The 57,544-nt window shown below is 58.1% G+C and carries 44 protein-coding genes, 1 tRNA gene and 5 pseudogenes (1 of these 50 only partly in view); 19 read left to right on the top strand and 31 right to left on the bottom strand.

Annotated elements, in window-relative coordinates; translation table 11 throughout:
- The first annotated feature begins 60 nt into the window (after nt 1-60).
- Complete coding sequence (locus BRA1253DRAFT_RS29705) at nt 61-1,359, top strand: hypothetical protein (protein WP_007600524.1); 1,299 nt, start codon at nt 61-63, stop codon at nt 1,357-1,359.
- A 157-nt stretch (nt 1,360-1,516) separates the two neighbouring features.
- Nucleotides 1,517-1,591 (top strand) — tRNA-Val (locus tag BRA1253DRAFT_RS29700).
- A gap of 960 nt (nt 1,592-2,551) precedes the next feature.
- Here BRA1253DRAFT_RS29700 and BRA1253DRAFT_RS29690 read toward each other — a convergent pair.
- A complete protein-coding gene (locus BRA1253DRAFT_RS29690) occupies nt 2,552-2,785 on the bottom strand; it encodes a hypothetical protein (protein ID WP_007600521.1) in 234 nt (77 codons plus the stop codon).
- Nucleotides 2,786-3,107: 322 nt separating this feature from the next.
- Between BRA1253DRAFT_RS29690 and BRA1253DRAFT_RS29685 the strand changes: the two genes are divergently transcribed.
- On the top strand, nt 3,108-3,959 hold the full coding sequence (locus BRA1253DRAFT_RS29685) for a GIY-YIG nuclease family protein (protein ID WP_035994209.1): 852 nt from the start codon (nt 3,108-3,110) through the stop codon (nt 3,957-3,959).
- A 503-nt stretch (nt 3,960-4,462) separates the two neighbouring features.
- On the opposite strand, the gene BRA1253DRAFT_RS29680 is transcribed toward BRA1253DRAFT_RS29685, so the two are convergent.
- Entirely contained in the window at nt 4,463-4,642 is a 180-nt protein-coding gene (locus BRA1253DRAFT_RS29680; RefSeq protein WP_007600516.1) for a hypothetical protein, read from the bottom strand.
- Between the two features lie 699 nt (nt 4,643-5,341).
- Between BRA1253DRAFT_RS29680 and BRA1253DRAFT_RS43895 the strand changes: the two genes are divergently transcribed.
- Genes BRA1253DRAFT_RS43895 through BRA1253DRAFT_RS29665 form a run of 3 tightly spaced genes read left to right on the top strand, consistent with a single transcriptional unit; the run spans nt 5,342 to nt 6,089 of the window.
- Nucleotides 5,342-5,581, top strand: a complete 240-nt coding sequence (locus BRA1253DRAFT_RS43895; protein ID WP_157158648.1) for a hypothetical protein — start codon at nt 5,342-5,344, stop codon at nt 5,579-5,581.
- Between the two features lie 50 nt (nt 5,582-5,631).
- Nucleotides 5,632-5,865, top strand: coding sequence for a hypothetical protein (locus BRA1253DRAFT_RS29670; RefSeq protein WP_007600505.1), 234 nt, complete (start codon nt 5,632-5,634; stop codon nt 5,863-5,865).
- Nucleotides 5,866-5,867: 2 nt separating this feature from the next.
- Nucleotides 5,868-6,089 (top strand): hypothetical protein, encoded by a 222-nt coding sequence (locus tag BRA1253DRAFT_RS29665; protein ID WP_007600502.1) that lies wholly within the window; start codon nt 5,868-5,870, stop codon nt 6,087-6,089.
- Nucleotides 6,090-6,149: 60 nt separating this feature from the next.
- Here the strand turns inward: BRA1253DRAFT_RS29665 and BRA1253DRAFT_RS29660 are convergent, their stop codons facing one another.
- The 5 genes and pseudogenes from BRA1253DRAFT_RS29660 to BRA1253DRAFT_RS45535 form a co-directional block, all read right to left on the bottom strand.
- Nucleotides 6,150-6,554, bottom strand: a complete 405-nt coding sequence (locus tag BRA1253DRAFT_RS29660; protein ID WP_035994203.1) for a hypothetical protein — start codon at nt 6,552-6,554, stop codon at nt 6,150-6,152.
- 672 nt (nt 6,555-7,226) lie between these two features.
- Nucleotides 7,227-7,653: pseudogene (locus tag BRA1253DRAFT_RS45540) on the bottom strand (hypothetical protein).
- Nucleotides 7,654-7,672: 19 nt separating this feature from the next.
- Entirely contained in the window at nt 7,673-7,894 is a 222-nt protein-coding gene (locus tag BRA1253DRAFT_RS29650) for a hypothetical protein (RefSeq protein WP_007600495.1), read from the bottom strand.
- A 922-nt stretch (nt 7,895-8,816) separates the two neighbouring features.
- On the bottom strand, nt 8,817-9,140 hold the full coding sequence (locus BRA1253DRAFT_RS42060) for a PilZ domain-containing protein (protein ID WP_083870056.1): 324 nt from the start codon (nt 9,138-9,140) through the stop codon (nt 8,817-8,819).
- 1,224 nt (nt 9,141-10,364) lie between these two features.
- Nucleotides 10,365-11,234 (bottom strand): hypothetical protein, encoded by an 870-nt coding sequence (locus BRA1253DRAFT_RS45535; RefSeq protein WP_007600492.1) that lies wholly within the window; start codon nt 11,232-11,234, stop codon nt 10,365-10,367.
- A 606-nt stretch (nt 11,235-11,840) separates the two neighbouring features.
- Here BRA1253DRAFT_RS45535 and BRA1253DRAFT_RS29640 point away from each other — a divergent pair.
- Nucleotides 11,841-12,356: a MarR family transcriptional regulator gene (locus tag BRA1253DRAFT_RS29640; RefSeq protein ID WP_157158646.1), complete on the top strand. Its 516-nt coding sequence runs from the start codon at nt 11,841-11,843 to the stop codon at nt 12,354-12,356.
- Between the two features lie 894 nt (nt 12,357-13,250).
- Here the strand turns inward: BRA1253DRAFT_RS29640 and BRA1253DRAFT_RS29635 are convergent.
- The 7 genes and pseudogenes from BRA1253DRAFT_RS29635 to BRA1253DRAFT_RS43880 form a co-directional block, all read right to left on the bottom strand.
- The gene (locus tag BRA1253DRAFT_RS29635) at nt 13,251-14,024 is read right to left on the bottom strand and encodes a polysaccharide deacetylase family protein (protein ID WP_035995511.1); all 774 of its coding nucleotides are present in this window, start codon (nt 14,022-14,024) and stop codon (nt 13,251-13,253) included.
- A gap of 1,178 nt (nt 14,025-15,202) precedes the next feature.
- A pseudogene (locus BRA1253DRAFT_RS45530) lies at nt 15,203-15,545 on the bottom strand (methyl-accepting chemotaxis protein); the annotation flags it as partial.
- A 334-nt stretch (nt 15,546-15,879) separates the two neighbouring features.
- On the bottom strand, nt 15,880-16,101 hold the full coding sequence (locus tag BRA1253DRAFT_RS29625) for a hypothetical protein (RefSeq protein ID WP_007600487.1): 222 nt from the start codon (nt 16,099-16,101) through the stop codon (nt 15,880-15,882).
- Between the two features lie 424 nt (nt 16,102-16,525).
- Nucleotides 16,526-16,726, bottom strand: a complete 201-nt coding sequence (locus BRA1253DRAFT_RS29620) for a hypothetical protein (protein WP_007600485.1) — start codon at nt 16,724-16,726, stop codon at nt 16,526-16,528.
- Nucleotides 16,727-17,207: 481 nt separating this feature from the next.
- Nucleotides 17,208-18,059 (bottom strand): pantoate--beta-alanine ligase, encoded by an 852-nt coding sequence (panC, locus tag BRA1253DRAFT_RS29610; RefSeq protein ID WP_007600483.1) that lies wholly within the window; start codon nt 18,057-18,059, stop codon nt 17,208-17,210.
- Between the two features lie 13 nt (nt 18,060-18,072).
- Entirely contained in the window at nt 18,073-18,945 is an 873-nt protein-coding gene (panB, locus tag BRA1253DRAFT_RS29605) for a 3-methyl-2-oxobutanoate hydroxymethyltransferase (RefSeq protein WP_007600482.1), read from the bottom strand.
- Between the two features lie 796 nt (nt 18,946-19,741).
- Nucleotides 19,742-19,891 carry a hypothetical protein gene (locus BRA1253DRAFT_RS43880; protein ID WP_157158645.1) on the bottom strand — a complete coding sequence of 50 codons (150 nt, stop codon included), beginning with the start codon at nt 19,889-19,891 and terminating at the stop codon, nt 19,742-19,744.
- Nucleotides 19,892-20,465: 574 nt separating this feature from the next.
- Here BRA1253DRAFT_RS43880 and BRA1253DRAFT_RS29600 point away from each other — a divergent pair.
- Nucleotides 20,466-21,002 (top strand): MarR family winged helix-turn-helix transcriptional regulator, encoded by a 537-nt coding sequence (locus tag BRA1253DRAFT_RS29600; RefSeq protein ID WP_007600478.1) that lies wholly within the window; start codon nt 20,466-20,468, stop codon nt 21,000-21,002.
- 868 nt (nt 21,003-21,870) lie between these two features.
- Here the strand turns inward: BRA1253DRAFT_RS29600 and BRA1253DRAFT_RS29595 are convergent.
- The gene (locus BRA1253DRAFT_RS29595) at nt 21,871-22,443 is read right to left on the bottom strand and encodes a GNAT family N-acetyltransferase (RefSeq protein WP_007600474.1); all 573 of its coding nucleotides are present in this window, start codon (nt 22,441-22,443) and stop codon (nt 21,871-21,873) included.
- Nucleotides 22,444-24,016: 1,573 nt separating this feature from the next.
- On the opposite strand from BRA1253DRAFT_RS29595, the gene BRA1253DRAFT_RS29590 reads away from it, so the two are divergent.
- A complete protein-coding gene (locus tag BRA1253DRAFT_RS29590; protein ID WP_007600472.1) occupies nt 24,017-25,702 on the top strand; it encodes an MFS transporter in 1,686 nt (561 codons plus the stop codon).
- Nucleotides 25,703-26,319: 617 nt separating this feature from the next.
- Here the strand turns inward: BRA1253DRAFT_RS29590 and BRA1253DRAFT_RS29585 are convergent.
- The 8 genes and pseudogenes from BRA1253DRAFT_RS29585 to bioB all read right to left on the bottom strand — a co-directional run bounded on the left by BRA1253DRAFT_RS29585 (nt 26,320) and on the right by bioB (nt 37,166).
- The gene (locus BRA1253DRAFT_RS29585; RefSeq protein ID WP_007600470.1) at nt 26,320-27,567 is read right to left on the bottom strand and encodes a serine hydrolase; all 1,248 of its coding nucleotides are present in this window, start codon (nt 27,565-27,567) and stop codon (nt 26,320-26,322) included.
- Nucleotides 27,568-29,947: 2,380 nt separating this feature from the next.
- A pseudogene (gene panC / locus BRA1253DRAFT_RS29580) lies at nt 29,948-30,720 on the bottom strand (pantoate--beta-alanine ligase).
- Nucleotides 30,721-30,814: 94 nt separating this feature from the next.
- Nucleotides 30,815-31,686 (bottom strand): annotated as a pseudogene (panB, locus tag BRA1253DRAFT_RS29575) (3-methyl-2-oxobutanoate hydroxymethyltransferase).
- 1,464 nt (nt 31,687-33,150) lie between these two features.
- Nucleotides 33,151-33,947, bottom strand: a pseudogene (locus tag BRA1253DRAFT_RS29570) (aminotransferase class III-fold pyridoxal phosphate-dependent enzyme).
- Nucleotides 33,944-34,579, bottom strand: coding sequence for a dethiobiotin synthase (bioD, locus tag BRA1253DRAFT_RS29565; RefSeq protein ID WP_007600457.1), 636 nt, complete (start codon nt 34,577-34,579; stop codon nt 33,944-33,946). Before bioD ends, BRA1253DRAFT_RS29570 begins: the two are co-directional and overlap by 4 nt.
- Nucleotides 34,576-35,709: an 8-amino-7-oxononanoate synthase gene (locus tag BRA1253DRAFT_RS29560; protein ID WP_007600456.1), complete on the bottom strand. Its 1,134-nt coding sequence runs from the start codon at nt 35,707-35,709 to the stop codon at nt 34,576-34,578. The genes bioD and BRA1253DRAFT_RS29560 overlap by 4 nt, the downstream gene beginning before the upstream one ends.
- A 69-nt stretch (nt 35,710-35,778) precedes the next feature.
- Entirely contained in the window at nt 35,779-36,132 is a 354-nt protein-coding gene (gene panD, locus BRA1253DRAFT_RS29555; RefSeq protein WP_035994193.1) for an aspartate 1-decarboxylase, read from the bottom strand.
- The gene (gene bioB, locus BRA1253DRAFT_RS29550) at nt 36,117-37,166 is read right to left on the bottom strand and encodes a biotin synthase BioB (protein ID WP_007600454.1); all 1,050 of its coding nucleotides are present in this window, start codon (nt 37,164-37,166) and stop codon (nt 36,117-36,119) included. The genes panD and bioB overlap by 16 nt, the downstream gene beginning before the upstream one ends.
- 285 nt (nt 37,167-37,451) lie before the next feature.
- On the opposite strand from bioB, the gene BRA1253DRAFT_RS29545 reads away from it, so the two are divergent.
- The 4 genes from BRA1253DRAFT_RS29545 (at nt 37,452) to BRA1253DRAFT_RS29530 (ending at nt 40,660) form a co-directional block, all read left to right on the top strand.
- Nucleotides 37,452-38,132 carry a GntR family transcriptional regulator gene (locus tag BRA1253DRAFT_RS29545; RefSeq protein WP_007600453.1) on the top strand — a complete coding sequence of 227 codons (681 nt, stop codon included), beginning with the start codon at nt 37,452-37,454 and terminating at the stop codon, nt 38,130-38,132.
- 57 nt (nt 38,133-38,189) lie between these two features.
- Entirely contained in the window at nt 38,190-38,513 is a 324-nt protein-coding gene (locus tag BRA1253DRAFT_RS29540) for a Dabb family protein (RefSeq protein ID WP_007600452.1), read from the top strand.
- A gap of 150 nt (nt 38,514-38,663) precedes the next feature.
- The gene (gene pabB / locus BRA1253DRAFT_RS29535; RefSeq protein WP_007600450.1) at nt 38,664-40,055 is read left to right on the top strand and encodes an aminodeoxychorismate synthase component I; all 1,392 of its coding nucleotides are present in this window, start codon (nt 38,664-38,666) and stop codon (nt 40,053-40,055) included.
- The gene (locus BRA1253DRAFT_RS29530; protein WP_035994192.1) at nt 40,052-40,660 is read left to right on the top strand and encodes an aminodeoxychorismate/anthranilate synthase component II; all 609 of its coding nucleotides are present in this window, start codon (nt 40,052-40,054) and stop codon (nt 40,658-40,660) included. Before pabB ends, BRA1253DRAFT_RS29530 begins: the two co-directional genes overlap by 4 nt.
- Before the next feature lie 698 nt (nt 40,661-41,358).
- Here BRA1253DRAFT_RS29530 and BRA1253DRAFT_RS29525 read toward each other — a convergent pair.
- Nucleotides 41,359-42,879: a porin gene (locus BRA1253DRAFT_RS29525; RefSeq protein WP_007600449.1), complete on the bottom strand. Its 1,521-nt coding sequence runs from the start codon at nt 42,877-42,879 to the stop codon at nt 41,359-41,361.
- A 475-nt stretch (nt 42,880-43,354) separates the two neighbouring features.
- Between BRA1253DRAFT_RS29525 and BRA1253DRAFT_RS29520 the strand changes: the two genes are divergently transcribed.
- Nucleotides 43,355-43,837 (top strand): MarR family winged helix-turn-helix transcriptional regulator, encoded by a 483-nt coding sequence (locus BRA1253DRAFT_RS29520; RefSeq protein ID WP_007600447.1) that lies wholly within the window; start codon nt 43,355-43,357, stop codon nt 43,835-43,837.
- Between the two features lie 194 nt (nt 43,838-44,031).
- On the opposite strand, the gene BRA1253DRAFT_RS29515 is transcribed toward BRA1253DRAFT_RS29520, so the two are convergent.
- Nucleotides 44,032-45,102 (bottom strand): alpha/beta hydrolase, encoded by a 1,071-nt coding sequence (locus BRA1253DRAFT_RS29515; RefSeq protein WP_007600445.1) that lies wholly within the window; start codon nt 45,100-45,102, stop codon nt 44,032-44,034.
- A gap of 1,211 nt (nt 45,103-46,313) precedes the next feature.
- Between BRA1253DRAFT_RS29515 and BRA1253DRAFT_RS29505 the strand changes: the two genes are divergently transcribed.
- Nucleotides 46,314-47,075 (top strand): SDR family NAD(P)-dependent oxidoreductase, encoded by a 762-nt coding sequence (locus tag BRA1253DRAFT_RS29505; protein WP_007600444.1) that lies wholly within the window; start codon nt 46,314-46,316, stop codon nt 47,073-47,075.
- A 100-nt stretch (nt 47,076-47,175) separates the two neighbouring features.
- Here the strand turns inward: BRA1253DRAFT_RS29505 and BRA1253DRAFT_RS42030 are convergent, their stop codons facing one another.
- Genes BRA1253DRAFT_RS42030 through BRA1253DRAFT_RS29495 form a run of 3 tightly spaced genes read right to left on the bottom strand, consistent with a single transcriptional unit; the run spans nt 47,176 to nt 49,512 of the window.
- Entirely contained in the window at nt 47,176-47,556 is a 381-nt protein-coding gene (locus BRA1253DRAFT_RS42030) for a cupin domain-containing protein (protein WP_007600443.1), read from the bottom strand.
- Nucleotides 47,557-47,599: 43 nt separating this feature from the next.
- Complete coding sequence (locus BRA1253DRAFT_RS29500) at nt 47,600-48,292, bottom strand: DUF2848 domain-containing protein (protein ID WP_035995505.1); 693 nt, start codon at nt 48,290-48,292, stop codon at nt 47,600-47,602.
- Between the two features lie 20 nt (nt 48,293-48,312).
- Nucleotides 48,313-49,512 carry an NAD(P)/FAD-dependent oxidoreductase gene (locus tag BRA1253DRAFT_RS29495; protein ID WP_007600438.1) on the bottom strand — a complete coding sequence of 400 codons (1,200 nt, stop codon included), beginning with the start codon at nt 49,510-49,512 and terminating at the stop codon, nt 48,313-48,315.
- A 444-nt stretch (nt 49,513-49,956) separates the two neighbouring features.
- On the opposite strand from BRA1253DRAFT_RS29495, the gene BRA1253DRAFT_RS29490 reads away from it, so the two are divergent.
- The 3 genes from BRA1253DRAFT_RS29490 to BRA1253DRAFT_RS29480 are packed head-to-tail and all read left to right on the top strand — an operon-like array spanning nt 49,957 to nt 53,200.
- Nucleotides 49,957-51,642, top strand: a complete 1,686-nt coding sequence (locus BRA1253DRAFT_RS29490; protein WP_007600436.1) for a long-chain-fatty-acid--CoA ligase — start codon at nt 49,957-49,959, stop codon at nt 51,640-51,642.
- On the top strand, nt 51,639-52,019 hold the full coding sequence (locus BRA1253DRAFT_RS29485; protein ID WP_007600435.1) for a Zn-ribbon domain-containing OB-fold protein: 381 nt from the start codon (nt 51,639-51,641) through the stop codon (nt 52,017-52,019). Before BRA1253DRAFT_RS29490 ends, BRA1253DRAFT_RS29485 begins: the two co-directional genes overlap by 4 nt.
- Before the next feature lie 5 nt (nt 52,020-52,024).
- The gene (locus tag BRA1253DRAFT_RS29480; protein WP_035994188.1) at nt 52,025-53,200 is read left to right on the top strand and encodes an acetyl-CoA acetyltransferase; all 1,176 of its coding nucleotides are present in this window, start codon (nt 52,025-52,027) and stop codon (nt 53,198-53,200) included.
- A gap of 517 nt (nt 53,201-53,717) precedes the next feature.
- Here BRA1253DRAFT_RS29480 and BRA1253DRAFT_RS29475 read toward each other — a convergent pair.
- Complete coding sequence (locus BRA1253DRAFT_RS29475; RefSeq protein WP_007600432.1) at nt 53,718-54,500, bottom strand: crotonase/enoyl-CoA hydratase family protein; 783 nt, start codon at nt 54,498-54,500, stop codon at nt 53,718-53,720.
- Nucleotides 54,501-54,636: 136 nt separating this feature from the next.
- Here BRA1253DRAFT_RS29475 and BRA1253DRAFT_RS29470 point away from each other — a divergent pair, with 136 nt between their 5' ends.
- Complete coding sequence (locus tag BRA1253DRAFT_RS29470) at nt 54,637-55,527, top strand: LysR family transcriptional regulator (protein ID WP_007600430.1); 891 nt, start codon at nt 54,637-54,639, stop codon at nt 55,525-55,527.
- 187 nt (nt 55,528-55,714) lie between these two features.
- Here BRA1253DRAFT_RS29470 and BRA1253DRAFT_RS29465 read toward each other — a convergent pair whose 3' ends face one another.
- Together BRA1253DRAFT_RS29465 and BRA1253DRAFT_RS29460 are read right to left on the bottom strand one after the other, a co-directional pair.
- Nucleotides 55,715-57,070, bottom strand: a complete 1,356-nt coding sequence (locus tag BRA1253DRAFT_RS29465) for a Glu/Leu/Phe/Val dehydrogenase (protein WP_035995502.1) — start codon at nt 57,068-57,070, stop codon at nt 55,715-55,717.
- A gap of 306 nt (nt 57,071-57,376) precedes the next feature.
- Nucleotides 57,377-57,544: the 3' portion of a hypothetical protein gene (locus tag BRA1253DRAFT_RS29460; RefSeq protein ID WP_007600426.1), read on the bottom strand. 699 nt of this gene lie beyond the right edge of the window; the window shows 168 of its 867 coding nt (coding positions 700-867); its start codon lies off the right edge, out of view; its stop codon occupies nt 57,377-57,379.

Below are 57,544 nucleotides of genomic sequence, written 5' to 3'. Positions count from 1 at the left end.
TGCCGGCCCCGCATGCAATGTCCTTGGTAAATTTTTCCTTAGCTTTGGGAGTTCTGGCCCATGGTCGAACCGATCATGTACCTGGCGATCGGTTTCCTGCTCTCGATGCTGTGCGGGCTTGCGATCGTGCCGCTGGTGCATAACCGCGCCGTGCGCCTGACCACGCGCCGGCTCGAGGCCGCCACGCCGTTGTCGATGGCCGAGATCCAGGCCGACAAGGACCAGCTCCGCGCCGAATTCGCCATGTCGGCGCGACGGCTGGAGATGAGCGTCGACCAGCTCAAGAACAAGACCACGAGCCAGCTCGCCGAGCTCGGCAAGAAGAGCGACGCCATCAACCGCATGAAGATCGAGCTCGGCGAGAAGAACGCCACGATCTTCGCGCTGGAGGCGCGCGAGAAGGCGGTGAAGGAGCAGCTCCGCGCCACCGAAGAGGAATTCAACACCAAGACCGCAGCCCTGCGTGCCGCCGAGCTCGCGCTGACCGACAAGCAGGGCGAGCTCGCAAAGATCAATTCCGAACTGTCCGACCGCTCGATGATGGCGGAGAGCCGTCAGGTCGAGCTGGTTGTGGTCCGTGCGCAGATCGAGGAGCTGAAGAACCGCGTCGGCGACGCCGAAAAGGAATTTGCCGCGACGCAGGCGCGGCTGGCGCAGGAGCGCACCGAATCCGAGACCGCCTCGCGCGAGCTCGGCGACGCCCGCGGCCGGGTCGAGAATCTGAGCCAGCGCGTCACCGATCTCGATCGTCAGCTCATCGTGCAGGTGAAGGAGGCCGAGATGCTGTCGGGCCGCGTCGGCGATCTCGAGGGACGCCTTGCCACGCAGGGCAAGCTGCTCGCCGAGCGCGACTATGAGAACAACCAGCTCCGCCAGGCCAACGAGGGCAACGAGCGCACCATCAAGGAGCTGCGCGTCGAGATCGCGGCCTTGAGCGGCGGTAAATCGTCGGCCGCGATGGAATCGATCCGCGCGGAAAAGACCGCGCTGGAGGAGCAGCTCCGCACCGCCCGCGACGAGCGCGCCAAGCTCCAGCGCGACATCAACGCGATCCAGCAACAGGCCGAGAGCTCCTGGGCGACCGAGCGGATGGAGAACGCGCTGCTGCGCGAACGCATCAACGACATCGCCGCCGAGGTGGCCAAGCTCGCGATGCAGCTCGAAGGACCGAACTCGCCAATCGAGGCCCTGCTCGCGGCGGAGGCCGGCCAGCCGCCGAGGCCGGCGCCGCGCCCGGCCAATGACGCCCCGACCAACGGCACGGCCGCCGGCACCCTGCCCGAAGGCGGCGGAACACTGGCCGAACGTATCCGCGCGCTCCAGGCCCACGCCTCCCGCGCCCGCCAGCAGGGCGCGTAAGCCGCCCCAATACAGTCTGACCGCTGAATTGCGGGTCCGGGGAGAAGGTTTTCCGGTCCGGCAGCGCCTCGAAACTTGACACCTTCGGCCCGCACTTCTAAATCGCGGGCTCCAAAGCGTCGGCGGCCGAAACTCGGGTCGCCTGCATGATGGTTTCGGGTGCATAGCTCAGCGGGAGAGCGTTCCCTTCACACGGGAGAGGTCCAAGGTTCGATCCCTTGTGCGCCCACCATTAGTCCAGAACTTACAGTAGCTTAGCGCCTTGCTTCCCCCACATTGTGCCCCGAAAAGTCTGGGGCACAACCCGGGCACGCTGCAAAAAAGATCATCCCTCTACTTCGCCCGCCGCTCCGATCCCGTGTCGTCGCGCGACCTTTGGGCCCGAGTTTCGTTGGGCGCTCGATTGGGCGAGTACGTTGGGATCGAGGCAACCTTCGCCGAGGTACCACGCGAGGAAGATATCGTGCTTCCGCGGTTCCTTTGATGCTCCGCGCTTGCCGGTCTTGGCTGTGTTTTCCACTGGCGCCATGAGTTGCCGCCGCGTCAGCTCGGCAATGGCGAGCTCGAAATGGTGATCGAGACCACGTCGCCAGAGCAGATAGTTCTGGTTTCGGTGACGACCTGCCGTCCGGTGAGGGACACCACATAGGGCCGCCTTCAATCATCAGGTTGCCAGCTCATGCACTGCTTCTCCGCCAGCTGTTGCCGTTGAGCCTCGCGCCCGACTTAGCTCGGATCGCTAGCGCTGGTGACGACTACGACGAGAGCCCTGTGGCAACATTGTAAAGCGGTAAGGGCCAATGGAGCCGGGAGTTCGCTTTCGGCATCCCCCTACCTCGGGGTCGGCTTATGGTCATCGCCTTTCCAGATCGTGATGCTACTCGGCGTATTGACCGGTTGCGGTGCCGTAGTGCTCGCATGGCCCGCAAAAGGGCCCAGTTCGCACCCTCCTGGATTACGACCGAGTATCAAACCGTCATCGAGCATTGGCGGATCGGGTCTGACCAGCTCCGTGGTGCTCACGCCCGCATTCGGATCAACTGCCATTTCGGAGTCTCGTTCAAGCAGCTCTCGCAGGCGCTCGATGCGAGCGAACCGGAATGGATGAACTGGTTTGATCATCGGGCTAGGCCCCTCGGGTCGAATGCGAACAATCGGATGATGAAAACGACGAGCGCGTGACGGGTGACGCTCATGAGTCGAGTTGTCGGTTCTCCGCCGAATGCCAGTCCGCGCCATGGAGGCGGATCATCTCCCGACGGGACCGCTCGATGAAGATGCGCTCAACGCAAAAGCCGGCTGCAACTGAAGCCGCCAGCGCAAGGCCACAGGCCATATAGTCATTGATGAAATTCCAAAACATGTTGCAGCCGGCAACTCCTACAAAAGTAAGTGCCATGATCAAATTACGAAATGCCTTAACCATCCTGCCCCCCAGTCAGTCGGCGAGGAACTTCTACCATTGCAACCACGGCGATTGGCAGCGTTTGACCCTTAGGATGAGCCGTTTTTCTGCTCGATCAGCCTGGGTCCGGCCGCGCTGTCGACCGCCGACCGCGAACTGTGGCGTGGAGAAGAAGGGCCACCAAGCTCGCAATCATTCCGCTAATCGTTTCGTCAGAGCTTTTGATTAGCAATCTGCCGCCGATGCGGGAGGATTGCCCCGCAAGTCATGCAATCTAGACGTTCCGCCTATTCCACGTCCGGGCGGTCCTCAGTTACTTTGCCGGCGTGGGGGGATCGCGCCTATGCCGCAGGGGTTTGTGTACGTACTCGTTTCACCAAATAGCGATTACATAAAAATCGGCCGCACCGAACGGCCCATCGCTGAACGCCTTCGAGGAATAAATGGCGGTGAGGCGTACGCTCCCCATGGTCCGTGGGAATTGTCAGATTTCGTGCATGTCACGGACTGCACCGCAGTAGAGAGCGCGCTTCACCGTCACTTTCGTACCCGAAACGTGGAAGTCGAAGGGATGCGGGAGCTATTCAGCGTGGCTCCGCACGAGGCTAGAGAACAACTGCGCTCGATTAGCGAACTGCTTCGCGTCGATCACGAGAGGACGGATCGGCTCTTCCACAATCCCGATGTCAGCCTGTTTCTTTTTCGCTTATTCCAGCTTTCGGGATTGTACGGCAACCTCGACATTCAGGGCGCGTGGACCTTAAGCGTTCTCCCGCAGACCAACGGAGGGCGTTGGTTCACATTAAACATCGGGTCTCACGAAGTCGCTTTCAGCACTCGAACACCTGCGGACGGAAAGTTCTCGCACTACCTCGTGCTTGACCGTCTCATTTTGGAGTATCCCAAAACGATCATGTGGCTCGGCCAACGTGCTGGGGATGTTCAACCGGCCGACTACAAAGCTGCTGAACGTGCAGTAAGCGCGAGTTTCGACGAGAGTTTTGCAAATGCCGAACGCATCTTCGCCCTCGACGGAGTTCGGCGCGCCATGGTCGCTTATTGGGCTGATGCTCTGGCCGATCTTCGCGAGAGGAATGCAAAGAGCGTCTACGCAAGGTATCATTCCTACGATGCGGTGTCGCAGTTGCTCGAATATAAAAGAGCAAGAGACAAGGTGGTGGTAGGCGAGCGATGAAGCGATCCCTTCAACGACGGGAGCGTCTTGGGTGGAGGCCCCCCGCCAACAGCCAGCCCCGGCCGCGCCCTCGCTCAGCCCGATTGTCTGTTGTCAAGGTACTTTGCCCTGCCTCAGCCGGTTGGATCAATTGCTCGGCGATGTACTTCCGGCTCTCATGATCGCCACCGTGCGGAAGCTCGGCACGCACTTGCTCCAGGACCGTCCATGTTCGCCTAGCCTGCGGTGAGACCATGAGCTTCCGAAATCGATCTACAAACCATTGCATCAGCGCTTGTTGAGCGTAGACAAATCGTTCGGCTGACCTTCTCCGAAATGGAAGAAATACTTTGGAGAAAGCTTCCGGCAGCGGCACACAAATTCACCGCGTGGTGGAGCAAGAAAAGCTCCATGAAGGCCGGGCACATCCAAGCAAGGGCGTGGGTGAAGGCGGGCTTTTGGGCGCATTCTTCGAGTAAAGTCGCGTCGTCGAATTTCCACCGGGTCTGATCAAGATGTCCGGTTTAGCACTTGTCGAAGGCCTTCGCACGCTGGAACAGCACGGTTTGAAGTCCGGTGATGATCAACTTGTTCAACGTCTCACAATCGTTCGGCGACAGGTGGGGAAGCTGGCGCGCTGTCTTCCATTGCTCGATCGCGGCAGAGATCGCGACACGCAATTCGTCATCAGTCGGGCTGGTCATTGGTCGACCTCAATGCGATCGCCTACAGCTTCGCCCCTTTTGAAGCGGATGCAATTGAACCTTCGATGTACCGGTTGAGGGCTACTTCAGCGCGGGGGCGAACGGACGATACGATCGGATCGGCTCGCTGCCCTATATCCGCTGCGAGCGTGATCTTGCGACCTTAGAGATCGATGGCCGTCACTCGATCACTCTGCTAACTGAGCAAAGACTTTCCCGCTCGTCCTACTCGCCCGCCCTCGCTGTTTTTGAAAGCGCTGCAAGCGAGCGTAAACCGCTTGTCGGGTGCGGCCTAGCCGTTCGCCGACCTCCTCAGCTGTGGCACCTGCGCCAAACAGCGAGAGCAATTCCGCCTCTTCGTCCGGCAACCACGGACTCGTCGATGTGCGATCGTTCGTCATTCGCGATGCCTGCAATGCCTAAATCCGCGGCGGCGCTGGCCGCCGCGGCGGGTCGGGAAAGCGAGCTGGCCGCTCTGAGCGCGGCGGCGCCGGCAAGCGGCCGGGCTCAAGCACGCGATTACCGCGCGTCATCCACGCTGCTAGACGAGCGTAGCTTCGCCTGAGCGCCGGAACGAACCAAGCGGATGCGTCCTCGTGATCCATGCCGCAGAACAATATCGATGAACCATTTAGAAAAGATTGCCGGCTGTTCCCGATCCGTAACCGATCGTAAACGATGCGATGGCAACAAACGGGCATGGAAACCGAACGCCCGCTTGAAACGATACGTCAAGGCATCGGTCGGCAGGAAAAGCGCAGGCCGCTTTTTAATCAGTTTCACCGGCAAATGCTCGATCCTCTTCGTGACCGCGATTGGGTGCCTTCTTCGAAGCCTCCCGATCATCCCGGAACAACGCTCGCTCTTTTGCGAAACGGATGGATGGAGCGACGCTCAACCGGCGAAGGTGTGGAATATCGTATGACAAAGCCGGTCTGACAGAACTTAGCCGCCCCCGATAATCCGCAAGCCGGTGGGAAACGACGAACATGTCAAAGGCCATGGAATTGATCGTCGCTGGCTACGTGAAGGTGCGGGACCGTCGCGCGCTGACAGACTTGCTGGCACATCGTCGCAAGGTGCTCGCCCAGCTGCAAGCCGTATCAGGCATCAGCCCAGAAAACGCAGTAAGAGCGATCCAAGATGAATTGGCGCTGATCGAAGCCGGCCTCGAAGAACTTAAACCTCCGCCCGGTTCGCTGCCTGAGAACGAGTGGAGCTAGCGATGCGCGTTAACAAGATCAATTGGGACAAAATCGGCCGGGTAACGGAGCCGGGTCGATATAGGTGCTTTTTTGGATATCTAAACGTCACTTCAGAGGACATTGAGGTGTGGACGCGCTACCCCGATGCGACGTTCACCTTGATCACGCGGCCGACCACTGAGCAATCGGTGGGCGAAGATTACCGTCTAGGCGCGTTCGACATCGGCAATCCTGAACAGTAGGACGGTCCACCGTCGTCGCCTGGGGCACAGCCCCGACGGGCGTTGAGTGCGCGAGCCCGTCTATCCAGACCGCTTTGCCACTTCTGCGACGAGCAAGTCCCGTTCCTGCAAATGAGCCTTTTGGGTCTCAATCAGGGTGTCGAGAATGGAAAACGCGAGAGCAAGATCACGTCCCTCGCGCTTGAGCTGGGCGATGACCCTCTCTTGCTCACTGATGTGTTGCTCGCCTTCGTGAAGACGGCGTTCGGCTACGATCAAGCGCTCGCGCAGGCGCGAAAGCGGCCGCTCCTGCCTCCGCTCCGGTTCAAAGCGGGCGAGACGCCGCGGACCACACCAAACCTCGACAGGGTCGTTCGCCACCGCGGGAGAGCCCAGCTGTAGAGCCTCTTCGGCGTTATTGCAGTCGATCTCTTGCGCTTTCAGTGTCCTACCGCAGTCGTCGAGCGTGAAGATATAGCAGCGCATCGCAGTTTCGCAGCTGTTGTTCAGTCAGGAATTCCGACGCAGGCCTAGACGTTCCTTCTTGGACATTCACCGGCTCAGTACCTTCCGGTGCGGCTTCTTGGTTCCCGAATTAACTTCTAGCGAGAATATCAAGCTTAATTTGAAGCTTTGATTGCGGCGACGCGTCGGAGGGTTAGCTTTGCGCACCGGACATTGCCCTGTCCGGGAACACCCGGGCGAAGCCGTCGCGCCATCATATTCGGCGTGGCGGCTTCGTTTGACCGGCCACGCGCGAGTGTGATTTTGAAGAGGCCGTCAAAACACGAAACGATCGACCTCGTCGAGATGCGTCGGCAGATCATCGCTGTGCGAAGCCGGTACTCAGAAAATCTGCGCGTTATTATCTGCTGAACAGATTGCTGATCAAGATTGCATATCTCACTGAACCAGAGAGCCCTGCTCACGCGGAGCAACTGCGCGAAGCGTTCACCCGAACTATGACGGATGGGAGACCATCACGAGAGAGGACCACACCGCGCTGCCCGGTAGGGCTAACTAGTAGATTACATTGCAGGAGGCCATTTCTGGGTCGAGCCTACCTGTGGTCGCGGAGGTGCCGATGTATCGCGTAAACGCTGCCTTCGCGGCAAGGGGCCGCCGCCGTCACAAGCGGCGGCCCCGCCCGCGGGCGGTCTAGTAAGCACGCCGCACTACTCGGGGCAGGGATGGCACTCTCGGAGAAAACCGGTGGGCAAGCGCGAGCACTGCGGCTTCGTCGGTTTCGAGCGCGATCTTCCGCGCGAGCATCACATCGCCAGCCGCCAAGGCCCGTTCGGGAACGAAACACCACCCGATCTTAGGCTGTCTTTCTTCATCAAGTTCCAAAACATTGCTCATGGTTGCCCTGATGAATTCGATATCGTCGGCCGGTGTGAGAGCCCGTGACATCGAAATAACCCTCGGCATCAAACTGCGCACGCTGATCCGGAGATAGCCAATCGCGCAAAAGACGCCGCGCACGCGCTTCCGGCCCTTTTTGCTCGAAGAAGCTCCAATACAGCGAACGCAGGGCGCGCAAACGCGCACTACTCCCGACGCCGTTGCGTCTGAACAAAAGCATTGCTGTGCCGCGACGGTAGCTAGCCGCCGACGAGGCGCGGATAGAACAGCGTCTCGTCCGCAGTCGGATCAAATGTCCGTACGGCCTTGAGATCGCCGACTGGCGTCCGAGTAGCAGCGGTAAATCCTTGGTCTGTCAACTTCTTAAAGCGACGCTCAGCCTTGGCCAGCCCCTCGAGGGCGGTTTGGTCAAAAAAGTGTCTGCTGTCGCCTGTGTGGTCCATCACGATCTGAGTAGCCATCGAAGAGAACTCCGTAAGTGCTAACCCTACGGCGGAAGAACTTGGCGCCGGCTGGTGTTCCTAGTCCGGGGAAATTTGCTATGTTCCCCATTTGGCGCCCTGACCGGCATCGACGAAACCTGATTCGCCGCGACCTGTCCCCCAGCGCAGCGCACTGAGCTGATCGCGAAGCCGAAGGCGGCATATGGAGCCCTGCATCCCGAGACGAAGCACGATCGAGCGGGCGCCGCGGGAAAAAAGATGCCAACGTGGCGGCTTTTACTTCCGCTACCGCGGCTAAGACAGGCAAACCAGAACGGGCGCTCCCCAGCGCATCGCGACCCACGCCAAGGCGATAAGCTCCGATCTGGAACCTGTTTCAAGACGTCGCGTACCAACCGACAGGAAAGTCGTCCTGGCCGCGATCCTGCTCTATTTGATCTTCAGCCGCGTGATCTAATCGACACGACCTAGGTCGCGTTAGGCTGCAAGCCGATTCAAGCTCGTTTAAACATTATTGAGCGCGAGAGGCCGACAATACGTCAGCTGGTGGAGCGCCTGGCTGAAGCACGCGGCAATCGGGTGATGGCCGGTCCGTCGGAAAAGATCGCGAATAATCCAGACCCGGTTAGAGCCTGGCGCCGCCGACGAGTTCAACGTCATCCGACCTTTTCCTATCTAGCGGTTTCGACCTGTTTTCGAAGCAGGTGGTGCCCATCTGGCGGCGATATGGCGTGTTCCGGAACGGCTATACCGGTGCGACGCTACGGGATTACTACGTCCTGAGACCGTCGCATCGCATGTTCTCGGGCGCCGTTCAGGCAATCGCATAAGGGTTCGATACCCGATGGACCGCCCCCTACGATGAGTTCGCAGATGAGGGCATCGTTGCCAGGTAGCGCCGACCTAGGAGTGATTTGGGGGGAAGACCCTCCTCGTTGAATCAATTCGAACCGGATTTGGTTTCTCTGGCTATTAGCCCTGAGCGAGTATTCCGGCTGGTTACAAATTGGACTCCGATTTCCGAGCCGTCCAGTCGAATCAACTTGCATCGCCGGTAAGCTGATCCGACGGTTGAAAGCAGCAGGAAGAACTGGCGAGCTTTGAGCACGTCTGTCGATCCATCAATTCGAAGACGTGCTCCGGTGTCGGAAACGTCGATGAGAATGCAATCGCGTCGCCACGTGCCGTCCAAACCTAAAAGCGTTGCCCGGTACTCGTGCTCGAAGCGAACGCGCTTTGATTTTCGCTTATCCCATCCATACATCCAATGGCTTTCAGTCCAGACCGGGCGAAGCGGAGTCAAATTGCTCCTCATCTGGCCTCGCATCTGCAATCAAATGAAAATGACAACTACCAAGAGGCAAAATATCTGTCGGCTTGATCCGATAGCAAAGATACTGAAAGCGGACGCGGCTCTCGCCACCACTTTCCGAAGATGGTTCGTGCGGGCTTGAGCGACGTAGTTGGAGAAGCTCCGGGACAACAGCGATTGAGGTCTACAAAGATGGCAACACGACCGACCAACTCACTTTACGTGAAGACGAGCGGAAGCAGAGTTGCGCAACTCCAGCTGCCGACGGCACCAGAAGCTGCTGCTGATAAGATCAACAATGCCCATGAACGAACTCAATTTTGGCGAGGAGTAGAGATCAGGTAATCCTCGGTTCGCCGGCTCATCATGAAAGATTATTCAAATACGGCGCATAAATCCTGCTGGTCTCCCAATGGGCCGCTGGTTTCCAGCACAATCAGCGAGCAGTGCGCCGCAATCCCGCACCGTTCAACCCTGTGGCGCGTAAGGGGACGCGATCGCTAATCGGCAGTAGAGTAGAGCACCTGCGTTCAGATGCAGAGCAGGACTGTCGAACGCGGAGACGTCTTGGGCGCGGCACAATCGCGACGCAAAGCCCATTTGGCTTCGTAAACAACTAGGCTGATGCCGTCCAATTTGAGCGCCGATGGCTACTACTCACTTTCGATCGCCCTCTGTGCGCAATGGACGCCTCTACAATAGTCTAGGCACGGGCGAAAGAACATAGGTCTGAAATCGTTTTTGACTTCACAAGTTGCGAGTCCGGCTTTTGATTCTGGCGGTCCCCAAGTAAGGGCTTTTATCTCGAACAGGGTTTGAGGTAACTTCAAGAGGCCGCTGTCCCCCGCCAGCGGTGTCTTAGCCTCGTCGGGAGAGTTCGTCCGATGCCAATCCAAGTATGGGCTCTCCCCACGTCAATCGGTTGGACATTGGTCGTGGCGGCGATCCTGCTCTGCTTGATCTTCAGCCCTGGCTAATCCGGCGCCTTACGAGGGGCGAGACGCCTAACCGTCGTGATTGCGCAGCCGTGTCCACCGGAGTGCCGGGTGAATGGGGTGGGCAAGAGTACTCAGAAGCGCCCCCGCGGGATTGGAAAAGCCGCGGAGGAAAAATCATCTTTTGCCGGAGCCTCGAAAGAGCACCTCTAACGTGAGGTGATGCCAGCAGCAGCAGCGACTACGCGGCTGCCACCGATCGCGAACAGCGACCGACCGTGGTCGACATCGACATCGATATCGGCATGCCGACCGCGGGGATGTTGATGCTGGTGCTGCTGTTTGCGTCGAAAAACGACAAGTCGATGATCGGCGGCAATCTCTGACTGATCCGCCGAACAGCATGGTTACGCAGGCGGCCAGCGCGGAACCTGCGAGCGGCGCCGCCAACAGGGCAATCAGCAGCAACGAGCGGTGCCCGAAGGCAGCCAGCCCGCGGGCCGCGGCGTGGATCCAGTCCACAACCGGCGATGCCGGGCTTTCCACGCTGGTCAGCGGCTCTCGGCGCCCGTGCGCCGCCGATGTCGATATCACCGGTGACGACGGCCTGGATGTCCTGCGGCCCGCTGATCGTGTTACCGACCCATTTGAGCTTGAGCGGCGCGACATAGCCGAGGTCCTCGGCTAGCTCGATAAACGTCACCTGCCCGGCCGATCCCTGGTATCGGATCTCGGTCTTCTCGAGCGGCGGCTCGGCGAATGCCGGGGCCGTGAGGCCGAGCGCCACGGCGCCCGCCAACAAAACCCGCAACGTGTTGCGGGTGGCCCGTCCCAACCCGGCGCCGGGCCCGCACCTCTTCCGGCGGTGTGGTCTGGGCAGCGCCTTCGACCGCAGTCCCCAGGGCCAGGTCGAGGTCAGCGCGCTGGGCGGTGTCCTGCGCGACAAGGCGCTGGAACGGGGTGGCATCCGCTCCGGTCCGGCAATCACCCAATGGCCGCGGGCGCCGGCCAGGCGCTGCCGCTGCTTGGCCTTGAGCCCGGCGATATCAAGCCCGAACTCGACATTCTGCGCGGCGGTGCGCCAGGGAAACAGCGCATACTGCTGGAACACGATGCCGCGGTCGCGACCGGGTCCGGCAATCGGCCGGAGGGTCGCTGGACGGCGAAGTCATCTTATGGTGAATTGTCGCGCCGGGTTTAGCCGGCGGGAGTAATCAAGTCTCGACGGCAAGGAAGAACGACTCGGCGAAGGCGGGATCTGGACGTGCCTCGTCTCGACGCGTGAAGCTCGCGAGAAAGCGGGGGTGTTAGTTGCCCTGTTGTTCTTCTGACGAACGCCAGCGCTTCAAGCGTATGGCAGTGTCTCGCCATTCAGCTCGTACGCACCGATTGCGCGGAGCTTGAATGGGCTGTGGGAAGCGATGTCTTCGCGCTTTCTGGCTATGTGGTGGCAGTTAATTACGTCTGACCTTGTCGCGACGCTTAACTTCTGCGTTTACAAGCAAGTTTTTGAAGAATTTCACCACCGCGATTGTGTGAAGTTGCGACGTATGCGTTGGAGCTCCATCGAGAAGTAGCATCGGGAGCGAGCGGGGGACTGCAGCTCATCGAGCTGACATCCAGCGCGTGGCCGATCGAGTCGGTCAACCAAACATCAATCCTCTCTGTTGAACTCTGCTGGCGCGGAACAGTCTAACGATGGAGCTCCTAAGATCCGATGGCGCCGAATTTGCCTAATCGAACAACACGGCTCGGAAAGGGCTCTGCCGCGGGTCAGCATGTACTTAGGCGATTCACGTGGGAGATCAGATCTATCAATGTGTGTCTGGACGAACTTCGCTATTTCCAGGCGAATGCGCTCGGTATTACTGGACCGCAAATGATGATCCTGATGGCGCTGACCGAATTGGAACGGAATGACGGGGTTCCGGTCAACGTGGTTGCAAAGTTAATGGAGGTGGGTTCGGCCTTCATCACGAAGCATTCGAAGGAGCTCGAGAATAAACGGTTTGTGCGGCGCGAGCCCTGCACGAAGGACGCCCGAGTCGTACATCTGTCGCTAACAGACAACGCTCGCAAACGTCTTGCAAGCATCGCGGCACAGCAGGAAGAGATCGATCAGTTTGTTTTTGATTATCTCGGCATTAAGGAATTCGCCAAATTGGCTAGCTGCCTCAGCGGAGTCAGGCATCGGCTGCAAAAAGCTCGCCTGCAGGCTGAACTACAATCCTGAGATAAACTGAAACAATCCAACGGCGACGACAAAGATCTGCACGCATCTTTCGCTACCCGTTCACGCGTGCGCGGACGTTGCAGGAGCGAGGCTGACCGCTTGCGAACGGGCTCACGGATTTTGATCTACTCCCCGTCGTAAAAGGCTCGAGCGGCAGGCCGACCAACGATTTGCCGGATCAAGTCTCGAGCAATCACATTCGACGGTCCCATCGCAATGGCCGCGCGCGTCGCGGAAGGAACGCTCATCGGCCCGCGGTAATAACTGACTCACTCACCTTGTCGAAGATGTTGTTGGGCATCATGAGCGCCCTCGACCGACTTTTTGCCTGAGATCAATGGTCTCAGAGACGCGTGGAATGCGCGAGTCCAAAGCACACTGTTTTTGGTAGTGTGTAGGTAATCAGTTTTTCTAATTTCTCATCGGACGCGCCATTTGTTGCCGCGCGATCAAGAACATCACGGACGCCCGACGAACGCGTGTAACTTGGTCGTTGAGCTCGCGATTGAGGCCGGCTTCTCTCGTGTTCTTCGAATAGACAACGTCCCGTCCTGACGAGCCGGGTTCACGGCCTGCCATCGCATTGCCGTTAAATGCTTTCTGAGGGCACGTCGGGCCGTGTCGCGCGAGATCGTTCCTATCGTTCACTTGGATCACTTTACGATCTGTTTGTTGGAAGAAGACTGTTCTAATGCTTGCGGACACGCGTTACAGCGTGAGCCGGTCGCGGCATTTCAGCAGAAGCAGGTCATCGATGAAGCGGTGGGCTTCTACCATCCCAGAATCAGGCAGTGCTGCACGACGAAGCTACCGGGCTATGCGCGCCTATTACTCCTGCCAGCGCGCAAACGCCAAGGGATTATCCCATTCTGCGCCCGCCGTGACATTCCGGCATCAATGCGTGTCGGCATTCGTCTGCAGCGGCGCCGTCCGAACAATGTGAACGACGTGATAGCCGTTGTCGTGCAGGTACCGTAGGAAGGCGGGCATCATCGCGGCGGTATGTGCCTTGGCGTCGTGAAACAGAATGATCCCCCTCCCCTTGGCATTCAGCCGGCTGGCGATGAGCTTCAGCTCCTGGTCTGGCGTCATTTCCTCCCAGTCGCTGGCCCACAGGTCCGCTCCGAACACGACGATGCCCCGAGACTGGAGTAGCTCGAGTGTCTTAGGGGTCGAGTCGAAATAGGGGAAGCGGAAGAACGGCGTCGAGGGCGCCACCGTCGATACGCCATGGAGCGCCATTTCGTCGGCCGCAATCCCACGGTCAATGTCCTCTTTTGCCTTCTCGAAGCTGATCTTCGACGCCATCGAATGCGACCAGGTGTGGTGCGCTATGGTGTGGCCTTGCGCAGCGGCGCGCCGCACGAGATCGGGAAATTGGGCCGACGACTTGCCGACCAGGAAGAACGTGGCTCGGACGCACTCCTGCGCGAGCGCCGCCAGCACCTCTTCTGTGTACGGCGGCTGGGGCCCGTCGTCGAAGGTCAGCACAACTTCGTGGTCGGCCAAGGGCAGCGTCTGGGGAAAGCTCTTCAGTCCGACCCGCGGATAAGTATTGGCGTCAACGGCGAGCACGCGCGAGGTCCCGAGCGCGTCCTTACGCGAACAGTCGGCCGCGCCCGCAGCCGTGACGCCGGCAAACAGCGCGGTCGTGGCGCTCACGAGCAGCAAGGTCCAACCGTGCAGAAATCTGCCGTCAAGGTCGTGCCCGGACGGGTGTCTGGTTGCGGCCTTAAACAAGATAGTCCTGCCGTCCTAGCGGGAGTTGCATTAGCCTGCCGGGGGTTTCAGCCGCTTCGTTCCCATTTCGGACTAGCTGATCCGCCGCAATGGACCTGCACTCAGATCGGACTACTTCGCTCCCGAGCGCATCAAATTGTCTGCAGCCAGATCATTTGCTGCTTCGTCCAATTGAAATTGGTTTAGCCGCCGCCATTGTACTTTGCCGGTCTCCACAAACGTCGGCTCGTGCAATGGTCACGTCCGACCTGCACAGTAGCCATATGGCAATATTAATTAATGCAATGGCGCGGCACTGCCGCCGGAATTCGGCGTTCCGATGCTGTTTGTCGACGGATTTCACCAACGACTGTCGGCTTGTGCCGACGGCGCTCCAGGGACCGACAATTACAGCGATTGACCTGCAATACCGTCACCTTCATGAGGCGACGATCTTCCTCCCAGAGGACATGATATCGATCGAACCGCTTAGAAACGGCGGCTTTGCCGCGGAGCCGCCAATGCTGCAGAACGCCTACTGGATGCCGACGTTCAGCGTCACCGCAGCACGACCATCGGCTCAAAATTCCATATGCTCGATGTCGATCGGTTCCTCGTCGTCGGATGCAGCCGCTAAGCGAAGGCAAACACGAGCAGGCTCGAGCAGAGCAGCGCGAGGCCGGCCGCGGTCAGTGCCAGGAAGCTACCTGAAACAAGGTCATGATTGCGCATGAAATACCCTCGATTGCACCGCAGAAGAGAGAGCAGCAATCGCTGCGTTACGTGCTTGACCGGTCAGCACATAAATTAATATTCAAAACCAGCGCATTATTCCTGCTGTTGTTAGGAGGGAAAGCATTTTTCCAGCGTGGTTACGGCTCGCTCCGCCGTCTTGCGGCGGAGATAAAGAAACCGCGCATGAGAACCGCAGGAATTGCTCAGCGCTTTCGCGTTTGCAGCTCTAAGAGACTCGGTCTGATGGAACACCTAGCATTTACACGCCGATCCGAGAGCAGATGGGCAACTTGGCTTCGGAAGAAAGGTCAAATTTCAGGGGTGAAGAGCTTGCGACGTGACACGCCGATTTAAGCCGCTTGAACCCTGCCCGGGTAGCTGTCTAGTTCGTGCTTCTTGCTGGTCGCCTCCTGTTCTCCGATCGAATCGACCACGGTCATGGCGATGTCCGAGATGCGGCCGATGATGACGCCAAATTTCAGTAAGCGCGCTGACCGACTCTGTCGTTGCGGCCTGAATGCCGCCAATGTGCTCGCTGATCGCAACAGTCGCGTGCGCGGTTTGCGTCGCGAGCGATTTCACTTCCTGGGCGACAACCGCGAAATCTCTGCCGCGATCGCTGGCGCGCACGGCTTCAATCGTCGCATTCAGCGCGAGCAAATTGGTTTGCCGCGCGATCGCGGCGATCAGCTGGACCACGCTGCCGATTCGCTCCGCCGCGACCGTCCTTTTTCCGCATCCAAAAAGGTGCCGGTCGATATGCAGGATTCAGCGGGTTTCTAACGGAAAAAACGCGTGGAACGCTGTTAGGACACAAGGCCAGGCCCCGGTCGCCTCATCGGGGCTCCCTTTTAAGTTCACGCGACCAAGTCAAGTAAGCAGTGAATCTTTACTCGTCCATCTCGCGCCCCATTATGTCGACGCGATGGCCCGCAGATGACCTCGACAGATCGATTGTCTGCGAACGTCACGGCGCTTCGCCGTGGCCGCGCGATCGCCCCTCCCATAAGCCAAACCTAGCGTTTCGAGTGTCGCCCGCCGCTGCCGACGCTCAGTGCTGACGTCTCATCTATGACGGGACGGGATCGAGTGGCGTGCGATAGACCTCGGCGTTCTCGGGGCTGGTGACCCGAACCGCACAGCCTTTGGCCTTCAAGTCCGGATGCACAATAGACAGTTCGGTCGCGAGCTGGTCCGCTCGGTCGGAGGCAACCTCGATGTTTTCGAGAATGAGGCCGCCTTGATTCTTGTACTCCTCGTCAATCACAAGATCAAAAGAGTAGTACGGCATCCGAAGGTCTCCCATTTGATCGGATTCGTCCCTTGGGGCGCATCCTTACCTCCACTCAGGCTTCGTCAGATGGTCCAGTCGGTATGGAGAGAGATAACTAGGAGCCGCATCGATTCTACCGACAAGAAAGTCGGTTTTCAGGGTCGGCTTATCAGCATCTCTTGCAGTAACACTTATCGGCTTCCTAAAAGCGCAATTTGCTAATCATGGCACCGCATCGGCGAAAATCTGCGCCAGGTTAGCAGAATGCAAAGTTTTTCCGCGCGGTTATGGCGTCGATTTTGAGCCAACGCTGCAAGGCATGAGATCCCCAAAATGGCCACGTCACGCTTAAGCTCAGCATCGGTGCGGCCTCGTCCAGATAGCTCACCAGGATCTTGTGATCTGGAAATTCAACTGAGTGACAACATCAAGTTGTCTAGGTCTACCTCCACATGGTCGGTCTTTCGGAAAGGGCCTCGCGGCCGATTTGTTTGAGGCGGTCGGGCGTCGTCTCACCTCTGATGGCGGCTTCCACAATCTTCGAGGCCACGTAAGTGCGGGCGCCGGTATCATACGGGGAAAGGCTCTCGCAGACCTCGTCGAGGATCGCGCGCAGAAGCGCGGTGGTAGCGGCATCCAACATTTAAAGATCTCCCCCATTCCTAGTGAGGAAGATAGTGCCCATTTCGCGTTTCGCGGTTCAAGTGTGTTTGATCGGGTAAGATATCTGCGACTGCCGCGCCACGCCACAGAGCGGTCTCCACCTTCTCTTTCTGCTTCTCCCAACACACGTTTTCTCGGCTTGTGCCGGCTGTTCGATTGCGGCTGGCCAGCCTCGATCGCGCTTACGTTTCGATGGACTTTACCGCATCGATGACGCGCTTGTGCTGGTCGGCGAAATCGCCGTGGCTGCCATCTTCATCGCCTGAGATGGGCGGCTAATACGTCTGTCATACCGTTCCGCGAGGTCCAGCAGTCTCTTTCTGATGAAGGGGTCTGCCTTGTCCGCTAGATCGCGAATAATCCGAGCCCGGTCCCTCAAAAACTGTTCGTCCACGAAAACACCCATTCATTGCAAACATCAGTATTCCTGAGCTCATTCCGTCGTATGGTTGTGAGTAACGCTAAGGAGTTGGCAACTGTAGTATCACGTTGTCGATCAGACGCGTCGAGCCGACGTAGGCTGCGGAGCATAGTGCAGCGGTACGCCGCAGAGGACTCTCGGCGGGCTTGAGCGTATCAGCGTCGACAAGCTCAATGTACTGCAGTCGATCGACCGTATTCAACCGCTCCTTTGCGATCGCAATCAGCTGTTCCGCGTCGCGCTCTCCTGAGCGAAACTTATCCGCTGCGGCGAACAGCCCACGGTTGATGGCAAGAGCGCGCCGACGTTCTTCCTCGCTTAGATAGCGGTTGCGACTGCTCATCGCGAGCCCGTCCGGTTCCCGGACGGTTTGTACGGTGACGATCTCAATTGGAAGGTTGAGGTCAATTGCCATGCGGCGCACCACCGCGCATTGCTGAAAATCCTTTTGTCCAAAAAAAGCGACATCCGGCTGCACCATGTTGAACAGCTTGCCAACGACAGTCGCCACCCCACGAAAATGGCCAGGCCTGAAAGCTCCGCACATTGGTTTTGCGAGCTCGCCCGGTTCGACGAAGGTCTCAAATTGAGCCGGATAGATCTCCTGTATATCCGGTGCAAAGACGATCGCAACGCCGGCATCGCGACACAGCTCTTGATCGCGCACGAAGTCGCGCGGATAGGTGCTGAGATCCTCTTTTGGCCCGAACTGAGTGGGATTGACGAAGATGCTAACTACGGTGACCTCGCATTGCGTCCGGCTGGCCGCGACCAGCGCCAGATGGCCGTCGTGTAGATAGCCCATCGTCGGCACAAGTCCGACGCGTTTATCGGCGCTGCGAACCTCTGCGAGCGCGCGACGAAGCTCTGCGACCGTCGTAATCGTTTGCATGTTGTGCTTTACATCAGGTTGGATTGGAGGGTGTCCAGTTCGCGACCGTGTCGCGAAGGCCTTCAGGAAGCCGATAGGATTCTTGCGATGTCGGGAATGCATCGTTGCGGACATCGGCTGCCCAACGCGACAGGGCCTCCTGCAACAACTGGAAACCATTGGCATAGGCGCGAACAAATCTGGGGCGATGACCTTCAGTCAATCCCAGCACATCGTGAAAGACGAGCACTTGGCCTGAGCAGCCAGTACCCGCACCGATTCCAATGGTCGGTATCCTCAGGGATTCGGTCGCTCGCGCCGCGAGCTCGGCCGGAATACCCTCCAGGACGAGAGCGAAACAGCCGGCCTCCTGTAGACGGTGGGCGTCATCGAGCAGGCGCAAGGCATCATCGGCTCTCCGGCCCTGCACCTTGAACCCACCCATGACATTGACACTCTGCGGAGTCAGGCCGAGATGGCCCATCACAGGAATTTCGCAATCGATCAGGGCGCGCACTATTTCGATACGCTTGGCACCCCCCTCGAGCTTGACAGCGTCGGCGCCACGCTGCAGGAAACCTCCGGCATTGCGTATCGTCTCCGCTGGACTGAGATGGAAGCTAAGAAAGGGCATATCGGCTACAAGCAAGGTACGAGGCTTTGTGCGTACAACGGCTTCGAGGTGATGGTTCATCATCGCCATGCTCACCGGCAACGTATCATCGAACCCAAGACAGACGTTCCCGACGCTATCCCCGACAAGGATGACATCCACGATCGGATCGGCGACGCGTGCTGTAACCGCGTCGTAAGCGGTGGTCATCGCGATACGACGCCCCTCCTCCTTCCATCGCTGCAGGACCGGAATCGTGACGCGTTCAACAGGCGGCTCTGAAATGTGGCTCATCTTAGATCCCGATCCACCCCCGCATGCTTGGAGTCGGCGCTTCCTTGGGAAGGCGAGAGTGAGCCGTCAATGGGGAAAAGGAAAAAAGGAAATTATCTCTCCAAGGTCACGGACAGACGCATCAAAGCCTCCAATGATCGCGCGATCATCAAGTAAGAACTTCTCAGCCGTTCTTTCTTCATGCGGGGCGGCTTTGGGTCACGCTGACGCACACCGCGCGACTCAGCCCAGCTTAAGCCGAGGGAGGTCCCTCAGCCGTGGACGGCTCGTTGGCATGCGGCTGTGTTGATCCATGACATCGAGGCCGCCCCAACCTGAAACCAGAACGAAGCCGCACCCAGCAAGGCTGCGAGCCCAAGAGGAATGAGATCTTTCGGTGTTGGAATTAGGCACGCGCTGTAAGGTACGGGAAGGCGATGTCCATTGGCAGCGTCGGTAGTAGTCGTAGTTGCAATATTCTCTCCGCGTTACCACCTCTCGCACGTAACCCGGACCCAAGGACCGAGAACATTCGGCGCAGGTTCTGTCGCCGCGCGGGATCCTTTGATTCACGAGTATGAATTTCACAGTGTGGCTCCGTTAAGCCATGTATTAAGCCGCTCGCAACCAGCGAAACCATTGATGGTCGGCCTCCCGCCGCGCCTTGAAGCGGTCGATGCATTTCTTGGAGCAAAGGGCCGTTCGCTAGCAGTAGTAACGGATCAGCCCGAACCTTCCACCGCATATCGCGCAGCACCTTACTGAGCCGTGGTGTGAACTATGAGGGCTGTTGCGCATTCCTCGCCTCCTGTCGGCATTACGCGGATATCCGCCGGGCTCGGCGCTTGAGCTCGCAGTGGACCGCCGCCCAGTCGGGCTCGGCGATGCGGCGGTGACCCTGCCGGTTGCCGGTGCCGGTCTTGGCGAACAGGCGGGCCTCCGGGCCCGCGTCCGTGAATTCGAGCAAGAGGCATCAAGCCGCGAGGGATAAGGGCTGGATAGCCGGACAGCCGACGAACGAAATCCTCTAGCTCGTCAGGCCGCAACACCCGCTCGTGGCGGCAACACACGAGGTTCAACGCTGCGATGGCGCTTGAATTCGGCGTTGGGGCGATCGTTTTTGATGAATTACACCGCATCGATTGTGCAAAGTTGCGATATCCGTTAAGTGCAGAGCCGCCCCATTTTTGAAAGACATTCGAGCCCGTTGCCGAACGCTTCTTCCCGCATTGGCGGTAGCCTGTGGCCGGAGCGTAAGTGATGTAGTGTCGCGCCAGTGCGCGACACTACGAATTGAGGTCTCTTTTTGAACGTGCATCTCGGCGAGCCTACTATATTTGGTGAAGCCAATAGGGTGCCAAGCAGTAGCTGCCGACATGTAGGCCGAGGGTCTCGCTGGGAGCCACATACTTCGGGCCACTTCTCGGCATCTCCAATAATCGACGGAAGTAAGCGCGTGAGGCCCAACAAATTGTCCCTGTCTTGAATCTTGTCAGCACGAACGAGTTTGAGCAGGGTCCTAACATTCGGCGGCACCGCATTTGGCTAAGCAAGCAACGCAAGGGGGAAATGGCCCTGCTGAGAGTCAGAAGCTGGTGCGGCGATTAACGTTGGAGATCAGATCCCTGAACGTCTGTCTGGAGGATTTTCTTCACGTCCGAGCTGAGGCACTCGGCATTAGTGGAACACAATTGGCGATCTTGATGGCGATGATGGACTTAGACAAGGATGGCGGTGCTCCGGCCGGCGTGGTCGCAAAACTGATAAAAGTCGACCCGTCCTTCATCACGCTCCATTCGAAGGCGCTGGAGAAAGTCGGATTTGTGCGGCGCAAGCCCGGTATCTGGGATGCTCGGGTCGTCCAGCTGTCGCTAACGGACAAAGCCCGTAAGCGTCTCGCGAACATCGCTGCACAACAGGAGGAACTGGATCAATTCGTTTTCGGTGAGCTTGGCATTGAGGAATTGACGAAACTGTCTAGCCGACTTGCAGCGCTCGGGAAGCGGCTCGAGAGAGCTCGCCTGAAAGCCGAACTGGACACCGGCGCGGCGTCAGCCCGAGGCAGGCGCCGACGTTAGAACGGAGGCGCTTTGGATCGTCAACTGTTGCTTATGCGAGGGCCGCATGCCCTCGTGTGAAGCACCGCCATCATGAGGAGCACATCGGCTCCTCGCGCCGGCCGGCCAGTCGCAGCGGCGACGGACTAAAGTTACCATTTGTGGATTGGGAGCTAATCGATTTGGGCCGACCAAGACGGATTCGGTGTGAGGCCAGAGTTGTCCGCGGAGCTGCGGCGCGGATTTGCGACCGGGCGAAGGCCCGATCGCGCGTTAAATCAAGACAAACGCGAGCAAGTTAGAGCCCGAGAAGTGCGATGCCGGTGCTGATCAAGGCCAAGAGGCTGCCCGAAATAACGGCATGATTCCGTATGGCGTCCTCGATTGCTATATAAGCAAATGCAGCCGCCGTTGCATTCCCTACATTGTGTGATCAGACTTTTTGTTCTAATCCGACGCACAATTCCTTCCGTTGTCGGGAAAGAAAGCATGTTTTCGTCGTAGTCACGACGACGTTAGCCGTTTTGCGGTGAGACAACCGGGATATCATTTATCGGATTTCGCGAACCAGATCCGCTGCGTCTTATTGTGCTGCAGGTTTCGCAGCCCCCTTGACTCATTGCGAAAGCATTGCTGTGAGCCCTTTCACAATTGCGATACAGTTTTTTTTCCAATCTTGTCGAATGCGCGGCCTCTTCATTCTCCTTGTGACCTTTGTAGTCGTGTTGGCGGCACGCGGTCAGCACCATACTGGCTTCATACCGCGACCGACCGCGCCCATGCCACGGGTCAACGTACCCTAAGATCTGTTGGGATTCAGAATTCACAGATTGGAAGGTCCGTGATTCTCGCTCCGCAAGGAGTTGATCGACGCAACAATCGTCGACGCTCAAGCAAATTTTGCAGCGGACGAATTCGGGACACTGCCGCGGTGTGCACGTCGGCGCCGAGGATCCAACTGCGATGGCGCTGGCGGGCACGCTTGCGCTCGTCGGCTGGCGAGGTCATGCAACGGCAATTTGAGGCGGGGCCCGATCTCTGCAAAGCCGGCCTTCAGGTACAATGCTGAGTTGGGGCTGCGGCTCCACATCGGTTGATTGGGCGCTCCCACTTCAAGTTGGCCCCAGCCTTTTGTCGTCCCCAGGCCCACCGCGGCCCTAATGAGGCGCATCGCAACCCCAGACGACCGCTGATCCGGGACGACGTAGAGCTCAGTAATGATGCCGTAGGTTCCGCGCGCAAAAAGCGCAGCACTTTCCGACAACATGATGATGCCGACCGGGCATTCCTCTGAAAAAGCTAGAAATCCTGAGACGCGCTCATTCATGGCGAGGAGGTCGGCGACTAGCTGCTCATCTAGTACTGGCTGCGTGTGGCCGGCCCTAAGTTCAGCAAGCAGGGCAGCAACCATCTTGGTCACCGTTCCAGCGTCATCGAGAGACACTTCACGTGTGGTCACCATTTCAAATTCTCCTTCACCCAGTCCGCCCGCTGCGTCGGAGCAAGAACGTTGCCGCAGCATTGAGCCAGAGCAGATATGCCGCCATATTAAACGTCAGATGACACCTTTGTTCACACCATTGAGAGGCGATAAGCCTTTCGCTTTGCTCGTGGCTGAAACTGTCGCCAGCAGATCGTGAAGGAGCAGTGATGGGTGCTCGCTCGCGATCTGCGATTCTAGGGCCGACAGGAAACGATTAGATCAACAACAGGCCCCCATCACACAACTTCAATGATAGTGCATTCGGCGAAGAAGCCATTCCAGATCAGCAGCGCTCCATTCCCTCAAGCGCGAATAGCTAATTGATACTCTCAAAGAAAGATCGACCGCGCGAGTCAAAGACAAGCTATATTTCGCCGCAATTGGACAAACCGCTTTCTTAAATTGACGGCGAACGGATCGTTTATTGTCGCGTTAGAAAACGCCCGCAACGCTTCACTGTCTCAATCAGTCCTTCCACACTGATGGCCTCGCGTATAGGCCCTCCTTTCGCGAGTCGGCTGCTGATCTTCTCTCAATCCCGCGATGCGGGGCAGTTGTATGACGATAGACCCTCCTCACGTCGATGCACTGCGAACACGAGCTACTCAGACAATTCAGAGCAATTCTGCGGTGATCCACACGGGCCATCGCCACTGTCGCACCACGCCTCCCAAATTGTCGCGGGCTAGTCAGATCGGCTGCTATCTTCCCCCTGAGGTACGCTTTTCAGTGCACGCAAATGATCGTACAATTAAGACACGGACGAACTAACGAAGCTGATTAACTTTCGATCTTGCGCAGACTGCGCATCAGTTATGCCAATGGACTTCCGAGCGCTTGGATGGCGCTATTCAGTCAAAAGAGGTTTGCAATCCAGCTTTCGGTCGAGCTTGAAGATGGCACCTGCCGAAAATGTGATGATCTGAGCAGGTTCACATCCAGTTGCGGGCGAAGTCGACGAGTCCGCCGGCTGTCAATCAGCGCCTTTTAATGGCAGAATTCCCCGTCAGTATGGATTTTGTGCGGCGGCACCCGATCTTGGCCCGCGCACAATAGTTTGCGCCGTTTTATCTGGAAGTTCATCCAACCGTCCGCTGTTTTGCGAGGCCCTGCTCGAGCGACGATCGGAGTTGACACTGGTTCTTCAGGATTCATCCCGAGCGAGATGCACCGCCTCCCGTGCGCGCGCTTTTTCGACGCTCTATCGCTATATTACGCCAGATTTCTGCATCGCGAGTGCGGTAATCTAGCAATTGCTGAGAGTTCAGCACGCATGGACGAGGTATGCGAGTGGCGCCCCAACAAATGATTCATTTATGTTCAAAGCTATCCAGATGTGAGAACTCATCGACAATCTGAACTCCTGGGTAAATTGATGACCCAAGCGTTGAGCGACCGTGGCTTACGATGTTCAACTACAGTGCGAGCGGCTCGACTACCAAAATGATGCCCACGACCGCGCAGGACGTGATCCTGGCCAGAAGCTGCGCATCATCGTGCCTCCTTCTCAACTCTGGACTCCTCGGTCCAGCGAGGCACGGCAGGGGCTGATATGAGCCAAACGCGTAAACCAGAGACGTTTGGCGGCGACGGCATCACCGCGCCGCTCCACCATGTTACCTTTCGTCGCATCTGGCTGGCGGGCCTTCTCTCAAATCTGGGGGCTCTGATTCGCAGCGTTGGGGCTGCGTGGGCGATGACACAAATGACGTCGTCGGCCGATATGGTCGCACTCGTCCAGACTGCACTGACGCTTCCGGTTATGTTGATTGCAATGCCAGCCGGCGCGATTGCGGACATGCATGATCGCCGAATCGTGTCGCTCATCTCGCTTGGCGTTGCACTCACCGGTGCCAGTGCGCTAACAGCGCTTGCATGGCTCGACATGGTGACACCGATGCTGTTGCTGGCGTTGTGCTTTATCGTTGGCAGCGGCGTGGCGCTGATGGATCCAACGTGGCAATCTTCAATAAGTGAGCAGGTGCCGCCCGACGCATTGCCCGCTGCCGTCGCACTGAACGGTGTCAGCTACAATATCGCGCGCAGCATCGGCCCAGCGCTCGGCGGTATCGTCGTTGCGACCGCTGGCGCAGTGGCTGCATTCGCATTAAACGCGCTGCTGTATTTACCGCTAATGGTTGCACTGTTGCTATGGAAACGCGGAGCGCAGCCTTCGCGGCTGCCGCCTGAACAGTTCAGTCGCGCGATTGTTTCCGGCGTTCGGTACATTACGAATTCCCCTTCGATTAAGATTGTCTTGGTCCGTTCCATGGTGACCGGTGTAATTGGCGGCGCAATCCTTGCCCTGATGCCGATAGTTGCACGAGATCTCCTGCATGGCGGCGCGCAGACATATGGCCTCTTGCTCAGCGCCTTTGGCCTCGGGGCAGTAATCGGTGCACTCTACATCCCCGAAATGCGCAAGCGCTTGAGTGGCGAGGCAGCCATTCGCGCCTGCACGCTGTCGATGGGTGGAAGCCTTATCGCAGTGGCGCTGAGCCACGGCCTGATCTTGACATCGGCCGCGCTGATCCTGGCCGGCGCCGTGTGGATGATAGCATGGGTGCTGTTTAACGTGGGCGTGCAGCTGTCGGCGCCCCGCTGGGTTGCCGGACGTTCGCTCGCAGCTTATCAGGCGGCGGGATCGGGCGGGGTTGCCATCGGTAGTTGGGGATGGGGCAGCCTGGCTGACGCCGCTGGCGTCGAAACTGCGCTCCTGGTGTCGGGCGCGCTGATGCTGCTCTCGCCTCTGTTGGGGCTCTGGTTACCCATGCCACGCGTAGGCGCGCGCGGTGAAGAAGCCGAACTGCTCGATGATCCCAACGTGCAGCTGGCGTTGACCGGCCGAAGCGGCCCATTGGTAGTCGAGATTGAATATCGAGTTGCACAGGAGAATGCACGAGCGTTTCATAATGCGATGCAGGCAGTGCAGCTGTCACGTCAGCGTAACGGAGCATATGGATGGTCGATAGCGCGCGACATTGCCGACCCGGAATCCTGGACGGAGCGCTATCACTGCCCGACGTGGTTTGACTACCTGCGGCAGCGTAATCGTGCGACGCGATCGGAGCGCGCGCTGGACCGCGAAGCGGAAGCTTTTCACATCGGCCCTGATCCTGTACGCGTTCGTCGAATGCTCGAGCGCCCCTTTGGATCGGTACGCTGGAAGGACGATACCCCCAACAGATTCGAGAACGAAGTCCTGCTCCATGAGAATACCCCCGGCAGGAGCCGGTAGACGCGGCTACGTGGACAAGCGTTAAGCGCGACAAGCCTCTGGATCGCAGAATCGCCGGAGCAATTTGAGATTCAGACCATCGAGCCGGCTCCGCTTGTGAAGCCGGTACTTGTTTCCGGCCTCGCGCGGGAGATCATCGCCAAATCGGGTTCGCTTAGCCGGTGCCCGTGACACCCGCACAACAGCAAGCACCGACCAATCCATTCTCGTTGCCATGCGGCTCGAAACGGCGTCCACGCCGCAATTTTTCGCCCACACGAGAGTCGGTGCAAGCGTCACGAGGCTGGCAACGGACACGCTGCGGGTGACGCTTATTTAAAGCTTTACAGCGCGATCCGAATAGCACCGGTAGCACTTGGAGTCTGGATTGTCCAAAGTACCGCGGCAGCACCTGGACTGCACCTGACACAACGTTTGCGACGGGCCTGAAGTGAATGGAGTTGGACGTGTCGAGTTCAATGAACTGTCCGGGGATCCATGTACCTCAGTCGGTTCTCAAGGCCCGCGCTTCGTGAACTTCTGCCGCGCGATGCGCCTCGTCGAGGGTCAGCATCGCACTGGTCCTCAATTGCGCTCGGGTCGGTGCACGTAACCCGATCCCGCCACCGCCATGTCGGCTATGTGCGCAGCATACGCCCGAGCGCCAGCAACTGTGTCCCCGTGATCGGCTCGATGCCGTTGGCCTCCGCGAGCGGATGCGACGCGAGGCGTGCAACGACCATCTCGGCCTTCGGCGCGATGTACAGGCGCTGGCCATGGATGCCCCGGCCTTCGAAGGCGTCCAGCTCGTTGTGCGTCACCCACCACATGCTGCGGTACGAGTATCCCGGCAGCCACGGGGCCCCCTTCGCGAATTGCGCGCGGTTATCGCACTTTTGTACGTCGTCCACGACGGACGCGGGGATGAGCTGCTTTCCATTCCACTCGCCCTCGCGCCGCATCAGCTCACCGAAGCGCGCGACATCGCGCAGGGTTGCGGTTAGGCTACCGCCGGCTATTGGCGTTCCGGCGGGATCGACCCTGACGTAAGCATCCTCCTCGCAGCCGAGCGCCGACCAGAGCCTTTCATGCAGCAATTGCGCAAACGAGCGATCCGTCACGCGTGCCATCACCCAGGCCATCACCTCCGTATTGACGGTCTTGTAGGCGAACGCCTCACCGTGCGCGCCTTCTTTGCGCACCGTTCGCAGGTAGTCGCACATGGTCTGCGGCCCGTCATAGCCGATCGGCCGCTGCCAGCCGCAGGCGCGCGCATACGCGTTCACGCCAGAGTTCTCATCGACATAATCTTCCGAGTGCGCCAGACCGGTCTGCATGTCCATCACCTGGCGCAACGTGGCATCTTCCCAGCCGGTTCCACGCAGCTCGGGCAGATAGTGCGGGATCGCCTTCTTGTCATCGAGCACGCCTTCGCGCACGAAGGCCGCGGCTAATGTTCCCGCGTACGACTTCGTGACCGAAAACAACGCATGAGGCAACTGCGGCTCGAGCGCGCCCAGGTAGCGCTCGTACACGATGCGCCCGCGGTGCAGCACCACGATGCCGTCGGTGTAAGTGTCGTAGAGCGCCTCGTCAAAGCGGCGGCTTCGGCCGTTCTTGTCGTCGAAGGTGAGGGCTTCGATGTCGGCGGCTCTGTCGCTAAGCTCGAGCGGCGACGGCCCTCCCCGCCCCCGCCATACGTTGACGCTGGCCGCAAGCTCACGCATGTGCGACAGCGACCAGCGAATCTGCGGGAAATCGAGGCAGCGGTCAAATGTGATGCGCTTGTCCGGTGGCGGCTGCGCACCCTGCATCCAACCGAGCTCGCCCGGATCGGACGCGTGGCCGTCGAGGTAGCACTTTCCGTTGAATTCGAGCACGCCCATCTACAGCCCCCGGTCATTTATGCTGCCAATAGCTGCATGCAGCTTCAGCGCTGTTTCATTCATGAGTTCGCTTTCTGGTTCTCTGTGTGGCGCTCTCTGGTCCACACCGCGGGCGCTGTCCGCCCATGGCTGTAGCTGATCAAATGCCGCCGAGGCCTGCAGCAGCCCCTTGCACCATAGCGTGGTCGCGGGCCTCTGCGGTCGGCGGTCGCGAGAACGATTTGCATCAGCGCTCCCTGCCGTTTCGGCGGATTTCCTGAATAGCAGACCAGGGAAGCACGCGAGGGGAGCTCCGTTATGGAACCGATGAGGACATCGGAGGCTCCCAATGTGGGCGTATGCATATACGACTCGTGAAAGCCAACCGCCCGGTCGAAGCCGGCTCGCACCTCGTCCTCCTTTACCGCGCGCCCACCGAGCGGGTCCGCCTGCGCGGGCGGCGGGAAGAACACACGCACCTCGCCTCGCGGAATTGTCGGATAGCCGGTGGAAGGCGAGTGCGATGCCGATGGCCATCGAGCCGCGCATGTTGTGATCGCTGGCACGAATGGGGCCAGCGGCAGTTCCATTTCAACATAGAGGCCGGCGTGAAAGGTCTTGGGGCCACGACGCCGAAGTGCTGCAGCATTCCGCAGATGCGCTGGTGCGTTTTCGACGGCGCATTGGAGATTCAGGCCAGCGATGCATCGCATGTCGCAGCTCTGTGCGCGCCTCGAGCTCGCCACCCGACAAGAAGGAGTTACTCTCATTCGGCACGCTTTGCGGTCGAAAGGCCCTTTTTCACACGCATATTATCAATCCGCTTGAGCTGGATTTCGTTAATGTGGCCCCTCCGATAGCCGGATTTCTGCGTCAAGTCGGGTAAATCCGATGTCGACCTCAAGCTGGGCGCGAGGTCTCATGCGATCAACGCTCTCAGGTGAGGAGCCTCGTGCCACACTGACGGGCAGCACTGTCGGAGTTTAGAGAGACACGGCCTCAAAAGAAAACATCAGGCTGTGGCGGATTTGCTCATCGAGAATGGCGAACCGAGACACGACCCGGAGGGTTAGTCGTCCTCGGACTGCAAATGCCGATCACCGGGCTGGTGGACCAGCGGCGGTGCCGCGCTCTAGTCCATTGCGCTCATCACTCATGGTGCTCCCTGGAAGGCCACTCAGTGGCGGAGGCTCTGCGCTCGGTACCTCGCCCAGAATCAAGCTGAGCCCGGCCTCAATGGACGGGTTTGGACGATCATCAGCGCCCAGGATGTTTCCCGCAAACTTCTGCACCGACACAGGATGCAATCGAACCTAGAATCGCCAGGCTTTGGACTCTGCCATTTGCTTGGATGCGTCTGCCGGCGAGCGAGCTTTCGCGAAGTTTTCTCTTCACTTTACCATTATCACACACCAATTCTTTCGTCCTCAGACCAGCGTCGCCGTCAAGGTCGCGGCCTTTACAGCCGCACGACTTGAGCACTGGCCTGGTGATGCGAACCACCAAGCGAATGACGCAATGCGTGCGATCGAAGCAACTTTGCGCATAAATCGAGCGACGACTGCGGGAAAATCGCCGACAACCAGCGCGAACACGAGAGTATATGGTTATTCGGCTTGCGCGGTTCTACGACGTCTGCGCCAGCTAGGGAGCTATCGATGAGTAGATCTACTCATCTTGTGCTCCGTTCAGCCGCCCTTTGGGGCGTTTCCTCCCTGACTTGGCCGTGCGAAGCTTCGCACGGCCATTTTTCGCAAACAAGAAAAGTGAATGAGCCGTAACAACAGCGGCATTTGGCGCGCGAAGCGATGCGTACTAGCGATGCTTCAATGTTGCCGGCGTACCGTGTGTGCTGCCAAGTCGTGCTTAATACGACGAGCGTTGAGGTCGCGGAGTCACGGCAGCCCAGGGGACGCTGTAATCGGCTAACTCAATCCGCGTAAGACTCTTGCAAAGCCTACTCTTATATTCACGCTCTTGGCACCTATGAAGGGGTCGGATCGAGTGGCCTACGATATACTTCGGCGTTTTCAGCGCTGGTAACCCGAACCGCATAGCCTCTCGCCTTCAGCTCCGGATGTTTAATACAAAGTTCGGTTGCAAGCTGCTCTGCTCGATCAGAGACCCCCTTGATTCTTGTACTCCTCGCCACACGAGATCAAAAGAGTAGTATGGCATCGAGGGTCTCCCATTTTTCTCGAATTCACTCCATGAGGCGCACTTCGCGAGCCGCTCAGGACTCGTGAATGGTCCAGTCATGCGCATGGAGAGCAGTTGCGAGAAGCCGCATCTTTAGGCGGCGTCGTACGGCATAGTGAGTTTCAAGTGCAGATTATGCAACGAACGTAGAATTTACGCCGAAATTCTGCTGGCTCGAGCCATTTCGTTATGACTCAGGACATCAACGATCCTCGTTTGCATTTCGCCCTAGCGCTAGGCACGACAGTATAACGTTGTCGATGAGTCGGGTTGAGCCGATGAAGGCAGCGGCACAGAGTGCCGCAGTGCGCCGCAAAGGGCTTTCGGCAGGCTTGAGGGTACCAGCTTGGACGAGATCAAGGTACACCAGTCGATCGACGGTTGCCAATGTCTCTTTGCGATCGCGACCAGTCGATCAACATCGCGCTCTCCTGAACGAAACTCATCCGCTGCGGCGAACAGCCCACGGCTGCCGACGCTCTTCTGTGGACAGATATCGATTGCGGCTACTCATTGCGAGGCCGTCGGGCTCTCACACAGTTCGCACGGTAATGATCTCGATCGGAAGATTGAGATCAGCGGCCATACGACGAATGACTGCGCATTGCTGAAAATCCTTTTGCCCGAAAACCGCGATATCAGGCTGGACCATATTGAACAACTTGCAGACGACGGTTGCGACACCCCGAAAATGCCCGGGCCTGAAAGCTCCACCCAACGACTTTCCGAGTTCGCCGGACTCGACGAACGTTTCAAATTGCCGGGGTAGATTTCAGCTTCATCCGGAGCGAAGAGGATCGCAACCACGGCGTCGCGGCACAGTTTCGCATCGCGCGCGAAATCGCGTGGATAGTTGCTGAGATCCTCATTTGGACGGGACTGAGTGGGATTAACAAAGATGCTGACGACGGTGATATCGCATTGAGCCTTGCTCGCGTGGATAAGCGCCAAATGGCCGTCGTGCAGATAGCCCATTGTCAGACAAACCCAACCCACTTGTCGGCCTTACGCGCTTCGAGGAGGGCGTGGCGAAGCTGAGTGGCCGTCGTGATCGTGCGCATATCGTGCCTTACGTCCGGTTGGAGGGTGCCCATTTTGCGATTGTGTCGCTGAGGCCGTCGGGAAGCGGATAGGACTCGTCCGGTCCCGGAAATGAGCCGTCGCGAACCTCCGCAACCCAGCGCGAAAGCGCGTCCTGCAGCAGGTGAAAGCCGTCTGCAGGCGCGAACGAATTTGGGACGACGGCATGTCGTCAGGCCCAGCAGATCATGGAATACCAGCACCTGGCCCGTACACGCCGGCCGGGCGCCCATTTCCACTGGTTGGAATCGTCAGGGATTCGGTCGCCCGCGCCGCGAGCTCGGCCGGAATGCCCTCCAGGACAATGGCAAAGGATCCAGCCTCCTGCAGACGATGGGCGTCTTCGAGTAGCTGCAAGGCGTCATCGGCGATCCGGCCCTGCACTTTGAACCCGCCCATGACATTGACGCTCTGCGGAGTAAGGCCGAGATGGCCCATCACGGGAATTTCGCAATCGACCAATGCGCGCACCATCTCGATACGCTTGGCACCGCGCTCTAGCTTTACGGCATCCGCACCACGCTGGAGGAAACCTCCGGCATTGCGGATCGTCTCCTCCGGACTGAGGTGAAAGCTAAGAAACGGCATGTCGGCGACCAGCAACGCTTGAGGCCGTGTGCGCGCAACTGACTCAAGGTGATGATTCATCATCGCGATGCTGACCGGCAGGGTATTGTCGAATCCGAGGCAGACATTGCCAACGCTATCTCCAACCAGGATGATATCGACGATGGGATCGGCAATGCGCGCTGTAAACGCATCGTAGGCAGTGGTCATTGCGACACGCCGCCGCTCCTTTTTCCACCGCCGCAGCATTGGAATCGTGACCCGCTCAACAGGTCGCTCCGATATGTGGCTCATGTTGAGAATCCTGGTCCTGCAGTCACCACAAACTGTTGGGTTGAACGCCTCCTAGGCAAACCGAGAGGAAGCTGTCAACACGAGAGGAAGAAAGGATGCAGTTTTTTACGACGGGCGCCAGCCCTCATAACATTCCCAATGGTCGCGTCGTCAAATCCTATCTTACTCGTCATGCTATGCCGAAGGATCATCCCTCGGTCCGAACGAAAAGGCGGACGATCAGCGCACGGCCATCTTCATTTCTCGCGAGCAGCACTCATCTGTCGGCATACGGGGATCGCTTACCATGCGCTTGGCCGACCGCGGGCAGAGCCAACAAACAAAACGGGATCCATGCCAGGAAGAGCGAAAGGAAATGGAAGGGCGTGAGCGCCCCTGCGAGCGCTGTCGAGCAAACATCTTCGCGAAAGAGCTCGGCCGCAGCACGCTTGCGAGCCTTGTAAGCATTAAAGTCAATGATTGTTGCCGACACTTTGTGCTTCGGTGTCACTCTCTAGACCGTCAAAGTTGAGGTTAAGGACGGCTCTGGTCTACTCCGCCAAAGCCGCTCCGCTGTTAGCACGCGTTGCCACGACGCTAAGGTAAGTGCGACCTTCTTCGGAAGGCGCTCTGAGCCGAACTCCTGCACCACCTCAAATTGGCTGCCTCGGCCCAGCGGTCCGGGACCCGCCCACGCACCGGAGGCTTGGTGCACCGTCAGCCAGCGACACATCCGAAGATGGGTTCGTGTCATCAATTTCCATGAACTAGCCAGGACCTTTGTTCGGTACTCGGACCGTCAAGCAGCTAACAAGCAGCGAAGCCATTTGCGGTCGCACTCCCTCCGCGCCTTAAACCGATCGACACATTTTTTGGAACAAAGGGCTGTCCGCCAGAAGTAGTAGCGGACCAGTCCGAAGCTTCCTCCGCAGATCGCGCAGCACCTCACTGAACGACGGGAACTATGCAAGCCGTCTCGCATTCTCGCCTCCTGTCAGCGGTACGTGGATGCCCCCCTGGATTTTCACACCTGGCCACAGCAACGCCGGGCCTGCGCGTGTGCGCGTCCGGCGCTAAGACGGACGTCAGGCACAACGATTGGTCGTGTTGCGCCCTCGACGGCGAAGCCATGTGCCTATCGGCATACATCGACCGATCTTGCTGACTATAAGCCCTGGCTCTGTCCTGATTGATGCAACATGCGGGACCTTGACGACGAGATTCTGCATTATTCCTTATTTTTTCGAAGGATTTCAGCGGTTGATGCACAATACGGCGCGCTTGGCAGCGCTCGTTAGAGCACCACGCCAGCGTAGAATCCGGATTAGCAAAAGGAAGACTGCGATCGGCGTAGTATGCGCCCGCTGACGGTTCATTCCGAAATCGCCTGAGGAACTAGACTCGGGACCACTTGCTCTGGGGAGCGTGGTCAGACCATCATCCAAGCCACATGCATTGCTCCCACTTCTTTAGCAAAGCGCGCCGTCAGGCCAATGCATCAGCGGCGTCCCTGATGCCCGCGTAGACATCGTCAAGGTCTGCTACTGTCGCAGAATAGGGCGGCATCACATAGATCGTGTTTCCGAGCGGGCGCAGGAGCAGATTTCTGTCTTTAAAGAACGACTGAAGTTTGGGTCCAACGCCCGCCAAGTAGCCGCTATCGTTCGTTTTCAGATCTAGTGCTGTGATGGTTCCGGTTCTACGGACGTTTGCAAAGCGCGGATCGTCGCCGCATCAAATGTTGCTTGTTCAAGACCGCACGCTGGAAATGGGACTGATGTCACGTCGAACAACAGGGGCCCGTATGCCGCGCTGAACACGCCTCTCTCCCCAACCGACATCCCCCCGACTGTATCGCCGTGATAGGAATGCTGCATAACGACAATCCGCGTTCGCTGTTTGCCTGTATTATGCCAATAGCCGAGCGCCATCTTCAATGCGACTTCCACACTCGTGGAACCACTATCCGAAAAGAAAACATAGTCCAGACCAGGAGGCGTGACTTTTAGAAGCAGGGAAGCAACCTGCTCTGCCGGTTCATGAGTGTAGCCTGCGAAGATTATCTGGTTGAGCCTGCTTACCTGCTCCTGAATCGCACCAACGATACGCGGGTGGCAATGACCGTGCGTCACGACCCACCAGGACGATATCGCATCGATAATTCGGCACTCATTTGAGGTGTAGAGATAGGGTCCGTCACCACGCACGATCCTTGTCATTTCGCCTTGAAGCGCGTGCTGCGTGAATGGATGCCAGATCCGCGACTTACTTTTTGTCATCATGAATTCAAAAAATCATCGCGAACAAATGCGTCTTTGAAGGCGACTTCCAGCGACTCGGGCGTGAGGGGGGTAAGCCAAGGTAATCGCCCCAACCACTTCACCCGCCCGATCTCCCGAATGGCGCTTTCAGTCTCGGAATTTCTTTCGCCAATAAAGGCAATTCCAAGAACGCGGATCTGGCGCTTTCGTAGAGCCTCCAGAGAGAGTAGCGAGTGATTGATGGTGCCCAGTCGCGTGCTCGCGCAAAGCACGACCGGAAGCTGCCATCGCTCGAAGACGTCAATGTAAACTGTGCTGTAAGTCAACGGCGCCATCAGGCCGCCGGCGCCCTCGATCACAAGCGGCTGGTCTCTGGTGTGTGGAACTTTGAACGAATCCGCATCGATGCGAATACCGTCATTTTCCGCCGAATAATGGGGCGAAGCAGGCGTTTGAAGACGATAAAGCTCGGGCACGATCCGATCTGCACACAGGCCGCCCAATCGTGCGACGAGCTGGGCATCGGTCTCTCCTTCGAGGCCGGCTTGAACCGGCTTCCAATAATGCGCACCGAGTAGATTAGCCAGGCCTGCCGAAAAGACCGTCTTTCCGATCCCGGTATCCGTCCCCGTCACCACGATCCGCCGGCTCATCGAGCTTCGCCTCTTGTCTCCTCGAACAGAGCGTCGAGCATTCCACGCACGTGATCCTCCACGACATTAAGCGTTAGTGAAATTCGCAGGCGGGCGGTGCCCGCCGGAACGGTCGGCGGCCGGATTCCGCGGATATCGTAACCGCGCGATTGCAATCTTGATGCGAGCCACATCGCGCGCTCATTATCGCCCACGATATACGGCACGATCTGTGAGCCCGACAGGCTTTGCCCGCCGCGCGCGCCAATCTCCCGGTGCGTGAACGCGACCAGCTTGGACAAACGATCCTGGCGTTCCGGCTCATCTTCGAGAATCAAGAGGGCCTCCCGAACGGCAATGGCCATTATTGGCGAGGGCGCCGTTGCGAAGATGAACGGACGACAGCGATTGACCGCGAAGTCGCGCAGCACGCCGGAGGCCGTGACGAGCGCGCCGGCAGCGCCGAGCGCCTTGCCGCAGGTATGGACCACCAGTAGGTTCTCGCGGCTTTCGTAAGGAGCGGTCAGGCCTCGTCCCTGCTTCCCGTAGACGCCCGTGGCATGGGCCTCATCCACCATGATGAACGCGTCATGACGGTCGGCGATCGCCATCAACTCGTCGAGCGGCGCGAAATCGCCGTCCATGCTGTAGAGACTTTCGACCACGATCCAGATGCGGCCGGCTCCGCCTTGAGCCCGCCAACCGCGAATTGTGTCTTCGACCGACTGCGGATCGTTATGGCCGCTTGTCCGAAACTCGGCCCGGCCTGCGCGCGTCCCTTCATGAATACTTGCATGTACGAGAGAATCGATGACGAGCAAGTCGCCTCGTTGCGGCAGGGTCGTCAGGACAGCGAAATTTGCGAGATATCCGCTGCCAAAAAAGAACCGGGCTGCTTCTGCTTCAACAGCCTCGTGCTCCTCGCAATTGCCTCGTAAGAGCCTCGAGCCGCCGGCGCCGACCGGCGTACCCTCTTCGAGCGCGGCGCAAATGGCTTTCCTCATACGAGGTGTGCTTGGGAGCGCCAGATAGTCATTCGATGCAAAATCGGTACCTGCGCGCGGCCTAAGCCTACGGAGCCGACCGTCAGCTTCCAGAGCACGCAAGGCCGCGACGTAGTTGCCAACTTTGCACGAATCGATTGGGTGCATACTTCACTCTCAGGTCGCCGTTTCTCACCATCGCAAAGAAAAGTGGGCTACTGGTCGGCTCCTTGAATTTCAGGCCGGCAAAATGCGGTTTTCGCGGTCGACCCTTACCACTCGCGAACTGAACCTTCGCGCCTCCCTCTCGCTGAAAGACGCGTAAGCCACGATGATGAGTTTATCTCCAGGTATCGCGAGTCGCGCAGCTGCACCATTCAGAGCTACGGTGCCCGAGCCTTCTGGAGCCTCGATTGCGTAGGTGCCAAACCGCGCACCGGTTTCGGCGTTGTAGATATCGACGCGTTCGTTGATTGCGATTCCCGCCGCATCAAGCAGCTTACGATTGATCGCAATCGCACCTTCGTGATGTAGATCAGCTTCGGCTAGCGAGGCGCGATGGATTTTTCCTTTCATCAAAATGATCCGCATCCGTCACCCGAGCAAAGTTTGGCGCGCTTGTTGGTCTGCCCCCATAGGCCGGAGCTAATGCCAAGCCGGTCCAGCAAATTTGTATCGCGGCAGGTTTGCGGATTGTTGGTGGTCAAGAGCACGTCTCCAATGAAGATTGAATTCGCGCCGGCCAAAAAGCACAGCGCCTGAAGTTCATCGGTCATATATTGCCGTCCCGCCGATAAACGCAGCACGCTTCTGGGCATCATGGTCCGGGCCGTCGCGACCAGCCGCACGATCGCGATTGGATCTGGGGTATCCGCAGTGTCATTGACCGGGACCCCCATGACTTCATTCCAAAGGTTGATCGGTACGCTTTCCGGATGACTAGGCAAATTGGCGAGCAGCACGAGCATGCTAATGCGATCCTCGACACGTTCGCCCATGCCAATGATACCGCCGCAGCAAAGACTAATTCCGGCCTCGCGCACGTGCGCTAACGTCTCAATGCGATCCTGCAAGGTGCGTGTTGTGATGATCTTTTCGTAGAACTCCGGCGATGTGTCGACGTTGTGATTATAGAAATCGAGTCCGGCCTCAGAGAGCCGCACAGCCTGCCTCGCCGTCAGCATACCAAGCGTGACGCAGGCCTGCATCCCAAGGGCCTTAACCGCACGAATCATATCGCAGACCTGGTCGAGATCCCGGTCTTTCGGACTGCGCCACGCGGCGGCCATGCAGAAGCGGGTAGCGCCCGCCTCCTTCGCGGCCTGCGCCGCGGCGACTACTTCAGTCCGGCCTATCAGGCGAGTAGCTTTGACTCCGGTTTCATAATGGGCACTCTGCGAGCAATAGCCGCAATCTTCGGGACAGCCGCCGGTCTTGATGCTGAGAAGGCTTGCGGTCTCGACGCGGTTGGGATCGAAATGGCCGCGGTGAAGGCTCTGCGCCCCAAACATCAGATCGGCAAAGGGCAGACCATAAATGGCTTCGGCCTCGGCGCGTGTCCAATCACTGCGAACCACTGGATTCTTGCTGCCCACATTCGCTTCAACCCTTATTCCAACAATCATGCGGCCCTTTCTATATCCGCGAAGCCGATCATAGATACGTCCCCCAAGTTATCGATAATTTCTGATTAGGCTGAATGCCAATGGAACGTTCAAGAGACCCGATTCTTGGAGGTTGCTGCTCCGAGCACCCCTCTCGACTAGCGTTCGCTGACTATAAAGTCGCGAGAAAGCGCAAAGGCCGCGAAACGGACGAACGACTGCAGAAATCCTGCACGGTCGGGCGCTTCTTATGCTTTATGCAACGCGCCGGCTCATGATAGATAATCTATCGTGAGCAAAGAGAACATGACGATTGTGGAGCGCATTGCCGGTTCAATCGGTGAGCGCATTATCAGCGGCGCGCTGGAGCCGGATGCGCCGCTGCGGCAGGATCAGATTGCTCGTGAGTTCAAGTCAAGCCACGTCCCGGTGCGCGAGGCTTTTCGACAACTTGAGTCCCAACATCTGGTTGTGGCCCTACCCCGTCGGGGCGTTCGAGTTGCTCCCTTCGATACCGGGTCAGTAAAAGAAATCGCCGAGATGCGCGCAGCGCTCGAAGTGGTTGCGCTGCGCAATGCGGCTCACAAGCTCACCTCTCACCACCTGGCACGGATCGAGGTCGCCCTGCTTGAAGGAGACAATGCCCGGACGATCGAGGATTTCGAGATAGCTAACCGAGCGTTCCACCGTGCGCTGGTTGCTCCTTGCGCGATGCCGCGCCTGCTTTCGAGCCTCGACGGCCTACAGCTTGCCAACTCTCGATCAGTGTTCGCGATGGCGCGAAGTAGCGGGTGGCGACCGCGTCCCAATCTGGATCATCGCTTGATTCTGCAGGCGCTGCGTGCACGCAACGTCGATCAAGCTTGCAACCTGCTCGCACGCCACATTCAGACGATTGAGCGCCTTGTTCTTCGGTCTAGCATGCCCGGGAGGCCAGCCAGCAACCATGTTGCCGCCTGGAGCGAGACGCAGTCGTTGACGTTGTAGCGGACCCGATCCAGCGATCGACATGCAACCTTCTTGCGGCATCACTCACGGCCATCCATGATTCGTCACATCGTCTTGTTCAGCGCGAAAGATACCGCCCACGTCGATCAGATTATCGACGGCCTATCCGTCCTCACCGCAATTCCTCATGCACGGCGGCTGGAGGTGGCTCGCAATCGCAAGACCGACCAGCTCGGCAACGATATCGATGTTGTGGTCTATGGAGAGTTCGACAACGAGACTGAACTTGCGGCTTACAAAGCGCATGATCTATATCAGGAGTCGATCAGGCGGATACGACCACTACGGGAGCTGCGGGTTGCGGCCGATTACAATGCATTAACAGATACACGTTTCAACTCAACAGAAGCGGCAAGCTAGATTCCTGGATACCATTATTGTCAATTGGTGGGCATTACGCTGACACGCAATCGTCGAAGCTTGCGGATCGCAGACGAGTGTCGCTCTCGTTTGATGGAGATCTCGAAGAGAGCGCGCCTTACCGCACCAGATGTGGGGAACTAACGGTAGATGCATGTCCGCGAGCTGCAGTGGGTCGAGCCTGTCGCGGCCATGCGACGGCTTTGGGGGCGGCCTCACCTTACGTTCCTGGATAGCGCGGCAAGACATAAGCTACTTGGACGCTACTCATATCTAACCTGCGCCCCGTTCGGCACCTATACAGTTGCGGATGGACAGGCGAGTTGCAACGGATCGATCCTCGCGGGCGATCCATGGAACGCTCTAGGTGCGCTGCTCGCCATCTATCCGCAACAGCATTGTCCCGATCTGCCGCCTTTCCAGGGCGGAGTCGCCGGCTTCATTGGTTACGATCTGAACAGGACGGTTGAGCGATTGCCAGCACCAGAAAACCCTGGGCAGCGTCTTCCTCAAGCCATGATGCATCTTTATGACGTCGTCGTCAGCTTCGACCATCGCGATGGCAGATGCTGGATCGTCTCTACCGGATGGCCGGAGCAGGATCCTGCACGGAGGGCCGAGCGTGCACACCGCAGGGCCGAGGAGTTTGCAGCACTGCTTACCAGCCCCACCGCGCCTCAAGCCGCCCTTGCAGGTGCAGTTGGCACATGGCGTTCGAATTTCAGTCGCGAGGAGTACATTGCGGCGATCGAGCGGGTCATCGAATTGATACTAGCCGGCGACTTCTTTCAGGCCAATATTGCGCAACAGTTCAGTGCCCGGGTGTCAGCCTCATTTGATCCACTTGCCCTCTACTGCCGATTGCGGGCGTTGAACCCCGCTCCCTTTGCCGCACTCCTACGCTACGGCAAGTTGACCATTGCATCTAGTTCGCCGGAACGATTTTTGAAGCTTGACGGACGCAAGGTCGAAACTCGGCCCATCAAGGGCACGATTGCGCGTTCCGGAGACTCCGCAGAAGACCAGCGCCGCGCCGAAATTCTCCTTGCGTCGGAAAAGGACCGCGCCGAAAACACGATGATCGTCGACCTTCTGCGTAACGATCTGTCACGTGTTTGCAGCGCGGATTCGGTCGAGGTTTCAGCGCTATGCGGCCTTGAATCCTATGCCTCGGTACACCACCTCGTATCGGTTGTTACAGGTGAACTCGCCAGGCCAAATGACGCGGTCACCCTGCTTCGCGCCTGCTTTCCCGGCGGCTCCATAACCGGGGCGCCAAAGATACGATCCATGCAAATTATTGCCGAAATCGAACAGGTGGCGCGAGAAGTCTATTGCGGGGCGATCGGCTTTATTGGTTTCAACGGACACATGGACACAAACATTGCAATCCGCACTGTCACGATCGACGACGATTTGGCTGTGTTTCATGCGGGTAGCGGCATAACTGCAATGTCGAAGCCCGAGGCTGAGTACCAGGAGACCCTCGCCAAGGCCCAGCGGATCTTTGATGCATTTCATGAAGCATCCGGTGCATTTTGATTATTATTGTCGACAACTACGACTCGTTCGTTTTCAACATTGCCCGTTACTTCCGCAAGCTCGGTGAAGCGACGGACGTGATCCGAAACGACGCCATCAGTGTCAGCGATCTTGTTGGCCTTAAGCCGCTTGCGGTGGTCATATCGCCTGGTCCCGGCGTTCCAACTGAGGCCGGAATATCTACCGCCGTTATCCGTGAACTTTCGGGGCGGATCCCAATTCTAGGAATCTGCCTCGGACACCAGTGTGTTGGGAGCGTTTTCGGTGGGCGCGTGGCGCGCGCACGTCGCCCAATGCACGGTCGATGCTCGTACGTAACGCATGATGGCCGCGGACTGTTCGACAAGCTCCCCTCCCCACTTTCCGTTGGGCGTTACCATTCTCTCATCGTTGAGCTCGATGAAACAAGCGCGCCCGATCTCATGGTGACAGCGGGTTCGGAGGAAGGTGAGATCATGGCCCTTGCCCACCGCTATGAACCAACTTTTGGCGTGCAATTTCATCCGGAGTCGATCCTTACCCAACAAGGGCACTTGCTGTTCATGAACTTCGCGCGGCTCGCAAGGAACCTCCGCCGCGTGAGAACCACAAGTCTCTTCACATAATCATCTAGGTCGATCATCTAGGTCGCTGTCATTAATATTGCCCGCTAAGGTCGGGGGATCGCCGTCCAAAATTCGAACGCCGATTGGTGGATCGCCCCCTTTCATTCCAACCGTCCGAGCGGCAGCGGTGGCAGGCAGAGTGTCAGCGTCAGCATCACTTCGAAGTCGAAAAAAGAGCGCTAGGTCGCGGCCAAGTCTGACGCATTACTTGCGTGCAGGGATGTACTCGAGCGCAGTCATTCAATCACCGATCTCCATCTCGCCGAGCGATTCGGGTCCGAAGTTGTCGATGGTTAAAAGGGCGGCCGAGTTCGGTGCTGCAGTGCTGCAGCTTCAAGAACGTGGTGATTTCGGGTTGCGCGCAACACGTCGTACCGATCAGCGCTGAGCCGTCGTGGAGCCTTCTCTCGAAATGAGCGGCCGAAGCCCGTCAAGAAGACAGGCGATGATGCCCGTCGCGGCCGCCGGTTCTACGCGAGTCGTGGCAACAGCGACCTAAAAGCAAGTTATTCTGATTTGGTGCTTGTAGTCGCGCTCGGCGCGACCTGTGATGCTCACATTGTGATTGGATCTGAGTTCTTCATCATGGCGGGAATCGACAACATGAAAGGCCTCCGGCGGGCATGCCGGAGGCCTTCTTGGAGGTTACACTTAGATGTCTAGAGCCGCTTCTTTTCTCCTTCCCCTGGTTGAAAGACTTACCAGTTGCGCTGAGCGCGGAGCAGGAGCGTGAGGGCGCCCTGGTCCTTCAACGCATAGGCTGCAGCCGGTTTTGCGAGACTCGATTGCAGCGGAAGGTTCACCGTGCTTCCGCTCGCATATTTCTGGTCAAGAATGGCGTAAGCGAGATCGGCCGAGAAAGTCAGATTCTTGACGGGGGTCCAGCGAGTGATCACACCGACCACTCCGTAGTCGAAGTCAGGGTTACATCCAGCGAGGCCGCTTGAGAGCGCGAGAGTCGGCACGACGGCACCGCAGATATACCCCTTGGCTGTGGTGTTATATCGAACAGCGGCCCACCCACCGTAGAGAGCAGTGTTCCAGTATGGATTCCAATTGTGGGTATAAGCACCCATGATTCCATACGTAGTGGTGAGCTGCTGACCCGAACCGGTCACGAACACAGAGTCTGAGAGACCAGCAAGGCCGACACTCTGGTAAGTACCAGTGAGGCCCGTACCGCCATACATATTAAAGGTCGAGGTCAAATAGCTGTTGAAATTGTAGCGGCTTGCACCATTCGTGTACACGCCTGACACGTTGATCGTGTCACCCGCGCCAGTCGGGATATTCTTGATCGACAATCCCAGCTGTCCAGCCCAGCCCCACTTGTCGCCCGGATGGCCCGTGGTTTCATCGGCGCCGTAATAGCCGGCGTGATTGTCATGCGCGGCGAAGGAGGCTTGGAAGAGGCCCCAAGCCTGATCAACCCGAAGCATGGCCACGAGATCAGGAGACCGCGTACCGCCAATGTCGTTCAGACCATAGGCTCCGGTTGCCAGACCCGCAGCCGTTGCGCCGCTGACGTTCCAGACGTTGGTTGTATAATTGGCGACCTGATCCTGGGCGGAGAAGGAGGCCGTGATGCCTTGACCGAAGTCAGCAGTATAGGTGACTTGGTTCACGGGCTCCCAGCCGCCGCCGCCTGGCAGACCGTCGAAGTTGTTGCCCGGATAATTGGTCCAGGGCGTGGAGAACTGCGAATTGGCTTTACCGAACGTGAAACCAGCGAACTGGATGAACGCATTCCAGACGGACAGGCCACCACCCGAGATCTGATTGGTTGTCGACGAGCTGTAGGCGGTCGCGCCATTCACCGCACTTGTGCCGGCACCGGAATAGCCGCCCGAGGTCCAGGTGAAGGCCCCATCAAAGAAGGTACGGACCATGCCATACTCGGTCGCGGTGCGCGTATCGATGTAGAGATATTCGCGGGATTTGGCGGTGTAGTAGTTGCTGAGACGGTTGTGCGCAGCACCCACGCCAGCGTTGGCGGTGTCATAAAGACCGTTTGTGGCCAAACCGACTTCTGCACGAATGTAACCACCCAGCCTGATGCACGTATCGGTACCCGGGATGTAGTAGAAGCCCGCGCCATATAGGGAACAAACCTTCACGTACTCGATCGCCTTCGCTTTCACGGGAAGATCGGCTGCCTCCGCTCCAGCTCCAGCGAGCATGGCCGCGGAGCCTAGGATGAGACTCTTCGTTAGTTTCATGGATGAACCTCCAAGTTGGAAACGTCGTTTCCGTCCTTCAAAGATCCGCCGCGGCTAGCCTCACCCCACGGGCTGGGTTGCTTGACGGAACGACTCGAGGCGCCCCCTCGGTGTCCATCGACATTTACTTACCTCATGTAATTATCGCAATTCATTAATTGCACGAACTTACCGTTCTTTCCTACGTGTGTCAATTGCGCAACGTCACTACGCGCGGGCTCAATAAGGCAGCAAAAAGCCTCCAGTGGGGCACCCTGGAGGCTCTTACTTGGAGGCCGTGAGCAATCTGTGCAGGGGGAAAAACTAAGTACTCACAAGACTTTGCTTATAGTATGTAATTATTAAGTTCAATTATTTTTACATGGCCTCTATGTCCTGTACGCTCTTCCTCGTGTAACTGAAGGCGGGTACCTGTTCTTTCTTGAGGTGCCGCGCGCTTTGGCGGTGAGATTAAAAGTTTGGCAGAAAGACCAAAATGACCGGGAAAGAGCAGCTCGATCGAGCCGTGAAAGATTTCATCTGGAACATCGTTGAGATTCACTCCCAGATCGAGGAGATACACAAGGGCTGGGCTCAACTATTGGGGATTACGGAACACCAGTGGTTAATTCTAATGGCAATTGATGAGCTTGATCAGGGGGGCGGAGTTTCGGGGATCGCGGTCGCGAACAAACTACGGGTCAATCCCCCCTTTGTGACTAACCAAACGAAGAGACTGGAGAACATGCAGCTTCTAGCCCGTGTGCCCTCGTCCGATGATGCAAGATTTGTTCTGATGTCGTTGACTGAAAAGGCGCGTACCGGAATTGCTAAGCTATCAATCAAGAGAGAAGCGCTCAACTCCACTATGTTTGAAGGACTAGACGAAGCCTCCGTTGATTACCTGAACAAGCGACTAGCCGTTATCGCGACGAGTAGCCGATTGGCATCTCAGAAGCTCAATATAGGTGTGCTGTAGGAAGCAAGGCTCAGCGACGCTGAGATAGGCAGCACATGGTCTACGAGGCAGGGCCGGGCGGGCTGCGCCGCGAGAGACCTCTGGCTTCGTGATCCCGTGGCACAAAAGTTCTTAAGGTACCGCGATGAGATCGCGCTGGCACTCGAGCTCAAGCGTAATACGCTGCTCGCTCAGTAAGGTCCAACAAATCCAAGTCACGGATTAGTGCCAGTGATGATCTGATCGATTTTGCTGACGCCTGAAGCTGAGGAGAGCTTGTGCTCCAACCAGCCGAAGATGGAATCATCGGAAGTTACAAAATTCTCGATCTCACCGCCCGAACTACGGATAATCCGCGGAACTGCCAAATCGAGATCTCCCCCTGCCGCGATGCAATCAGCTTGTAGTTGGATCGCCTCTGAAAGGCTGACTAAGCCGCGCCCTCCGGCGACCACAAGAGCAGGGCATGTCAATTGCGCCGATATTGCATCGTGTTGGGCTGCTCCATCTACGCCCCGAGTGATCCAGCTGATACCCGCTCGAGTCCTCACCCAATTCCAAAGACCACCGTCGCATACAGCCGCAGCGACGCTGTGATCAGACGCCGCGAGATCAGTTGCGAGAGCGGCAGACAAACCTTCCCCAAAGACGCCAATTCGAGCAGCGTCAACATCGGGTCGAACTGACAGATAATCCAAGCAGCAAGATAGCAAGGCCTCCGATTGACTGCGAGATCGATGTGGAATGTCGTCGTGGGAGATAACGAGAACCGACATGCCTCGGCCAATCACGACGGGCAAGAGCCTTCCGAGCAAGGTCGCCCCTGTTTCGTTTTCCATACTAATGCAAATGATTGCTGGGGCAGGCGCATCAGGATCGCCAGCTGGCAAGTAGTAGGCTAGGAGTTCGATCTGATCGCAGGGCGCTATCGTTACCTGTTCTATTTGGCGCACCAGGGAGGATTTCAGCCTCTGAATGCCCATCACGACTTTGCTCGAAAGGTCCTCACTTCGTGTGTCGTCTTCGTCAACCAGCCGCCGAGCGACTTCGAAGGCAGTCAGCGCACAGAGCCAAGCCTCGGTCGCCTCATCGACGGCACCGTTTTTGATGTTTGAGTCTCCAAGAAGGCAGTGATGATCTCCGATCTGTGTCCATCTGGCGATCCAGTCCTGCCGGCCTATGGCCATGTAGTCATTCTCGACAGGTAAATTGTCCAGGAAAGACGCCGCGTATCGCCTTGCAGATGAAAGATCCCCCTCCACTTGAGGCCAAGCAGCGTACTCCATCCGATTTCGCCCCCTCATTGGCGGATCTTCACTTTCCGTTCAGGACCGAGTTAGCAGCCCCAAACGTCGTCGGAGATACGAGCTGCATCGACCCTACCGGCAAGTGTCAGCTCTGGCTCAAGCATTCTCCATGTTACGGAAATATTACGGAGTGCATAACGCCGAAATGCCCCAATATCGGACCTCGCAAGTCCGAAATTCTGCGCCCAATCGGGAAGTTCGAACTTTTTCGGCGATGTCTCGCGCGCGTCCAGACTATTCGGGACTTAAAAGACCTAATTTCGGGATATCAGCATATCTCTGGATGGCTTGGCCAAAGCCTTTTCGAGGAGCTGCACCCTCCCTGGCCGTGGCCTCAGAGGCGATCTCCAGTCCTTAAAGCGACAGGCCGCGCTAGCGCCCAAAGTTCCAGTCGAGACTGGCTGAGCAGTCATGCCGGTCACGCTACTTGCCGGGTTCGCGCTCGGTAGATCCGAGCAAGCTGCTCACCTACCTCGGCGATCAGAACCCGGCTTAAACGCGAACGGATCCTCGATACGCCAGAATTGATCTTGATTTGTGAATTGCACTCTGATTGCCAGAGCCGCTCCGCGGTCGAATAGATTCATCCGCTATCTCGTAGCGAGGTCATGCCTCCGCCGGCGCAAGCCCGAATATAAGCGGCTCTGCGGGAACTAAGTCAGTCACGACACTGATGCCGAAGCGTCGTTTGACATATGATGGCCGCAGGTTTGGAAACGAGCCATGGGCCGCCACGCGGCGTTAGCATGTGGACCGTTGACGGCAGCCGCAGTCGTTTGACGAGGAGGGCGAGTGCTGTAACCGCGATTGATCTTCTCGAAAAGCGGATCTTGTCGCCATAGCCGCCGCACGAACCCTGGCCCGTTACCCGAACACCAGATCGACCCAAGCTCCTCCGCGCGAAGCGCGACCGCCGCGTTGCATCGAATTCGCGAGAAGTCGTCGACATTGCCGACGGCTATTGCTCCCGCTTCAAAATGGGCGCCGAATATTGGGATCAGCCAAATCTTGAGAGGAACACAAACAAACGTTGGCCTATCGGTCGACCGACGATTCCTAAGCAGCGGGTCTTGAGACTACAGGAAACTTCAAAAATGTAACAAAGCTGTTCGAAATTGTTGCTCTGGGACGCCGAGCTTTCAACGTAGTGAAACGAAATCTTTGCCCCTATCTTCACCAGGAGGAAAATCATGGATTTGAGCGGCGTTCCGGCAATCGTGACAGGCGGCGGCTCGGGTCTTGGTGCCGCAACGGCACGCGCCATGGCGAGCAAGGGCGCGAAAGTGACCGTCATCGACATCAGTCGCGATAATGTCGAACGCGTCGCGGCGGAGATTCACGGTGTGAGCGCGGTCGCAGACGTCTCGATCGAGGAACAAGTGAAATCGGCTTTGGACAAGAGCGAGGCAGCACATGGCGTGGCCCGCGTCCTCGTCAACTGCGCCGGGATTGGCGGCGGCGGCAAGCGTACGCTTGGGAAGGACGGTCCCTATCCTCTCGACCAGTTCACGCGAGTAATAAACGTTAACCTGATCGGAACGTTCAACATGATCCGTCTTGCCGCGCAGAGGCTCGCAGCAGAGCCGACGCAAGGCGAGGAACGCGGAGTCTTCATCAATACTGCCAGTATTGCCGCCTACGATGGACAAATCGGACAAGCCGGCTACGCGGCCTCCAAGGCCGGCATCGCCGGAATGACGCTGCCCATCGCGCGGGATCTCTCCAAGCTCAAGATCCGAGTTAATACCATCGCGCCTGGCTTGTTTCTTACTCCGATGCTGATGGGACTGAGCGAGGAAGTGCGGGCCAGTCTGGCCAAGCAGGTGCCACACCCTGCACGGCTTGGCAGCCCGGATGAGTACGCTGCCCTCGCGATTCACATCGCGGAAAATGCGATGCTCAACGGCGAGACCATTCGGCTTGACGGCGCGATCCGGATGGCACCAAATTGAAGCCCGGACAACAAGCTGAGAAAGAGCTCCCGCGGCGTCATCCCTGGCGGGATAGCTCCGAATCGCGAGCGCGCCTACGTGGCGCGCCGCTACTCCGTTCCTAAGCAGGATCGAAGTAATGAATTTCTAGCAATAAGCAGCCGCCCTCCGATTTAAATGGGCCGTGAACTGCGCCCGGCGGCCGGGAAGCATAGGTAAATGGAGCGAATCCCTGCCCACCCTTTCCTTGCTTGTCGTTCCCGACGGTGAGATCGCCTGACACTAGAAAAACTTCCTCCCAGTACTCGTGAACGAATGGAACGGTGGTGAACGTTCCCGGATCGAACTTGAGAAGTCTGGTGCGGCTGCCGCGATGGTTCGGCTCATCAAGCGCGCCCGACAATATCTTCTGCTTGATGCCTGACGGATAATTAGGCGGGGTCTCCCATCCGGATTGCATGTCCAGCGTGTAAAACTCGTCATGCGATTTCTGTACGGGCACAGTGAGGGCTCCTCTACTAGTTCCAACGTCAAGACGCGCAGCGTCAGCCGAGCACGGGTAATTGCTCGACCTGGTAGGCCTTCCGGATCGATCGACGAAGCTGTGGGTCGCTGAGCTCAAGCTCAAATCTTTGCGCGGGACGGATTTCCCCATGCACAGCGAGCGTACCGCAAAACATCAACGTGCCCTCGCAGAGCGTTCCGCTGGCGGCATAGAGGGCGATCAGTTCCTCGGGTGACCGAATTACAGAAAGCGCTCCTTCCTGGTACAGCACGCGGTTTCCGTCGTTCACGGCGTAGGAGCGGAGTATCAAATTGTCCCAGTGTTTCCTGACATCGTCGTAAGCCCAAAACTCGCCCGCTATCGGCTTGTCGCACATCTGCTTTGAGAAAGTGACGCCGATGGCTTCGGCTTCGCGGTCAGTGTGGTCGGACCCGACCCCTACCCAGAGCCTTCCGCCGCTCTGGAGCAAGACGAATTCCGCCTCACCACTGGATGATTTGCCGATTACCTCGATCGTCTCGGCAGTCGAGAGGCGCGAGGCCGATACGCGGTAGAAGATCGGGACAGATCCCGGTCGCCTCACTCCGATCTTCTCGAGTTCCGCGATGTGCGCTTCGAGCGCGACTCGATCCCGTCCCGTCCATCCGGCGATCACACACTGGTTGATCGTGACGGTTCGCTCTTCCCAGCGAGCATTCCGAAGGAGCCGAAGCCAGAGATCATGTGTCGCCATCTTTTTTCCACCATTGCCGCTCATCCGAGTTCGGCCGCACGCTTCAGGCTCGCGAGCATTGAAATTTTCATTAGATAGTTTCGGGCGAGTTCGGGGTTTGCCGCCGTCCGCGCCATTTCCGTACGGAACGATTGTTGCTCGCGGGGATCCCGCGACTCGAGATTCCGCTTGTTCTCGATCGTGTGTTTTTGAACATATTCCAGGGTCACAAGGCGGCGCTGGCGATCATAGCGGTCGAGCTCGGAGGGATCTGCTTCGCGGCGCCAAACTTTCGTGAGCCGGCCGCAAAGGTTGACGACATCATGGATGCCCCCGTTCATGCCCATCCCACCGAGAGGGTTGTTGATGTGAGCCGCGTCGCCAGCAAGAAATACGCGGCCTGACCTGAATGTCGCGGCCACGCGCTGATGTACGCGGTACAGCGTGACGTGATCTATCGGCGCAGTCGCAGCCACGGCGAAGTGCCCGGCGAGCGTGTCTGCTCCGTATTGCAGGGTCCCCGCTTTCTCATCCGGCACCTCCGGGCTAATCGGAAACATCGCTCGCCACATGCCGGGCACCTTGAGCAGGAAGTACCATTGCACGGGGTCCGCCACATAGCTCACTGAGGCCAAATCGGGAAAGATCTTGAGAAAATCGAAGTGAGTCGAGACGACCAGGAAACGCTCCGGCCAGGTGAACCCATCGAAGGTGACGCCAATCGATTTGCGAACGGCGCTGCGGGCACCGTCGGCGCCGATCAGCCAGAGGCCCTCGCGCTGCTCTATCGAACCATCCGGCCTGCGGACCTTTACCGATATTCCGTCCTCCCCCTGTCTTGCTTCCAGTATTTCGGCGTCGAATTCGATCCTGAGGTTCGGATCCGCCCCGTACGTCTTCGCGATGATGCGGGTCAGCTTGTACTGCTCGCATTGCAGCCGGTACGGATGACCTGTGAGATCGGAAATATCACCGAAGTCGAAGTTCGCGATAGGCCCTTCGCTGTTGCGATACTGGACTGTCGGAGCGACCAACCCTTCCGCAATAAGGTTTTTCGCAACCCCGATATCTTCCAGCATGTCGAGGGTCGGCGGATGAAAAGTTGACGCGCGGGATTCCGTGCTGAGATCAGATGCCGCTTCCAGCACGGTAACGGGAATTCCCTGCTTCACCAGTGTGGCAGCGGCCACCATTCCTACCGGACCGGCGCCGGCAATCAGAACCCGCTTAGCATCCGCCACGACTGTTACCTCATTTCTTCGAACAATATTTCGAGAGCACCGCACCCCTACCGGGAGCTATTCTCGCAATTTCCGCCCAAATACAAACTTTCAAAGCCGATCCTTGCCAATCTCCAAATCTGTACCGCTTGTTTGCCCACGCCTCCCCAGTTTTGCGCAGATCCTTCAGCGTCATGCGAACTCCAAAGACTCTCCGGACAGCGCTTGCGCGTTCGAAACGTGACACTCCGGCGGGGAGGTTTTGCACCGAAATGTGCCGATGGCACGCAGCGATTTAACGGCCGAACCGTTTCAGATGCAGTTTTTCGCCGTCGCCATGGTGAGGCAATACGAAATACAAACCTTCAAAGCCGATCCTTGCCAATCTCCAAACCTGCACCGCTTGTTTTCAAATTTGCTTGCTTTCTTTGAGGACGCCTCTCGCTGTAGGATTTTCAGCAGTTCATGACCTGCAAGGCCTTCTTAATGACAGACGCGGCCCTCCGTCGGCGCGATTTCACCAGAGCGTTCGCGCTTTCTCACTCGACGCTGACTAACAATCTTCTGGTCACGTCGGCGCGTTTCCCCGATGTTGCAGCTATCCATTTCCTCGGCACCTCGATCTCCTACCGCGACTTTCATAGAAAAGTGGAGGGCCTGGCCGGCTGGCTGCAGAAGCACGCGGGCCTGAAACGCGGCGACCGCGTCGCATTATTGATGCAGAATTCGCCACAGTGGCTGATTGCGTGCTATGCGATATTCCGCGCCGACCTTGTCCTGGTACCGATCAGCCCGATGAACCGTGAGGTCGAGGTTGCGCACTACCTTCGGGACAGCGGCGCACGCGCGATGATTGTCGCGCAAGATCTGGCGGAAATCGCCATTGCAGCCAGCAAGAATTCGGAAATCGGCACGCTAATCGTGGCGACATATTCGGATTACCTTCCGAAGGAGACCAGGTACAAGCTCCCCGACTGGCTATCTGCCGGACGCACTAAGGTGAGCGGCTGCAGTATCTGGACGGACGTGATCGATGCGGGATTCTCGCCGGAGGCGCCGTGCGCGGGAGCGCTCAGCCTGTGCGCGATGCCATACACTTCTGGTTCCACCGGCAAACCGAAAGCCTGCATGCACACTCATCGCAGCCTCGGGCATAATGCCACCGGACTGACGTTGTGGCATGGATTGCGGCCCGGGGACGTCTCTCTTGGAGCGGCGCCGATGTATCACGTATCGGGCTTCAACCACGCGGTGACTGGTCCTGTCTATGCCGGCGCCTCCATCGCAATTGTACCGCGATGGGAGCGCGACCTCGCCACGAATGTGATGGTTGATTACGGCGTCACCCACGCATCACTGGCTCCTACAGCCGTGATCGACTTGCTGACCAACACTCGGGTCCGCGAATTCGACTTGTCGCGACTGCGCCGCATTACCGCGGGCGGTGCGGCAATGCCCGAAGAAGTGTGGAAACGGCTGAACGAGACGCTTGGGTTGCCCTTCATAGAGGCGTACGGCATGACCGAGACAGCCGCAACCACGCACCTCAATCCGATCGAAGATCCAAGACCGCATTGCCTCGGCATACCGTTCTTCAACACTAGGGCGTGCATCATCGATGCTGAGAAGAGCCAGGAACTTGCTATCGGCGAAATCGGCGAGATCGCCGTGCATGGGCCGCAGCTCTTCAGCGGATACTGGAACCGGCCGGAAGCGACGCGCGAAGCCTTCATTGAGATTGACGGCCGGTCCTTCTATCGCACCGGCGACATCGGATATCGCGATGCGGACGGTTTCTTCTACATGACCGATCGCGCCAAGCGGATGATCAATGCGTCGGGCCTGAAGGTCTGGCCGGCGGAAGTCGAAAACGTGCTCTACCAGCACGAAAGCGTGCTCGAGGTCTGCGTGATCGCCGTCAAAGACGCTTATCGCGGCGAGACAGTAAAGGCGCTGATCAGGTTGCGGGACAATGTGCGGGGTAGGATAACTGAAAATGACATCATCGGGTGGTCGCGCCAGCGCATGGCGGCCTACAAGTATCCCCGAACAGTGGAATTCGTCGACTCGCTGCCGAAATCGCCAGCGGGGAAGATTCTCTGGCGCGAGTTGCAGGATCGGGAGAATGCAAAGGAGGTTGGTCTGCCATGAATGAAGCGCACCAGGTATCCGGCCCGGAGGAGGCGTATCAGCGCGCGCTCGACGCAGGCAGGCTGATTATCCAGCGCTGCGGCGAGTGCGACCGGTCGGTGTTTTATCCTCGCACCATCTGCCCTCATTGCGGTGCCAACAACCTGTCCTGGTTCTCGCCCATGGGAGATGGCCACGTCTACTCTACGACGACCGTCCGCCGGAGCCAGGAAGACGGCGGTGATTACAATGTCTGCATTGTCGAGTTGGCGGAGGGAGTGCGCTTGATGAGCAGCGTCCGGGGGATTTCGCCGGATCGTGTTATCATTGGTACTAAGGTCCGGACCAAGGTCGTCAAGATCGATGGCAAAGGCCTGCTGGTTTGCGAAGTGAAATAGGCATTATGGCTCGAGACAATCTACGCGGTGCGACCGCAATCGTCGGTGTTGGCATGGCTGGCTGCGGCGAAGCCCGCGGCTACAGCGAGATCGAAATCTTGGCGCAGGCAGCCCACGCAGCAATAAGCGACGCAGGCTTGCGCTTGCAGAATATCGACGGGCTTTGCACCGCCAATCTCAATGCCGCGATGTGGCCGCTCAATGTCGCCGAATATCTCGGCCTTCGGCCTTCCTTCATTGAAGGCACGAACATCGGCGGATCCGCCTTCGTTGCGCACCTTCAGCCGGCCATGCTCGCGCTTTCCGCCGGTCTGTGCAATGCGGTGCTGGTGTGTTACGGCAGCACACAAAGAACTGCCACATTCGGGCGTAAGGCACGAACGGCAGCGCGCAACATGCTTGATCCCGCACCGTTCGATGCGCCCTATCAGCCACTCAATCCGCCCTCGAGCTATGCCCTCATCGCGGCCCGTCACATGCACGAATTCGGCACGACCCGTCAGCACCTCGCGGAAGTCGCGGTCTCGGCCAGATCCTGGGCGCAGCTCAATCCCGCCGCATTTAGCCGCAAGCCCCTGACGATTGACGACGTCCTCAACGCCAGAATGGTCTCCGATCCCTTTACCGTACACGATTGCTGCCTCGTGACGGATGGCGCCGGCGCTTTCGTCATGATGCGCGCCGACGCCGCCAAGGACCGGCCCCAAAGGCCAGCCTATTTGCTCGGTATTGGCACTGCGGTCTGGCATCGTACTGTCTCCAACATGGCCGATCTCGCTGTAACGCCGGCGCAGGACTCCGGCCGGCGCGCTTATGCCATGGCGGGAATGCAGCCAAATGATATTGACATGCTGCAGCTCTATGACGCCTTCACGATCAACCCAATCCTGTTCGTTGAAGATCTCGGGTTCTGCCGCAAAGGCGAAGGCGGGCCCTTCATTGCCAGCGGTCTGACGCGGCCGGGCGGAAAGTTACCTATCAACACCAATGGGGGCGGCCTGTCATGCGTGCAGCCGAACATGTATGGCGTATTCGCAGTCATCGAGGCCGTACAGCAGCTCCGAGGCGCATGCGGCGACCGCCAGGTCGCGAACACGAATGCAGTCCTGGTCAATGGCAACGGCGGGAATGCCGCTTCCAGCCAGTCGACCGCCATTCTTGGAAGCTCGGCCACTCTTTAACAAGGCGTGGTCACAACGGATCTCTTCTACGGGACGGTTCAGGCGGCAGTGAATAGCGCTCCATGGTAGCTCATTCTTGAAGAAGACTACCGAGCGTCCTCGATCGGAATGTATTCCTCACGAGCCGTTCACTTATTTGAGGAAGGAAGCTAGGCTGAAGGCGGGTACCCCGGTTACTGCCGTCGTCGAGCCATTGGCACCCGGATCGGGCTGATGCTCGGCGCGACGGCCGCAAACACCTTTGGATTCTTTCCCGCCTGTTGAATCAGGCAATCGCTTTTTGGGTCCGACGATTCGTCATCTGCTGGCAGCCGATTTCGCCCGCAGCTGCCGCCGGAACGGCGCCTACAGTCAGATGTATGGGAGAGCAAGACTGCAGGGACTAACCATCTTGATAGACATCGCAGACATGCTCGCAATCTCTGCCGAAGACCGCGCCGCGGGTGCGTTGAAAAAGCGACACGGCCAATGTTCTCACAACCCTTCAAAGCACGCTTCGGCTGTCGGCCATTATCGATCAGCCCAGTCCCGCGGGCTTCGTTCTCCTTTCCAGAAACTTCCTCAATCGTTCGGCGGTCTCCGGCGGCCGCACCATTGCCGTATTCAGGTATTCCATGAACAATCCGTCGTCGTGTGAGAGGTCGTTCATCCGCGGAAGTACGTTGGTGATCTGCCAGTTCGTTTGGGGCGTATTCTGCGCGATTTGGGATGCCAGTCTCTTAGCTTTTTCCAGCGCTCCGCCTGCATCAACGACGTACTGCACCAGTCGGACCTCTCGCGCTTCTTCGGCTGTGAGCATTCGCCCAGTTAGCATCAGGTCAGCCATGGTAGAGTAGCCAATAATCCGCTGGATACGTACCGAACCGCCACCGCCAACGAAAATGCCGCGCTGCCCTTCCGGTAGCCCGAAGATGGTCGTGTCATCCGCGACACGAATATGCGCTGCTGCCGCCAGTTCGAGCCCGCCACCTATCGTGGCCCCATGCAGCGCAGCGACGAACGGTATCGTTCCTCTTGCAATTAGGTCAAAGGTCGTGTGCCAGATGTAGCGCTTGCGCTTTCTGACCTTGGGTGCATCCGGACGCAACCGTTCCGCTAGTTGCGCAAGATCGAGGCCGGCGGAAAAGTTTGGGCCATGACCGAAGATCACGCCAGCATCCGCGTCGTCGCCGGCACGTACCACCGCCTCGCCGAGCGCTCGCAGGACATCGTCATTCAGCGCGTTCCGCTTGTTGGCTCGATTCAAGCCGATGATCGCGACATTACCCTCGAGCTCGTAGGTTACGAGTTCAGACGACATGACAAACCCCAAACTAAGTGCTTACTGCAAAGCAACCGACGACCGTTTACAGCGCATGCAAGGCTAGTTGGCAGCTCCAATTTCGGCTATACTTAAATTTGAAAAGATGCGGTTCAGATTCTGACCGACGAGGAAAATGGCTCGCCGATTCGAAGTTGATGCGTTGCTGTTGTTTTCGGAGGTCGTTCGATCCGGAAACCTGACGCGCGCCAGCGACTCAACTGGTCTCTCGAAGGCGACGATCAGTCGCAGACTAGCTTCTCTCGAAGAGCAGGTCGGTGCGCTGCTTCTGAAGCGCAACTCCCGCGGCCTCGCACCGACGTCAATAGGTGCGCGCCTTCTCGACTATGCGCAGCGGATTGATACTGAGGTCAAGGAAGCGCGAGTAGAAATCGACGAACTGCAGTCCGGCACCCGCGGCACGCTGCGGGTCAGCATTCCGATGGAATTCGGCAACGCCTGGCTCGGCAAGGCAGTTGCAGAATTCGCACTTGAGTACCCCGATATTTCCCTGATCGTGGCGACTAACAATGGCATGGTTGACTTGGTTCGGGAACAAACTGACATCGCCATCATTTTGGGAAAGCTACCCGATTCCAGGCTCATTCACCGAAAGCTGACGTCGCTCAGACGCGCCGCCTATGCCTCCCCGAGCTATATCGAGAGGCACGGCATGCCGAGGACACTTGAAGAGCTGTCCCAGCATCGCTGCGTCGTCACCGAACTCCAACAGCGCGATGGCGTCTGGACATTCCTGAAGCGTGCGCAACGTCGGCACGTCGAAGTGGCCGCCCACACTACCGTCGCCAACATCAGCCTTGTGCGCGAGCTTCTACTTAGCGGGGTCGGGATCGGCATCCTGAATGACGTTATCTGCGTGAATGACCTCAAGCATACGCGACTGGTCCGCGTGTTGCCCGATTGGGAGAGTCCTCCGCTTCACACTTCGGCCGTTACGCTGAAGCGCACCTTGGTACCCAAGCGGAATCGTCTTTTCCTCGACTTCATGGTGCGACGGTTGCGTTGACATCGTCTCAGCGCTCTGGGTGCCTGAATACATTGCGCTAAAGTTGGATTCATCGATTGCGTGGCCATTGCTGTTTAGGCGCACTCTTGCCTAAGATAGGGGTGCCGCCCTACAGCCCTCCGGCGAACGAGAGGCGAGAGCTCGCTCTGATGCCTTACACGTTGCGTCTTGCTATTTTCGCGAGTGCTCAGATGCCGATCGCTTCGTATGCTTCAGCGACCTGTCGGATGGATGCGACATAGGCGGCTGTCCTGTAGTCGCCGAGCTCCGGCTGCTCCTGGAGCAAATCTGCGATGCGCGTCCAAGTGCTGCGCATGACATCCTCAAGACCGGATCGAACAAGGTCGATTTCTGCGCCTCCTTCGAGGAATTCATCGCGCATGTCAGCGGGAATCTCCTTGCCGGTCATCTGTTCGAGGGCTGCGGCGATGGTCCGATTTCGTCTTTCTCTACGCCGACGCTCCATCAATCCGAAGGGAATGCGCGTCAGGTTCTTCGCCCACTCGAAGTAGCTGACAATGACGCCGCCGGCGTTGACATAGAGATCTGGAAGGATTGTAGCTCCGCGAGAACGCAGCATCTTATCGGCCTCGAAAGTGACAGGGCCGTTGGCGGCTTCGACCACAAGGTGAGCTTTTATACGACTTGCGTTTTCTGAATGAATTGCACTCTCCATCGCCGCAGGGATGAGAACATCACAGGCTGATTCAATGCCGGTCATGTCGCCCGAGACGGACGTTGCGCCAGGAAAACCCAGAATGCTGCCCGTTAGCAGCTGGTGCTGCTTCAGCATTTCAATGGGGAGGCCCTTCGGGTTGGCGACATAGCCATCCCGTTCCGCAACGAGGATCACGCGGGCGCCGTCCTCCTCCGAGAGGAACTTGGCGGCGTGATAGCCGACATTACCAAAGCCTTGGACCACAACAGAAGAATTTTTTAGATTGCGCCGGCCATTCAAACCTGGGCTGCGCTGATCGCGAAGATAGCTCTGGATCGCAAACTGCACGCCCCTGCCTGTCGCCTCAGTGCGACCGGCAATCCCCCCCTTGGACAGCGGCTTTCCCGTTACGCAAGCTCGCGCGTTGACAACGTCGGTCGGATTTGCGCGGCGGAATTCATCCATCATCCAAGCCATTTCCCGCTCGCCCGTCCCTACGTCAGGGGCCGGAACGTTGACACCGGGGCCGATTAGACCGCGCTTGTTGAGTTCCTGCGTGAAGCGGCGGGTAATGCGCTCGAGCTCCTGCGGCGTCCATTCGCACGGATCAATCTTCAGAGCCCCTTTGGAGCCGCCAAAAGGCACGTCGACCAATGAGCATTTAAGTGTCATTAGCGCAGCAAGCGCTTCCACCTCTTCGGCATCTGCATTCGGTACGTAGCGAATGCCACCCTTTACAGGTTCAGAGTGCTCGCTGTGGACTGATCGCCAACCGATAAAGCTGTACATCCGACCGCGCAGTCTCACGCCAAAGCGGACCGTGTACGTCGAATTGCATTGAATGATCCGCTCCGCCAAACCCTCGGGGAGATCGAGAAAAGTCATGGCGTGGCGGAAGTTTTTGTCAACGCTCTCGAGAAACCCAGTAGAGTTAGCCGACATCACACCCCTCTCGGTGCCGTCGTCACGATTTCGCATGCACTTCTCTCTTTACAGATATGATTGTTGAAGCCCGGATCGCCGATCCCGCAGTCACCAGCCACCGGCCGCGGACTACGTCGAAACAATCGTTTCCCATCCGGTCGAGCCCTCCGTGACGGAGGGCACACGCTGCGCCGAGCGCGCGCTCCGGCGAATACGCTGTCCGATTGAACTTGCTCATAGTGACCACACCACTCAAAGCCGATGACGCTAGAGTGGGTCCACACCTCGCATTCTGGTGCAGAGAGTCTCTTGCTCCTTCCGCAGGTGCGTCATACGGCGCAACATCAACTCAACAATTCCAAAGAGCTCGCCACTGAGATGTTCTCTGCGGCCTAGTGCGACCTCTGTTACGCCACCGGGCGTCGAGCGTTCACT

This window comes from Bradyrhizobium sp. WSM1253, assembly GCF_000244935.1.
GTDB classification, from domain to species: Bacteria; Pseudomonadota; Alphaproteobacteria; order Rhizobiales; family Xanthobacteraceae; genus Bradyrhizobium; species Bradyrhizobium canariense.
This window is presented reverse-complemented; position numbering and strand designations above follow the sequence as displayed.

Excerpts from the sequence above, each read along its gene's own strand:
- BRA1253DRAFT_RS29705 (WP_007600524.1), top strand. The coding sequence starts at position 61 with ATGGTCGAACCGATCATGTACCTGGCGATCGGTTTCCTGCTCTCGATG.
- BRA1253DRAFT_RS29690 (WP_007600521.1), bottom strand. The coding sequence starts at position 2,785 with ATGGTTAAGGCATTTCGTAATTTGATCATGGCACTTACTTTTGTAGGA.
- BRA1253DRAFT_RS29685 (WP_035994209.1), top strand. The coding sequence starts at position 3,108 with ATGCCGCAGGGGTTTGTGTACGTACTCGTTTCACCAAATAGCGATTAC.
- BRA1253DRAFT_RS29680 (WP_007600516.1), bottom strand. The coding sequence starts at position 4,642 with ATGACCAGCCCGACTGATGACGAATTGCGTGTCGCGATCTCTGCCGCG.
- BRA1253DRAFT_RS43895 (WP_157158648.1), top strand. The coding sequence starts at position 5,342 with ATGGAAACCGAACGCCCGCTTGAAACGATACGTCAAGGCATCGGTCGG.
- BRA1253DRAFT_RS29670 (WP_007600505.1), top strand. The coding sequence starts at position 5,632 with ATGTCAAAGGCCATGGAATTGATCGTCGCTGGCTACGTGAAGGTGCGG.
- BRA1253DRAFT_RS29665 (WP_007600502.1), top strand. The coding sequence starts at position 5,868 with ATGCGCGTTAACAAGATCAATTGGGACAAAATCGGCCGGGTAACGGAG.
- BRA1253DRAFT_RS29660 (WP_035994203.1), bottom strand. The coding sequence starts at position 6,554 with ATGCGCTGCTATATCTTCACGCTCGACGACTGCGGTAGGACACTGAAA.
- BRA1253DRAFT_RS29650 (WP_007600495.1), bottom strand. The coding sequence starts at position 7,894 with ATGGCTACTCAGATCGTGATGGACCACACAGGCGACAGCAGACACTTT.
- BRA1253DRAFT_RS42060 (WP_083870056.1), bottom strand. The coding sequence starts at position 9,140 with ATGTATGGATGGGATAAGCGAAAATCAAAGCGCGTTCGCTTCGAGCAC.
- BRA1253DRAFT_RS29640 (WP_157158646.1), top strand. The coding sequence starts at position 11,841 with ATGGCGCCGAATTTGCCTAATCGAACAACACGGCTCGGAAAGGGCTCT.
- BRA1253DRAFT_RS29625 (WP_007600487.1), bottom strand. The coding sequence starts at position 16,101 with ATGCCGTACTACTCTTTTGATCTTGTGATTGACGAGGAGTACAAGAAT.
- BRA1253DRAFT_RS29620 (WP_007600485.1), bottom strand. The coding sequence starts at position 16,726 with ATGTTGGATGCCGCTACCACCGCGCTTCTGCGCGCGATCCTCGACGAG.
- panC (WP_007600483.1), bottom strand. The coding sequence starts at position 18,059 with ATGCAAACGATTACGACGGTCGCAGAGCTTCGTCGCGCGCTCGCAGAG.
- panB (WP_007600482.1), bottom strand. The coding sequence starts at position 18,945 with ATGAGCCACATTTCAGAGCCGCCTGTTGAACGCGTCACGATTCCGGTC.
- BRA1253DRAFT_RS29595 (WP_007600474.1), bottom strand. The coding sequence starts at position 22,443 with ATGGTGACCACACGTGAAGTGTCTCTCGATGACGCTGGAACGGTGACC.
- BRA1253DRAFT_RS29590 (WP_007600472.1), top strand. The coding sequence starts at position 24,017 with ATGAGCCAAACGCGTAAACCAGAGACGTTTGGCGGCGACGGCATCACC.
- BRA1253DRAFT_RS29585 (WP_007600470.1), bottom strand. The coding sequence starts at position 27,567 with ATGGGCGTGCTCGAATTCAACGGAAAGTGCTACCTCGACGGCCACGCG.
- bioD (WP_007600457.1), bottom strand. The coding sequence starts at position 34,579 with ATGAGCCGGCGGATCGTGGTGACGGGGACGGATACCGGGATCGGAAAG.
- BRA1253DRAFT_RS29560 (WP_007600456.1), bottom strand. The coding sequence starts at position 35,709 with ATGCACCCAATCGATTCGTGCAAAGTTGGCAACTACGTCGCGGCCTTG.
- panD (WP_035994193.1), bottom strand. The coding sequence starts at position 36,132 with ATGCGGATCATTTTGATGAAAGGAAAAATCCATCGCGCCTCGCTAGCC.
- bioB (WP_007600454.1), bottom strand. The coding sequence starts at position 37,166 with ATGATTGTTGGAATAAGGGTTGAAGCGAATGTGGGCAGCAAGAATCCA.
- BRA1253DRAFT_RS29545 (WP_007600453.1), top strand. The coding sequence starts at position 37,452 with ATGACGATTGTGGAGCGCATTGCCGGTTCAATCGGTGAGCGCATTATC.
- BRA1253DRAFT_RS29540 (WP_007600452.1), top strand. The coding sequence starts at position 38,190 with ATGATTCGTCACATCGTCTTGTTCAGCGCGAAAGATACCGCCCACGTC.
- pabB (WP_007600450.1), top strand. The coding sequence starts at position 38,664 with ATGCATGTCCGCGAGCTGCAGTGGGTCGAGCCTGTCGCGGCCATGCGA.
- BRA1253DRAFT_RS29525 (WP_007600449.1), bottom strand. The coding sequence starts at position 42,879 with ATGAAACTAACGAAGAGTCTCATCCTAGGCTCCGCGGCCATGCTCGCT.
- BRA1253DRAFT_RS29520 (WP_007600447.1), top strand. The coding sequence starts at position 43,355 with ATGACCGGGAAAGAGCAGCTCGATCGAGCCGTGAAAGATTTCATCTGG.
- BRA1253DRAFT_RS29515 (WP_007600445.1), bottom strand. The coding sequence starts at position 45,102 with ATGGAGTACGCTGCTTGGCCTCAAGTGGAGGGGGATCTTTCATCTGCA.
- BRA1253DRAFT_RS29505 (WP_007600444.1), top strand. The coding sequence starts at position 46,314 with ATGGATTTGAGCGGCGTTCCGGCAATCGTGACAGGCGGCGGCTCGGGT.
- BRA1253DRAFT_RS29500 (WP_035995505.1), bottom strand. The coding sequence starts at position 48,292 with ATGGCGACACATGATCTCTGGCTTCGGCTCCTTCGGAATGCTCGCTGG.
- BRA1253DRAFT_RS29490 (WP_007600436.1), top strand. The coding sequence starts at position 49,957 with ATGACCTGCAAGGCCTTCTTAATGACAGACGCGGCCCTCCGTCGGCGC.
- BRA1253DRAFT_RS29485 (WP_007600435.1), top strand. The coding sequence starts at position 51,639 with ATGAATGAAGCGCACCAGGTATCCGGCCCGGAGGAGGCGTATCAGCGC.
- BRA1253DRAFT_RS29480 (WP_035994188.1), top strand. The coding sequence starts at position 52,025 with ATGGCTCGAGACAATCTACGCGGTGCGACCGCAATCGTCGGTGTTGGC.
- BRA1253DRAFT_RS29475 (WP_007600432.1), bottom strand. The coding sequence starts at position 54,500 with ATGTCGTCTGAACTCGTAACCTACGAGCTCGAGGGTAATGTCGCGATC.
- BRA1253DRAFT_RS29470 (WP_007600430.1), top strand. The coding sequence starts at position 54,637 with ATGGCTCGCCGATTCGAAGTTGATGCGTTGCTGTTGTTTTCGGAGGTC.
- BRA1253DRAFT_RS29465 (WP_035995502.1), bottom strand. The coding sequence starts at position 57,070 with ATGACTTTTCTCGATCTCCCCGAGGGTTTGGCGGAGCGGATCATTCAA.